We start from the raw sequence: 54,975 nt of genomic DNA, 5'->3' as shown, positions 1-54,975 counted from the left end.
GGCGAGTTGGTGGAGCGCGCGAGTGATTTCGCCGGGATCGCGCAACCTCCGTTCATCGAACAGAAGGCCGCCGCGTCCGATATAGCCGGGACAGCTGGGATGGCCGGGATGACGCTGACCGGCGATGAGGAAGCGGTGCTGTCGCCGATGGGCGGCACGGTGGTCGCTCTCGCCGCGCCCGGCGCCGTCGTCGCGGCCGGTGGCGAGGTCGCGGTGCTGGAAGCCATGAAGATGCAGTACGTGGTCCGCGCCGAGCGGGATTTGCGGGTGCGCCGCCACGTCGCCGCGCCTGGTGCGGTCATCGACCCGCGTGCGCCGCTGCTGACCTTCGTCGCCGCCGAACACGACGGCGCGGTCGTGGATCACGGCGCGGTCGACCTGGACTCGGTGCGCGCCGATCTCGCCGAGGTCCGCGCTCGCCACCGCGCCGGCCGCGACGAAGCCAGGCCGGACGCGGTCGCCAAACGCCATCGGCTCGGACGGCGCACCGCGCGGGAGAACATCAACGACCTGGTCGATGCGGACAGCTTCGTGGAGTACGGCGCGCTCGCGGTCGCCGCACAGCGCTTGCGCCGCAGTCCGGAGGACCTGATCGCCAACACCCCGGCCGACGGCCTGGTCGCGGGCGTCGCCACCATCGACGCCGAGCGATTCGGTCCCGATCGGTCCCGCGTGGTCGTGCTGTCCTACGACTACACGGTGCTGGCGGGCACGCAGGGGATGCGCAATCACGCCAAGACCGATCGCATGCTCGAACTCGCTCGCGAGCAACGACTTCCGGTCGTCTTCTTCACCGAGGGCGGCGGCGGCAGACCGGGCGACACCGACTATCCCGGCATCTCCGGCTTGGACGTCACCACCTTCCGCGCGATGGGTGCGCTCTCTGGCCGGGTTCCGCTGATCGGGATCGTGTCCGGACGCTGCTTTGCGGGCAACGCGGCACTGCTGGGCATGTGCGACGTCGTGATCGCCACCCCCGACGCGAATATCGGCATGGGTGGTCCCGCCATGATCGAGGGCGGCGGGCTGGGCGTGTACGCCCCGGAGGACATCGGCCCGATCGAGGTGCAGCGTCGCAACGGCGTCGTGCACGTCGTCGCCGCGGACGAGGCCGAGGCGGTCTCCATCGCCCGTCGCTACCTCGCCTACTTCCAAGGCGCGACCGAGGACTGGGCGGCGCCGGATCCGCGCCTGTCGCGGCACGTGGTTCCGGAGAATCGCCTGCGGGCCTTCGATATCCGTGCCGCCATCGACGCCGTCGCCGACGTCGGGTCGGTACTGGAGCTGCGGCGCGACTGGGCGGTCGGGATCGTCACCGCACTGATCCGGGTCGAAGGACGGCCGTTCGGCTTGATCGCCAACAACTGCCACCATCAAGGCGGGGCGATCGACGCTCCCGCCGCGGACAAGCTCAGCATGTTCCTGCGCCTGTGCGACGCGCACGGTCTCCCGATCGTCTCCTTCTGCGACACACCGGGCTTCATGGTGGGCCCCGCCGCGGAGAAGGACGGCACGGTGACGAAGTTCAGCCGCCTGTTCATCGACTCCGCCGCGCTCTCGGTGCCGCTCGGCACCGTCATCGTGCGCAAGGGCTACGGTCTCGGCGCACAGGCCATGGCGGCGGGCTCATTCCGCGCCCCCCGGTTCGTCGTCGCCTGGCCGACCGGGGAGATCGGTGGCATGGGCCTGGAAGGCGCGGTCCGCCTCGGATTCGCCAAAGAACTGGTCGCCATCGAGGATCCGGCCGAGCGACAGCAAGCGTTCGACAACCTGGTACAGCTCGCCTACGACAACGGCAAGGCCCTCACCGCCGCCACCGTGCTGGAAGTCGACGACGTCATCGATCCCGCCGACACCCGCCGCTGGATCGCCACCTTGCGCTGACCGCACCCCGCGGTCGGCGGCGGGCCGGTCGGTACGGTTGAGAAACGCGCGCCCCATCGTGCGCCGTGCCAGGACGGCCCGTCCTCACCACGGGATCGCGGACCGGCGAGCCGGGCAACGCCCGCGACACGTCCACGGCAGAGACCTGCCGGAACCATGACGATGTCGCTCGGCCCCGTGGCCGGGCTGAAGCTGGTGGACGCACTCGCGGACCGTCTCGCCGACGACCATCGGCTGCATGCCGTGCGTGGCCATTTGAGATGACCGGAGACGGCGTGGGCGCCCGCGCGGCGTATTCGACCGCGGCGGAGCGCACGACGAGCATTCCGCAGAAGCGCTACCTGCTGTCACGGGCCACCCGGCTGGCCGGCGCCGACCGATCACGCGATCGGTGAGGCGGACTTGTCATGGCGAACCGGAATACTCGGCGCCGACCGATCTTCGTGACGAATTGGAGGAGTGCATGGCGCGCGAACTCGATGACCTGCCCTACGCGCGGTACCTCACCGCCTTGGACGGCGATCTCGAGGCCGAAGGCGACTACGACTGCGTTCGGGTGGACGGCGGTGAACTCGACGACCTCGACGTGCGGCACGCGCGATTCAGCGAGTCGGTGTTCACGACGGTCACCTTCACCCGGGGGAGTCTGCGCTACAGCCGGTTCGCCGATGTCTGGCTGCGTCATGTCCGCTGGGTGGGTACCGAACTGGCGGACACCGGATGGCTCGACGGCGAAATGGTGTCGGGCGCGATGTCCGGCGTCGACTTCGCGGGCGCGACTCTGCGGCGGGTGCGGTTCGAAAGCTGCAAGTTCGACTCGGTCAACTTCCGCGGCGCCCGGTTGCGCGAGGTGTCCTTCGTCGACTGCGTGCTGCGCGATTGCGATTTCGCCGAGGCCGCGTTGACCGACGTGACGGTGCCCGGCTCGGCGCTGGTCCGGTTGTCGCTGCGCAGGGCACGGCTGGCGAAGGTCGACCTGCGCGGCGCGACGGCGCTCGACATCACCGACGGGCTCGACAGCATGCGTGGCGCGACTGTCACCGGTCTGCAACTGATGGACCTCGCGCCCGCCTTCGCGCGTTCGGTCGGCATCACCGTGCGGGATTGACAGCCTCCGGACCCGTGGGATCATCCGGATGCCGCCACATAGCCGGGCGAGTGCCGAAAGGCGCTGTGCGGCAGCGAATACCGGAACGCCATTTCGCCGAACCGCCGATGCGCGCGACACCCGATTGATACATTGCGCCGATACCGCGCAGTACCGCTTTCATCGAGGACGCGAGCCATGGTCGACCGGGATTCCCTTCGCAGTGCCGCCGGCGTGCGCGCTCTCGTGCGCATCGCAGGCGAGCGAGGCATGGCGCCGGCCGAGTGCCTGGCCGGTACGGCGCTGGCGCCTGCCGAGCTGAGTGACCCGTGCGCCGAGCTCACCGCGCACGACGAACTGCGGATCGTGCACACGGTGCTCGGCCGCTTCGGTGACGAGCCCGGACTCGGCCTCGCGGCGGCGGTCTGTCACCACCTGCGCTCACGCGGGCCGTGGGGACTCGCGCTGCTGGGCAGCCGGACGCTGCGCGAGCTGATCGAGGTGGGGCTGCGCTGCGTCGGTCGCGCGGTGCCGTTCGGGCGGTTGACCGTCCAGGAAGCAGGCGGCGAAGCGCGGCTGGTGTACGAGGACGCGGACATTCCGGCCAGCATGCGGACATTCTTCGCGGAAGTGACCCTGGCGGGGCTGCCCGCCTTCGACCGTGAGCTGTTCTCCGTAGGCGTCCCGGTGCGGCGGGTCAGTTTCCGCCACGCTTGCCCACGCGACATCAAGCGGTATCGCGACATCTTCGGCGTCGTACCGGTTTTCGGGGCGCCGGTGAGCGCGGTGGTTTTCGATCGCGGTCTGCTGGACCGGCCGCTGCCACCGGCGAACGACGTCGCGCGGAACAACTGTGGCCGACTGTGCCGCGACCTGCTCGACCGGCACCGGACGCGCACCGGCGTCGCCGCGGCGGTGCGCGACCGCTTGGTGCGCACGCTGGGGGAGATCCCCGACCAGGCGACGGTGGCGCTCGGGCTGTACATGAGCTCGCGCACCCTGTCGCGGAGGTTGCACGAGGAGGGGACCTCCTTCCGGGCACTGCTGGACGAAGTGCGTCAGACCATGTCGGAGGCGCTGCTCACGCATACCGATATGACCACCGAACAGGTCGCCGCCCGGCTCGGTTACGCGGAGGCGGCCTCGTTCATCCGTGCCTTCCGCCGCTGGCAGGGCTGCCCGCCGCAAACGTTCCGCTCGCGCGGCAGGCGGCTGTGTCACGCACCCGAATCGGTCTGAGCGGCGCGGAGCACCGTCCAGCGAGCGGTCCGGCGCAGCACGCCGTCTCGCGATGAGGCGGCAGACCGTCGGCAATCGTGCTGCCCTGCAGCGGGCAGGGGCGATCCAGCACTGGGATCGGATGCCCGCCACGCTCCCGTACTATCGCCTTCGGAGTCGGCCTGCCGGGGAGATGAAGGAGGAGGGTGTGGAAGTTCGCACCAGCAACGAGCCGCTGTGGTTACGGTCGGGCCAACGACTTCCGGAGCATGCCGCGGGCGCCACGGCACGGTCGGGCGGGGGAACGGTCCGATGAGCGATGAGGGTGCCGATCTACGCTGCGCCGGATGCTCGGCTGTCGGGCTCGACAGCCGACGGTGCGCGTCCTGCGGTCTCGAACTCGGTTATCGCTACGTCGCCCTGCCCGGGCACGACCCGACGCCGTGCGCCGAGTGCGGGGCCGACCGATTCGACACCGACGGGCGCTGCGCGCAGTGCGGCCGTTCGCGGGCCGTGCCGGATCGCTTCGACACCGATCTCGGCGCGGTCGCGGTGCTCACCGATCGGGGCATCGTCCATGCGCGCAATGAGGACGCCGTCGCCGCCGGGGTGCTCCAAGGCGTGGCGCCCGAGGCGCCGTCGGCCGTCGTGATCGCGGTCAGCGACGGGGTGTCGACTTCGTCGCGGCCGCAGGTGGCTTCCGGTGCGGCGGTCCGGGCCGGTGTCGGCGCCACCGCCGCCGCGCTCGCCACGGGATCACCCGCCGCCGAGGCGATCATGGCCGGACTCGCCGCCGCGGCGCAGGCGGTCCGCGAAGTCGACGTTCCCGACGGTCCGGCGCCCTCGTGCACCTACGTGTCCGCGATCGTCGCGCACAACGGTGCTGGAACCGAGATCACCGTGGCCAACGTCGGGGACAGCAGGGCCTATTGGTTGCCCGCCGGTCCGGGCGGCGAACCCGCTCAACGGCTGAGTGTCGACGACTCGTGGGCTCAGGCGCTGGTCGACGCGGGCGCGATGGACGAGCGTGCGGCGATGGCCGACCCACGAGCACACACGCTGATCCGCTGGCTCGGCGCCGACAGCCCGCCGACACCATGGGCGGACAACTGCGTGCGGACGATGCGCACCTCGGGGCCCGGCATGCTGCTGCTGTGCTCCGACGGACTGTGGAACTACTCGCCTTCCCCGTCCGCGCTCGCCGAGCAGGTCGCTGGGGCGAGTCCCGCCCAGGCGGCGCGCATGCTCGCGGAGTTCGCGTTGCGCTGCGGCGGCGGCGACAACATCACCGTCGCGCTGGCGCCCATCCCCTGGGAGAGCGGTTCACCGGTTCCATAGACAGCGATGTTCATGGTTGCGTATGGTCGTCGACTATGACGAAGTTCGCCGGGAAAACCTGTCTGATCACCGGCGCGGCCAGTGGTCTCGGTCGCAGTACGGCACTCGCGGCGGCGGCCAAGGGCGCCGCGCTCGTGCTCACCGATATCGCGGCGGAGGGTTTGGCGCGCACCGCCGCCGACGCGCGCGACGCGGGCGCGACCGTCCACTTGGCCGAGGCCGCCGACGTCAGTGACTACGACCAGGTCGTCGCACTGGCGGCGGCGGCCCACGACGCGGTCGGCAGCGTCGACATCGTCATGAACGTCGCGGGCATCGCCACCTGGGGCACCGTCGACCGGCTGACGCACAGCCAGTGGCGGCGCACCATCGACATCGACCTCATGGGCCCGATCCACGTGATCGAAGCGTTCGTCCCGCCGATGATCGCGGCCGGACGCGGCGGCCATGTGGTGAACGTGTCCTCGGCGGCGGGCCTGTTCGGGTTGCCATGGCACGCGCCCTACAGCGCGAGCAAGTTCGGCCTGCGCGGGGTTTCGGAGGTGCTGCGTTTCGACTTGGCGCGCCACCGCATCGGCGTGAGCCTGGTGTGTCCCGGTGCGATGGCCACGCCCATGGTCGACAGCGTCGATATCGCGGGCGTCGACCGTACGGCCGAAGCGGTGCAGCGTGGCGTCGCGCTGTTCATGCGGCACGCGGTCACACCGGAGGCGGCGGCCCGATCCATCGTGCGCGGCGTCGAGCGCAACCGCTACCTGGTCTTCACCTCGCCCGACATTCGCGTGGGCTTCTGGGCGCAGAGGTACTTCCCGCCCGCCTACAACCTCGCCATGCGCGGGTTGAACTGGGCCATGAATCGCTATGTCGAGCAGCAGGCAGGCGCACCCGCGAACTGAGCGCACCGGGACCATCGAGCGGACCGAGCCGAGCGGCGGGAAACTTAGTCGACGGCGTCACCGCGGCTCGCCATGATCGTCTCCATGACATCGGCTGTCTACCTGATCACCGGTATCCAGGCCGCGGGCAAATCCACCGTCGCTCAGGCGCTTGCCGAACGGTTCCCGCGCTCGGCCCACGTGCGTGGGGACGTGTTCCGTCGATCAGTCGTGCGCGGTCGCGTGGAGATGAGCGCCGACCCGTCGCCGGAGGCGCTCGCTCAGCTGCGATTGCGGTACAGCCTGGCCGCCGCGACCGCCGACGCCTATGCGGGCTCCGGCTTCACGGCGGTCGTGCAAGATGTCGTACTCGGCGAATTCCTGCCCTGGATGGCGGGTCTGATCAGCACCCGGCCCCGCTATGTCGTCGTGCTGGCGCCGCGCCCCGAGGCGGTCGCCGCACGCGAGGCCGGGCGCGGCAAAGACGCCTACGACGAATTCACCGTCGCCGGTCTGGACAAACTGCTGCGCGAGACTACCCCGCGGATCGGGCTCTGGCTGGACACCTCGGATCTGACGGTCGAGCAGACGGTCGATCGGATACTCGACGAGGCCGGACCACTGGAGGACTGGTCGCCGGTCCGCGGGTGACGGACGCTCAAGGAATGTTGCGCGGCACCTGCAGGGGAGTGAGCGAACTGGTGGCCGGACCCTCGAGCAGCGTGCCGTCGGCGGCGAAGCGCGAACCGTGCAGCGGGCAGTCCCAAGTACGTTCGGCGTCGTTCCAGTTGACGATGCCGTACAGGTGCGGGCAGATCGCGGAGACCCGGTTGGTGACGCCGTCCACCGTGCACACGGCGGTCGGATGCAGGCCCTCGCGCAGCACCGTGCCACAGCCTTCGGCCGGCGCCGCGCCGTCGTGACGGGTCGCGACCCGCAACCAGCCCGCGGAAAGTCGGCCGACCACAGCCCCGTTGGTCTTCGTGGCCGCGGGCAACGCCTTGAGTTCGTCCGGACGCCAGCTCGCGAGCGCGCCCGCCCACCGAGGTTGCGCTCCGGTGAGACGCCCGGCCAGCGCGATGGCCGCGGCCACACCATTGGTCAGACCCCATTTGGCGTAACCGGTGGCCAGCTGGATGTCGTGCTGTCCCGGCAGCACCGGGCCCACGTAAGGGAGTTCACCGACGGGGGAGTAGTCCTGGGCGGACCACCGGTGCGTCAACTCGGCGCTGGGGAACCAAGTCCGCGTCCAGCTCACGAGGTCATCGACTTTCTCGCGGGTCGACCCGCCGCGCCCGACGACGTGGCCGTTGCCACCGACCAGCAAGAGTTCACCGTCCGTTCCCTGCGCGCGACGCAGGGAACGGGTGGGGCTGCCCGCGCTGATGTACATATCGCGCGGGATCGGTTCGTCCAGTGCGAACGCCGCCAGATAGGAACGTTGCGCGGTGAGGCGAGCGAAGAACCCGCCCCGATCGAGGATCGGCGTCCCGGTGGCCAGCACCACCCGGCGCGCACCCAGATCGCCGTGCTCGGTATCGATGACCAGATCACCGCGCGCGCCGTGATGCACGCCGCGGACCAGAGTGGATTCGTAGATCGGTGCGCCGTGTGACTCCACGTCGGCGGCGAGCGCGGCCAACAGCGCCATGGGATCGAGTTGCGCCTGATCGGCCAAGCGGACCGCGCCGTGCGCCGGGAACGGGACATCCGGTTCGCCGAGCAGTTCGGTGGGCAGGCCCGCCTTCTGTGTCGCGGCGTATTCGGCGCGCACCGCCGACATTTCGTCCTCGCTCTGCGCGTAGGTCAGCGCGGCGACCCGATCGACCGCAACGCCGTGTGCGGCGCAGAAACGCAACAGCCATTCCTGCCCTTCGCGGTTGGCCTCCACGTAGTCGCGCAGGACGTCGTCGGAGTGGTGGCGGGCGATCTGCTGAGAGCGAGTCCCTTGCAGCAGGCTGACCTTCCCGGTGGTGGCGCCGGTCGTCCCGGCGCCGACGCGCCTGCCTTCGACCACGGCCACCTCGACGCCGTTCTCGACAAGCAGCAGTGCGGTCACCAGTCCGGTGAGCCCACCGCCGATCACCACCGTGTCGAAGCGCGATCCCGGCGTCAACCGCAACCGCGCCGGAACTTGCGCGCCGTGCAACCATAGGGACGTCATAAGCCCGGCATAGCCGGTCTCGGCGGGGTGAAACGCCCGCGCCGCTTCCTCATATCGACGCGTGCTCACTGAGCTGCCGGTCCGCGGCGGCGAGCACCTCGGCGGCGCTGATCATGCTCAACCCCGCCGCGGGCGTATCGGACAGCGGATCGCCGACAAGTCCGGCCCACAGCGCGGTATGTGCCACTCGTTCCGGCGGCGGCCCCCAGATCGTGGGCGAATCGGGGCCGAAGATCAGCACCGACGGGGTGCCGAACGCCGTGGCCAGATGCCCGACGCCGGTGTCGCCGCTGAGCACCAGCGACGCGTCGGCCACCGCAACAGCCAGTTGCCGCAGCGTGAGTTGCCCTGCGAGCACGCTGGTTTCGGGCAATCCGGCCTGTTCGGCGACGGCGCGCGCGAGCGGACGATCCGCGGCGCTGCCGACGACGTGCACCGAGCATCCCCAGTCGCGCAGGCCGGCTGCCACCGCCGCGAACCGCTCGGCAGGCCAGCGCCGGGCAGGTGCACCACCTGGATAGACGACGATGGATCGGCGCTCGCCGGTGCTCTCCGGCGGCGGTGTGATGTCCAGGCGCGCCGGGTCGGCCGCGATACCGCACCACTCCAGCAGCCGACACCATCGCACGGTCTCGTGCAGGCCTGGTTCCCACAGCGGCCCCGGCACTAGTGGAAAACCCTTGTGGCGGTGCGTGATCGTCCGCTCCGGATCCGTCGCGAGCAGCGCGCGTATACTGTCGGCCCCGGCGTCGTGCAGATTGACAGCGAAGGTCGGCGGCGGCGCATTCCAGCGCAGTCCGCCCGCCATAGGGGTCGCATGCAGTTCATCGACGCAATCGGCCAGGTCCACGACCGGGCGTAGCCATCCCGGAGCTGCGAGGACGAGCCGGTGTCGCGGACGGGCATCGTGTAAGGCGCGCAGGGCGGGAACCGCGGTCAGCAGCTCCCGCAACCCGTGCGCGCGCAGCGCGAGCAGGACGGTCACGGAAAGCCTCCACTTCCGGCGCGAACGGCACGGACCCGCCGACCGGGTCGACGTCGTTGGCGACCCGGGGCGGGGTGTGCCGCAAAGCTTCGAGGAAACACGTCTCGAAGCCCGTCGGGCCGCGTGCGGTCCTCGACGCCGTTGTCGAGGGCTACGCACGGGTCCGGCGACTCCCGCCCGGTTCGGCGCCTGGATCACCCCGGCGGGAGTGGTATGGGCAGCGTTATTTCGGTACGAAGATGCCGGTGAGATCGGCCTTCCGGATCGGAGTGTCCGGATTGGCCTGTGCCGCGCACATCAGCTTGATCGCCGCGATCGCGGCGTCCACGGTGGTGGCGTCGGGCGTTCCCTCGCCTTCGCGTTCCTGCTCGAGGAACTTCTCCGTGGTGACGCGTTGCTTGTCGGCATCCTGGGCGACGTATTCGTTGCACGGGGTGTCGCCGCCCTTGTTCACGATCTTCTCCGGCTCGTCGCCGCACCCTGCCGCGCACACCGCCAGCGCGGCCGCGACGGCGATGCTCAGGCGGCCGGACCGGCGCACGGCGCTCATCGGCCGACTCCCGCCAGAGCCGAGGCGAGATCGGGCACGTCGAGCGCTCGCACGGCTTGTTCACGCACATCGGGGCAGTTCTGCGTGGTGATGGCGTCGATCGTGGCGCGGTCGGTAAAGACCACGTCGTTGAGGCCGCCGTTGCGGGCCGCCCAGTTGTGCACGGTGCCGTTGAATGTCACCTTGGCTACCGTGGCGCCCTGCCCCTGCCAGGTGTCGATGTCGGCGCGCATCATGTCGCACAACTGCCCCGCCGCCTCCGCGGTGATCTGGTCGGGATTCGGCACTTGCGCGCTGGTCGGGCCGGGCATGGTGATCGACACGGTCGCGGGCTCGGGCGTGTCCGCGGCCGGATCGCCGTCGTCACCCGAACACGCCGTGAGCACCGATCCCGCCGCCAGCGCGCCCACGAGCAGGACGACGCGGCCCAGGAGCCGGTTGGGCTGGTCTGTCATTGTTTCTCCTGTGTGTCGAGCCGCGTTCCACGGGCGGCTGCCTCGCGTGGGCTTCGGACGGATCCGGTCACGGCGCGATCAATGACCGGCGGCGTCCCGCAGCCGCTTGCCTTCTCGCGCTTTGACCCGGCGGTGCTCGGCGACGATCACGAGGATGCCCGCGATGATGCAGACGCCGCTGACGACCCCCGCGATCACCGCCCAGCCCTCGAATCCGTATCCGGCGGCGGTGAGCGTGAGCGCGATGGTCACGATCCCGATCCCGACGAGGATCATGCCCGGCCAGTTGCGGGTGTCCTCGATGGATTCTCCGGCGTGCGTACGGTTGGTGCGGGTGTCGTCGGGAAACGTGTGGCTCCGGGGTGGGTGCTGCTCTCCGGGGCCGGATCCTGCGGTCGGCTCGTTCGGTGCTGGCAGCATCGGAGCTCCTTTCTGCTGAGCGACAACGATTTTCGGTGCGCGGGCGGCCCCGGGCCCGGACGTTCGCGTCGGGCCGGCCGAGGCGGCCATACCGGTCGAATGCCCGCGTTAGCCCATCCGAAACGGGGGTACGACGTCAGCGAGTCGCCCGATTCTGGGCGCTCGTACTCGAAAGAAGTCCCAGGAGGACCCCGATGACAACAGCACGGGACATCATGACCCCGAACGTGGAATGCGTCCGGTCCAGCGACACGGTGGTAGCGGCCGCGCAGCGCATGGCGGAGTTGAATGTCGGCGCCTTGCCCATCTGCGGCGAAGACGACAAGCTGAAGGGAATGCTCACCGACCGCGACATCGTCGTCAAGGTGATCGCCCAGCGCAAGGACCCGCTCGGGGTCGACGCGGGCGAACTCGGTGGGGAGCTGGTCACCGTGGACGCCGACGACGACGTGCGCAAGGTCATGTCGGTGATGTCGCAGCATCAGGTACGCCGCGTGCCGGTGCTGGAGCAGGGCCGGCTGGTCGGCATCATCTCGCAGGCCGACGTGGCCACCACCGTCGACAACGAGCAGTCCGGGAGCACGGTGGAGGCGATCTCCACCGACTTCTGAGCCCGATATGTCTCAGACCGCGGCCGGGTGCAGGTCGTAGACCGCGTACGCCGCTCGGATCACCGGCTGGGCGACATTGCGCACCCGGATGCCGCCCGGCGTCGTGCCGCGCTCGGCGCCTGCGTGCGCGTGACCGTGCAGCGCCAGATCGGCGCCGTGTTCATCGATCGCCTCGCCGAGCAGGTAGGAACCGAGGAACGGATAGATCTCCCTCGGCTCGCCGTGCAGCGTGTCGCTGATGGGGGAATAGTGCGTGAGCGCCACGGTGAAGTCGGTGTCCAACGCGGCGAGCGCGTCGCCGAGTGCGGCAGCCACGTCCACGGTGTGCGCGGCGAATTCGCGCATCAGGGGTTCGCCGAAGACGCTCGCGCATTTGCCCGCGAAGCCGCCGCCGAACCCCTTTGTGCCCGCCACCCCCAGCGTGCTGCCGTCTACGTTCAGCGTCACCGAAGTCCCTTCCAGGACCGTGATGCCACGGTCGGTCAGCACGGCGGTGATCTCGTGCTCGGCGTCGCCGTGATAGTCGTGATTGCCGAGGACGGCGACGACCGGCACGCCCAAGTCGGCGAACTCCGCCGCGACGACCCTCGCTTCGTCGATGGTGCCGTGGCGCGTCAGGTCGCCCGCCAGGAGCAGCACGTCGGCTCGCGCGGCGAGCCCGTCGAGGGCGGGCCGCCATTGCCCGCCCGAATCCACGCCCAGATGTACGTCGCCGACCGCGGCTATCCGCATGCCGCTCAACTCCTTTCGGATCCGTCCTGCTCCAGCGTCTCGGTGTCGACAGGCGCCGCGGGACGGGTGACATGGACGTCGTTGTGGATCCGCGCGTGCGGAAGCTGCTCTCGTACGACGGTTTCCATCTGCTGTTTGCGTTGTTCGCTGCTCACCTCGCCGCCGAGCACCACGACGTCGCCGCGAATGGTCACCTGCACACCGAGTTCCGCGGTGCGGGGGTCCTCGGCCAGCGCCCGGCGCAGTCGTGCGACCAGGTATTGCGGCTGCTCCATCTACTCCACCTTTCCGGTGCGGGTGATGCCGAGATCGTCCAGCAGGCCGATGAACGCCCGCGCGTAGGGCGAGGCCTTGGTCTGCTCGCGCACCGCTTCCCAGTCCACTTGTTCCCGCAGGTCACGCGCGATGTGCAAGATCGGGCTCAGGTCCAGGCGGTGCGCGTCGAACACCAGCATCTTGTCCACCATGAGGTCGGTGCCGCTGATCACCGGCGCTTTGGCCGGCCCGATCCGCATCACCGTGGCGCGGTCGAGCAGTTCGTCGGTCACATCACGGTCGTTCGGGCGGTGGATCACGTCGACGAGGATGTCATCGGCGTAGACCTTGCGCAGCCAGTTCTCCGGTGGGTCGCACACTCGCAGGCCCGCCCGCGCCAGCGTGTGGATCGCCCGCGCACTGTCCTCCGGTTTGACGAAGATGTCGACGTCGTGCTGGGAAGCCGGGCCGCCACGCGCGTAGACCGCACAGCCGCCTGCCACCGCGAACCGGATATCTGTCGCCGCCAAGGCGTTCACCGTGCGGGTGAGCGCATGCAGCAACTGGTCGGTGGTAACAGCCATGCAACGGTGGTACCCGGCAGACGCCGGGTTAATCGACGTTTCACCGGGTATGCGACCGGATATCCGAAGTGCCCGCACGCGTCGTCAGCACCGGGCTTTCGGCGATCGGCACCGGCACCGGCTCCGGCTCCGGCTCGGAAGGGAGCGGCACATGCCCAAGACCACAGCACGCGGCGACGTCGAGAAGTCCGAGTTGCCGAGCACTCTGCGGCGGTCGGAGGCCAAGGCGCAGCGCACCTTCGCCGCGGCGCACGATGCCGCGCTCGAGCAATACGACGGCGACGAGCAGCGCGCATACCGCGTCGCCTATGCCGCGCTGAAACACAGCTACGAGCGAGTCGGCGACCATTGGGAGCCCAAGCCGCACCGCGGTCCCTCGGACGAACGCGCGGAAAGTGGCGGTCCGGACGCGCGGGGTGAGACGGCCGAAGGCGTCGACGCCAACGCGTCGAAGGAGCATCTGCTGGAGATCGCCCGGCGGCTGAACATCCCGGGCCGCTCGCGCATGACCAAGGACGAACTCGTCGAGGCGATCATGAAACGCAATCGCCGGGAGGCAGCGCGTGCCCGGGAATGACGACGGTGACTGGGCACGCCGCGCGCGTGGCGAGACCGAACTCGAACGGCTCGATCGGAACTGGGCCAGCTTGATCCAGGAATTGCGCGTCGTGCAGACCGGTGTGCAATTCCTCTTCGGGGCCTTGTTGGTGCTGCCGTTCCAGGCGGCCTTCGCCACCCTGTCGACGGGCATGCGGGCGCTGTACATCGTCACCCTGGCCGCCGCCGTCGGCGCGACGGTCTTCCTGATCGCGCCGGTGTCGTGGCATCGCATCCTGTTCAGGCGGCACCGCCTGGGCAACGTAGTCGCCGCGGCGCACCGCTACGCGATGGCAGGCGTCGCATTGCTCGGCGTCGCGTTGATCGGCGCGGTGATCCTCGTCGTGGACTACGTGACGGGGACTGCCGCGGCGGTAGCCACGGGCGTCGCCACCGTCATGCTGTTCCTGTGGACGTGGCTGGTGGCCCCGTGGCGTTGGCGTACCGCGTCCGCGCAGGCCCGAGCCGACGACAGTTGATTCACCGGGCCCAGGAGACGACTTCGCCTGCCCGGGCCGGTGCGCCGCGGTGATAGGCGCTGAGCGTTTCGGCCGCGACCCGATCCCAGGAGTTGCGGCCCGCGGTTCGCTGATAGCCCGCGGCGCCCCAGGTATCGCGCAGCGTCGAGTCCGCGAGCAGCGGTTGCACCGCCCGTACGATCGCGTCGGGTTCGGGTGGGGCGACGAATCGGCCGGTGACGCCGTCGACCACCGTGTCGAGCAGGCCACCGACTGGCGTGGCGACCACCGGCTTCCCGCATGCCATCGCTTCCAGCGCCACTCTGCCGAACGGCTCGTACCACGGGGTGCACAGCACGGCGTCGGCGGAGCGATACAGTCGCGGCAACATCGGCCGCCCCACCGGCCCGGCCAGCCGAAGTCGTTCTCGCACACCATGATCGGAAGCGAGGCGGCGCAGGCGGCGACCTTCGGCGTCGTCTTCGTCGTCGGCGGCGGGGCCGCCGACGATCACCAGTTCGGTGTCCGGGAGGTCCGGCAGCGCCTTGATGACCGGGTCGAATCCGCTGCGCCGCGCCAACTCTCCGGACGCGAGCAATCGGTGCGTGGCGTGCCGATCGGCGGTCGGGCCTTCCGGGGTGAACGTGGTGAGGTCCACACCGCACGGCACGATCGAGATCCGGAACCGGGGCACTCCCATCCTGGCCAGCTCCGCGACCTCGTCGGAGCACGTCGCCACCACGTGCGCGCCCGCGTCGCGATGAGCCGCTCGAAACGGATGCGCGAACGGGGGCTCGGATCGGCGAGACCTTCGCAGCGCCGCTGGACGGTGCCGAGCCCGTGGAAGGTCAGTACCACCGGTATGCCGTGCGCGCGCGACGCCAACTCGGCGGCGAGCCCGGACTTCCAGTAGTGCGCGTGCGCGATGTCCGGTTGTTCGGCGGCCCAGTGCTTCCGCAGGAACGTGCCGAAGTCTCCCAGGTAAGGCAGTGTCCGATCGATCGGCAGCGGTGTGGGGGGTCCGGCCTCGACGTGCACCACCCGAAATCCGCCCGCGGCGACCAGCTCGGCGGGGGCACGCGCACTGGTGCGGCGGGTATAGACCGTCACCTCGTGCCCACGTCGCACGTACGCCGCCGAAAGTTCGGCTACGTACTGGCCGCGACCGCCCCCGTCGGCGGGACTCTTCTCGGCGAGGGGGCTGGCGTCTTCGGAAACCATGGCAATCTTCACCGGGTGCTCCGTTCTCGTCGTGGGCGTCATCCGGGACGCGCGAATGCGCGCGACTGCCCTACGACCGGCATCGCGTGACGTTCGGGGGATATGTTGGGGTATGCCCGGACGTGGCCCGATGAAACCCCACGTCAGCGGTCGCCTCGCCGGCCGGACGGTCGGTTCGTGCCGGTGAGGGGCGTTCTGGCGGGGTCACGTTCTCCTACCGAACGCTGTCGGGAACGGGGCGACCGTGCCACACTGTAGGAAGGTTGAGATCACAGCCGACCCCGGTTCGACGCTTTCGGCGCAGCCGGTCGATGGGACGGCACGGCAACCGATTCGCGTTCGCGCCGCCCTCGCCCCCAGCCGCCGCGGAGGACTGGATACCCCCTACTCGGGAGGTTCGACTTGTCTGCCATTTCTCTGCTACGGGAGCACGCCGAAGGTGTGCATCTCAATGGTTCGGGACCGGGACGTCGTCGGGACAACCGGTTGTGGGCGCAGCGGGTGGATCGCCGTCGCGAATGCGTCGTGGTCCGAGTCGAAGGCGAGTTGGACGCCGCCGTGTCGGCCGAGTTCTTCGAGACGGTCGACCGTGCGTTGCAGTCACCGTGCGACGCCGTGGTGATCGACCTGCGGGCGGCGAGGTTCATGAGTCTGCGCGCGGCCGCGCGGCTCGGCGCGCTGCGCGGAGACGGGCTGGGCCGTCCGGATCTACGCGTCGTCGCGGGCGGACCGGGAGTGGAGCGGGCACTCGAGGTGACCGGCGTGCGGTCGATGTTCCCGCGCTACACGTCCATGCGGGCGGCCCTGGACGCCTGAGCGGGCCGCCCGCGAGAGGTCCGTGCGGACCGGTGTGACCTGCCGGATCCGGTCACATCGGGCGCCTCGGCATCGGATACTTCAGCGGTGAGTGAGAGTAGGTCGGTTCAGCCCGAGGACGCCTTCGCGCTGGACGGGGTGATCGGTAGGGGAACGCCGCAGAATGTCGGCGGTTTCCGGTTCTGGTTCGCCGACCAGCGATGGGAATGGTCGGACGAGGTCGCGGCGATGCACGGTTACGCACCGGGAGCGGTGACGCCGACGACCGAGTTGCTGCTGACGCACAAACACCCTGACGATCGCGCCGCGGTGGCCAGCGCATTGGCGCGGTCGGTCGCGGACGCCGAGCCGTTCTCCAGCCGCCACCGCATCATCGACACCGCGGGCAGCGTGCACCATGTGATCCTGGTGGCCGATCGGATGGTCGACGAGGCGGGCCGGGCGGTCGGCACCTCCGGGTACTACATCGACGTCACCGACACCCTCGAGGAGCACCGGCAGGAGACGCTGGACGGCGCGCTCCCCGAGCTGTACGCCGCTCGCGCGGTCATCGAACAGGCCAAGGGCGCGCTCATGGTGATCTACGGGGTGGGGCCCGAGCAGGCGTTCCGGGTGCTGAGCTGGCGGTCGCAGGAAACCAATGTCAAATTGCGCAGGCTGGCCGCGCGCCTGGTCGCCGATCTGCCCGGCCTGGAGGGCGTCACGATAGGGCTGCGGACCGAATTCGACCATCTGTTGCTCACCGCACACGAGCGGCTCGACGCCGACTGATCCGCGTTTCGATCCGGCCTCGGCGGGTACGTCCTCCGACGAGGAACGCGGCGGTCTTTCTGGTCCACAGTCCGCGGCGCCTGCGGCGCCTGCGGTGTTTCGGTGGCTGGAGGAGAACCCGCAGCGGTATCCAGGCCACAGTGGAGTGGCTGTGAGGACAAGGTGGTGATGGGCAATGGGGGAGTGGACTTCCCGATCCTTTACCGACACGACGACAGTCGGCGTACGGGTGCCCGCCCGGCTGGAACAGCTGACCATGTTGCGCGCGCTCGCCGAGACCGTCGCCCTCATCGCCGACTTCGCCCTGGACGAGGTGACCGACATCCGGTTGGCGCTCGACGAGGTGGCGACCTCGCTCATTCTCGACGCGGCGCCCGGCTCGATGATCGACTGCGAGTTCACCTACGACACCGACAAGATGTTCGTGCACGTGTCCTCGGTCGCGGCGACCGAGTCGGTGGTCGGCCACGCCGGGTTCGGCTGGCACATCGTGCGGACGCTGACCGACTCAATCGCCGCCGCGCAGGGCTCCTACGACAGCGTGCTGGGCGGATACCCCACGGTGATCGACTTCAGCTGGGTGCGGGGTGCCCCGAATGGCGGGTGAGCCGAGGTCGCGGGGAGACTCCTACGACAACATCGAGCCGCTGTTCGAGAAGATCGCCGCTCTGGGTCCCGGCGATCCGCGCCGGGAGGCTCTGCGGCAGGAGTTGATCGAGCGATGCCTGCCGCTGGCCGAGCACATCGCCCGCAAGTTCTCCGGCCGCGGCGAGAACTTCGACGATCTGCTGCAGGTCGCGCGACTGGGGCTGGTGCAGGCCGCGGACCGTTTCGACGTTTCGCGCGGGTCGTCGTTCCTCTCCTTCGCGGTGCCCACCATCATGGGCGAGGTCCGGCGGCATTTCCGGGACAACACCTGGGCCGTTCGGGTGCCGCGCCGGACCAAGGAGATCCAGCTGAGCATCGGTCCGACCATCGAGACGCTGTCGCAGCGACTGGGCCGGATGCCGCGCGCGAGGGAGATCGCCACGGAGCTGGAGGTCGATCTGGTCGAGGTGACCCAGGCTCTGATCGCGGGCAACGCCTACCAGTCCTCGTCCATCGACGCGGTCGCGGGCGAGGACGCCGAGAGCGTCCCGCAGCCGCTGCTGGACAGCCTCGGCACCGAAGAGCCCTCCTATCACTTGGTCGAGGACGTCATGGCGGTGAAACCGCTGCTCGGCGAGCTGCCCGAACGCGAGCGCCAAGTGCTGATCATGCGGTTCTTCGAGTCGTTGACGCAGAACCAGATCGCCGAGCGGCTCGGGGTGTCGCAGATGCACGTCTCGCGCATTCTCTCCAGGACGTTGAACTCGTTGCGCGAGCAGGCGCTGCGGGACTGAACCGCCGCGGAACCGAACTGCTGCGGAATTGAAATCGGGCCTCCTACACCGGGTTCGGCGGGGCCGGGTCCGGCGACGGGCCTGGCAGTCCCGGGTCCGGCGCTGGGCGGCCGGGGTCGGGCAGCGGAGGGGCCGGCGACGGACCGGGCATCGGTGGACGCGGCGCCGGGCCGGGGACAGGTGGCAATGGATCGGGTTTCGGCGTAACGGGATTCGGATCCGGAACGGGGTCCGGCTCGGGGATCGGCGGCACCGGGTCCGGCTCGGGAATGGGCGGCACCGGGTCCGGCTCGGGTGTAGGCGGCACCGGGTCGGGCTCGGGCGTGGGCCGGACCGTCTGTGCCGCGTCGGCGCTGGGCATGCGAACTCCTCCTCTTTCGTCGATCGGCCTGCGCCGCGGCGAAGACGCCGCGTATCCGGCCGGTCATCGGCGGGGTTACCCATCGTTCGCTTGCCGAACCGGGCCGGCGCTCACGCTGCCGGCGGTGCGGCCGGGCAGTTTGCGGAATATGCCCCACGGGTAGTCAGACAGGAGCCGGACAACAGATGCCGATGGCTCGAGGAGCTCGTCATGACCGACCAGCGCTGCCCAGGCACCCGTAATCCGTGGTTCGGATCGGGTGGCTCAGGGGCGCCGACCCAGACCGAGGGGATTTCCGTCACCAGGAATCACGACGTCATCCGCCGCTGGGCCGAACAGCGCGGCGCCCGGCCCGCGACCGTTCCGGGCAGCGAGTACGACGGACGGCTCGGCGTGCTGCGGTTCGACTTCCCCGGGTACGGGGGCGCCGTACTGCGCAGGGTCGGATGGGACGAGTGGTTCGCCACGTTCGATGCGCGGAGATTGCGCTTCTGGTATCAGGAGCGTGGCTCCGAAGGCCCGCCGAGCAACTTCAACCGTCTGGAGCCCCCGCGATAGCCGGTGATCCGCTGGAAACCGCGTGAGACCGATCACCGTTGAGTATCCGCGACCGGAGCATCCCTGATATGTGACGCACGGCACGGCAGCGTTGTGAGTTCGGTTATCGGTCCTTCGGTTCGCGCGGGCGGGGAAGCGTCCGATTGTGTCAACGAAAGACCATGTCGCTGAGCATTTTTCATGAGATGGATGCTGCCGGGCGCAATCTCTGCAATGCCGGAACACCGAGCAGCGCCGGTGCCCCGTTCCCTACCGAGCGATCGCGCCGTATAGCGTCGAGAGCCGAACCAAGGGGCCCGCAGCGGTCTGCCGAACGTTTACCGGCCCAGCGCCGCGGGTACTCGGAGCCGAGCAAGGTTGCTCGAAAAGCGGAAGGTCGCGTCGGTATGGGGATGCGGTTGTCCGCATCGTGACGCGCTTTCGCATGTCTGCAAGGGATAAGGTCTTGAGCGCAAACCTGATGATCGTGGAAGACGACGACCGGGTCCGTGGTGCGTTACGGCTGGCCATGGAGGACGAGGGATACGACGTCGACGAGGCGGAGGAAGCCGAGGACGCGCTCACCCATCTGCGTAGCAACGGTGTTCCCGACGTGATGATCGTCGATCTGATGCTCGGTGGCATGGACGGATTCGAATGTATCCGGGAGATCCGCCGCGACCACGACGTCCCGATCATCGTGGTCAGCGCCCGCGACGACACGCACGACGTGGTGGCCGCGCTGGAGGCCGGCGCCGACGATTTCGTCACCAAGCCGTTCGAGATCAAGGAGATCACCGCTCGCATGCGCGCGGTTCGCCGCCGTTCGCGGCTCACCGCCGAACGCGAGACGCCGCAGGAAGCGGTGCTCGAGGCCGATGACACGGCTCCGCTGGTGCTCGCTCGCGACAGTGGCGTAGTACGCCGCGGCGACGAGGAGATCCGGCTGACGCTCACCGAATTCCGTCTGCTGTGTGAACTCGCCGAGTCGCCGGGCCGGGTGCTCAGCCGCACGGTGCTGCTCGAACGTGTCTGGGACCGAGGGTTTTTCGGCGACGAGCGCATCGTGGACGTGCACATGCGGCGGTTGCGCACGAAGATCGAACGGGATCCGTCCGATCCACGCATCGTGGTGACGGTGCGCGGGCTCGGCTACCGCCTCGATGTCCGGCGCTGAGCGCTGGATCGACGCCGAACGCTGGAGTCCGAACGCTTGGAGCCTGCGCGCTCGGGTGACCGCCGCTTTCGCGACGATCGCCGCGCTGATGTCACTGGTGATGGTCGTCTCGGTGTTCGTGATCAGCCGCAGCTATCTGGAAGCGCAGCGACCGCACGCCGGCAGCGCGTCACCGGGAGATCTCAACGCCGATCTCGATCTGCTGCGCAACGTACTGATCGGCTGCGCCGTCGTGGTCACCCTGATCGGCGCGGCGGTCGGCTGGTGGGCGAGCAGGCGGGTGCTGACCCCGCTGCACCAGCTGGCGGGCACCGCCGCGCGGATCGCCTCCGGCGACCTCGGTCAGCGGTTGCCCGCGACCCGTGACCAGGACCTGGCCATCACCGTCGAGTCGTTCAACACCATGGTGGACTCGCTGCAACGGCGCATCGAGCGCGAACACCGGCTCTTCGGCGACGTCAGCCACGAGCTGCGCACGCCGCTGACCACCCTGATGGCCAGCGTCGACGTGCTCAACCGGCACCGCACCGACCTGCCGGAACGTTCACAGCGGGCGCTCGGCTTGGTCACCGCCGAGATCGAGCACCTGCGCAAGCTGCTCGATGATCTGCTCGCGCTCGCGCGGGTGGAAGCGGGCATGCACCACGGCGACGCCGAGCCGCTGTCGGTGCGCGACCTGCTGGTCCACACGCTGTCCGATCGTCGCTACCCGGGCGAGCTGCTCACGGTGCGCCAGGACGTCACCGTGCGCGGCCGCAAAGTGGAGTTGGAACGCGCGGTGGCCAACCTGCTGCACAACGCCGACCGGCACGGCGGCGGTGTGGTCGCGGTCACCGTGGACCGGGACGGCACCGAGGCGGTGCTCACCGTCGACGACGCGGGTCCCGGTGTCGCGCCCGCGGACCGGAGCCGGATCTTCGAGCGATTCGCGACCGCCCGCAGCGGTCGGCGCTCGCCCGGGGGCACGGGCATCGGCCTGGCGTTGGTCGCCGAGACGGTCGCCACCCACGGCGGCCGGGTGGACTGCACCGACCGACCGGGCGGGGGTGCGCGATTCGTCGTGCGGCTGCCCCGGCTCGGCGACATCAATCCGTAATACGACCGTAAAGAAGTCGACTGGTTCACCTCAAAGTCGCTTCGTAAGCCTGGATAAGTACTGCTGATCGACGAGGAGTTGTATGTCACTGCCAACCCTGTCCCCAGCGGAGATCGAGCGATCGCGCGTCGACAAGGCCGCGGCCGCCCTGGGAGCCACGCCGTCCCGGAAAGGCGCCGGACCAGCCGTGGTCCTGCGCACGCCTCGTTTGGGCGACGGCGCTCCGATGTGGCGAATCGCCAAGGATTCCGCGGTGCTCGACGTCAATTCGAGCTACGCGTACCTGCTGTGGTGCCGCGATTTCGCCGGCACCTCGGTGGTCGCCGAGTCGGACGGCCGCGTCGTGGGCTACGTGATCGGATTCGTCCGCCCGCAGGCGCCCGACACCGTCTTTGTCTGGCAGATCGCGGTGGACCGTTCGCAGCGCGGCCGCGGCATCGGCGCCGAGTTGCTGCACACCCTGCTCAACAGTGTGTCGGCCCAGGGTGTTTCGGTTCTCGAAACGACCATCTCGCCGGACAATGCCGGTTCCATCGCGCTGTTCACGTCGGTGGCGCGGGCGAGGGGAGCGGACATGACCAAGCGGCCTCTGTTCGACGCCGGTGTCTTCCCCGACAACCACGCACCCGAAGACCTGTATCGCATCGCCCCGACCGCCCGTACCACCGAGGAGGATCACCGATGATCAACGCCGACACCACCGTTTTCGAGAGCCTGGAGTCGAACGTGCGCGGTTATTGCCGCGCCTGGCCCACCGTGTTCACCACGGCGAAGGGCAGCTGGCTGCGCGATGAGGAAGGCAAGGACTACCTGGACTTCTTCGCGGGCGCCGGTGCGCTCAACTACGGCCACAACAACGACGTGCTCAAGCGCTCGCTGCTGGACTACATCGCCGGTGACGGCATCACCCACGGCCTGGACATGTCGACCGTGGCCAAGCGGGAACTGCTGGAGACGTTGCGCGACACCCTCTTCACCCCGCGCGGGATGGACTACAAGGTCCAGTTCCCCGGCCCGACCGGAGCCAACGCGGTCGAAGCCGCGCTCAAACTGGCGCGCAAAGTCACCGGTCGCGAGACCATCGTCAGTTTCACCAACGCTTTTCACGGCATGACCCTCGGTGCGCTGTCGGTCACCGGCAACGCGGCCAAGCGCGCGGGCGCGGGCGTGCCGCTGGTGCACGCCGCGCACATGCCCTACGACGGCTACTTCGACGGCACCACCGCCGACTTCCAGTGGATGGAGAAGGTGCTCGACGACACGTCCTCCGGCTTCGACCGCCCCGCCGCGGTGATCGTGGAGACCGTGCAGGGCGAGGGCGGCGTCAACGTCGCCCGCGCGGAGTGGCTGCGTCACCTCGCCGGTCTGTGCGCCGATCGGGAGATCCTGCTGATCGTCGACGACGTGCAGATGGGTTGCGGCCGTACCGGCCCGTTCTTCTCCTTCGAGATCGCGGGCATCACGCCCGACATCGTGACGTTGTCGAAGTCGATCGGCGGTTACGGCTTGCCGATGGCCCTGGTGCTGTTCAAGCCGGAACTGGACGAGTGGTCGCCGGGTGAGCACAACGGCACCTTCCGTGGCAACAACCCCGCTTTCGTCACGGCGACGACCGCGCTACGCCACTACTGGTCCGATGACGCGTTGCAGACCGCGACCCAGGCCAAGGGCGAGAAGATCGCCCGTACCTTGAGTGAGCTGGCCGGATACTTCCCTGGCGTCTCGACCCGCGGCCGCGGCTTGGTGCAGGGCGTGGTGTTCGACGATCCCTCGCAGGCGGGCAAGGTGTGCCAGATCGCCTTCGAGCGCGGTTTGCTGGTGGAGACCTCCGGCTCCACCGACGAGGTGGTGAAGCTGCTGCCGCCGCTGACGGTCACCGAGCAGGAACTCGACCAGGGCCTGCACATCCTCAGCGGGGCGGTCGAGTCGGTGTGCGGCGGGATGGGGGCGATCGCATGATCGTGCGCACGACCGCGGAGATCACCGGCACCGAGCGTGACGTGGCAGGCGAGGGCTGGCGCAGCAAGCGCATCGTCCTCGGCGGCGACGGCGTCGGCTTCTCCTTCCACGAGACCACCATTGACGCGGGGACGGTGCACGAGTTCCACTATGTGCACCACGTGGAAGCGGTGTGGCTCATCGAAGGCACGGGCACGCTGACGGATCTGGACAACGGCGTCGAATACGAACTCGCTCCCGGCTCGATGTACCTGCTCGACGGACACGAACGTCATCGCCTGGAGGTGCGCACCACGATGCGGATGATGTGCGTGTTCAACCCGCCGGTCACCGGGCAGGAGGTTCACGACAGCAACGGCGTCTACCCGCTGGTCGCCGCCGCGACGATCGGAGGTTGAGAACACCAATGGTTCTGCAGCAGACCGAAGCCCCGCCCGAGACGGCTCGCTACGATCGCTACCCGACCCGTCTCGGTGCGGCCGCTCCGCACTTGGAGCGTGCCGACCCCGCGGTGTGGGGGGAGATCGAGAGCCCGGAACTCGCCTCGTTCGACGCCGACGGGTTCGCCATCCTGGACCAGCTGCTCACGCCCGACGAGGTGACCGAGTTCAGCGGTGAGATCAGCAGGCTCGCGAACGACCCGGACCTGCGCGACGACGACCGGGTGATCGTGGAGAAGTCGTCGAACCGGGTGCGCTCGGTCTTCGAAGTGCACAAGCTCAGCGCGGCGATCGACGAACTGGTGCGTCAGCCGCGGGTGCTCCGGTTGGCCGAGCAAGTGCTGGGATCGCAGGTGTACGTGCATCAGAGCCGGGTGAACTACATGCCCGGCTTCCGCGGCACCGGTTTCTACTGGCACTCCGATTTCGAGACCTGGCACGCCGAGGACGGTATGCCCGCTCCGCGCGCGGTGAGCCTGTCGATCGCGCTGACCGACAACTACCCGATCAACGGCAGCCTCATGGTGATGCCGGGCTCGCACCACACTTTCGTGCCGTGCCTGGGCAGCACACCGGCCGAGCACTATCGGGAGTCGTTGCAGGAGCAGGAGATCGGCGTGCCGACGACCGACGACATCACCGCGCTGGCGAACCGGTACGGGATCAGCCAGTTCACCGGCCGGGCGGGCTCGGCGCTGCTGTTCGACTCCAATTTGATGCACGGGTCGTCGAACAACATCACCCCGTTCCCCCGATCGAACATCTTCGTGGTGTTCAACAGCGTGCACAACACGCTGGTGGAGCCGTTCGCCGCGCCCGCGCCGCGACCGGCTTACATCGGCAGCCGCGACTTCACGCCGCTGTCGGCCTGATCGAGGGCCGCCGCCGCGAGCGTGTGACCCACCCGACCAGTGGGCGGGTCACACGCTCGTGGCGTTTCGCGGGACACGAGCGTCCGTAGGCGCGCCGGTCAGGCGAGCCGCCGGATCGCTTCCGGAGTCAGGTCGGCAATCGTGGGGTACCCGTCGACCGCCATGAGCAGATCCGCCTCGGCCAGCAGCGAACGAACCACGTGCACGAGGCCGTCGACGCCGCCGAGGGCGAGTCCGTACGGGTAGGGCCGCCCGATGCCGACGGCCGTCGCCCCGAGCGCCAGCGCCTTGACGATGTCGGCGCCGGTGCGGACGCCGGAGTCGAAAAGCACCGGCAGGCCGTCGGCCGCCGCCACCACCTCCGGGAGATGCTCGATCGCCGGGATGCCGCCGTTGGCCTGCCTGCCGCCGTGATTCGAGCAGTAGATGCCGTCGACGCCCGCGTCCTTGGCTCGCCGCGCGTCGTCGGGATGACAGATGCCCTTGAGGACCAGCGGCAGGTCCGTCAGCGAGCGTAGCCACGCCAGGTCATCCCACGTCAGCGCGTTGCCGAACAGGGAGATCCAAGTGAGGATGGCGGTTTTCGGGTCTTGTTCGGGCGGGCTGGGCAGCAGGGCGCGGAACACCGGATCACTGAAGTAATTGGCCAGGCAGTGTCCTCGCAGCTGCGGAAAGTTCGATACCGCCAGGTCACGGGGGCGCCAGCCGGGCACCCAGGTGTCCAAGGTGACCACGATGGCTCTGAAACCCGCGGCCTCGGCTCGCCGGACCAGGCTTTGTGCGAGGTCGCGGTTGGTCGGGGTATAGAGCTGGAACATCCCGGGGGTGTCGCCGAACTGCGCCGCCACGTCCTCCAGCGGATCGACGGTGAGGGTGGAGGCGACCATCGGGACACCGGTGCGCGCGGCGGCCTTCGCCGTGGCGATGTCACCGTGCCCGTCCTGAGCGCACAAGCCGATCACGCCGACCGGGGCGAGGAAGATCGGCGTCGGCAGCGTCATGCCGAACAGTTCGATGGAGAGGTCCCGTGTCTTGCGCGCGCGCAGCATGCGAGGGATGAGGCCCAGTTTCTCGAAAGCCGTGACGTTGGCGCGCTGGGTGAGCTCGTCGCCCGCCCCTCCCGCCACATACGACCAGATCGCCGGTGGCAGTGCCGCCCGGGCCTTCGCTTCCAGGTCGGCATACGTCATCGGCAGGTCGGGCAGGACACCTCCGAGGCCCTGGAAGTAGATCTCGTTCTGGTAGTCGCCGAAGTTGGTCACGGTGCTCCTGTCCTCGTCTTCGGTGCATGAATGTATCCGATACGTTTCTGTAGCGAGTTCGGTTTCCGGTCAGGCCCGCAGCGCGCGATACAGGGTCAGCCAGCGATCCGGGGAGACCAGTCCGACCGGTTGTTCGAGTGATACTCCGGCCTTATCGCAGGCGCGGCGTACGGCTCGGGAGGGGAATTCCCGCCGCAACGAGGCGGCCAGGCTGCCCCCGACTCCGGAGAAACCCAATTCGACCACGTTGCGGTACTCACCGATCTGCTCGCCCGGCAGCAGCGGATCGGGCCGGGTGCGCAACCGCAGGATGGCGGTGTCGACCTGCGGAACGGGGTGGAAGCTATGCCTGCCGACCTGTGCGCCGAGTCGGATCGCTGTCGTTGGCCAGTGGCCCACGGTGAGTTTGGTCCACCGGCCGTAGTAGCCGGAGTGCTTACGGGCGAACTCGAGCTGGGTGAGCAGGGTCGCGGAGGTGAGTCCTCGCGCGGCCAGACACCAGCGCACGATGTCGGTGGTGATGGCGAACGGCACGTTGGCAACGACCGCGAACGGCTCCCGTGGCGGGCGCGCTTCTCGGAAATCACCCTGGTACAACCGAATTCGCGGATCGTCCGCGTAGCGGCGGCGCAGCAGGGTCGCGTAGCGCGGATCCTTCTCGTAGGCATGGACCCGGCCGGCCGCAGCCAGCAATTGCCTGGTCAGCATGCCGTCGCCGGGGCCGATCTCGAGGACGAGATCGTCGGCGGTGACGCCCGAGGCGCGCACGATCAGCCGGGCGACGCCGGCATCGATGAGGAAGTTCTGCGACAGCCGTTTGCGGGTGGTCGCGGGGTGGCTGCCGCTGTCGCGGGCATGTGAAAGGGAACGATGGCGGGACATGGGTGTCCTCCGAACGGAGTGGTCGAATCAGGAAGGGTGATTCGCCCGGACCCATGCCAGGGCACGTGGAGACCGGCGACCGGTTACCGGCCGCCGTCGCGGATTGCGCTCAACGGATCAGGAGATCGGAGCGATACGGTGCGCCGGCAGAGCCCAGGCCTCCGTACGCAGCCGGATGTAATACGCGCCGACCGCGCACGCTCCGTTCGCACCAGGACTGCCGCACATGCCCCGCAACGTACGTCATCGGTCTATCCGTATGCCACTTGTTTTCCCGGTCGGGTCGGTTCCGGCGCTGTGCCGGCCCCCCTCGCGCGTGGCTCAGCGGGAGGTCGGCTGATCCACCGCGTCCGCCTCGTGCTGCTCGGCGGCGTAGGCCCGCCAGGATTTGGCCTCCGCGTGCTTGCCCAGCTGGTCGAGCAGATCGGCGAGTTCGGCGATGGCGCGAGGTTCGCGGCGGTCGGCGGCAGTGCGCCACCAGGATTCGGCTCCGACGGGATCGCCACGCCGTAGTCGTACCATGCCGAGTTCGTATGCCGCCCCGGCATGTCCGGCTTCGGAGGCCTGCGCCCACAGTTCGCATGCTTGTTCTTCCTCGCCACGGCGGTACATCGCGACGCCGAGGTCGTAGAGCGCGCCGCGATAGCCGGGATCGCCCGACTGTCCCGGCTCGCTCGCTCGCGGCGATGCACCTACAGTCGAGGATCTTTCGGCGGGTCGCACCGGTTTGTCCAACGCCGATGCGGTGGTGGGAACCTGAATGCTCGACGCTGCGACCGGCGTACTCGGCACCGGAAGGGTCTGCGTTACCAGTGCGCTGGGATCGTCGGCAGGGTGCTCTGGGGGCGGTGAGTGCGGCGCCTGCGGAGCGGCAGGTGAGTTCGAGACCTCGGGGGCGGAGCGTGGCTGCGCTGGTGGTGGTCCGGAGTCGGGAAGCGAGGCTTCCGCCGGGGATCGGGTGGGGGTGCCGGTCGGGTCGAAAGCGCGAGACGCCTCCGGTGCGGTCCACGGGTTCGTGACCAGGGGCTCGGAATCGGTGGGCGAATTGTTCGCAGCGGCGGAACCCGGGGAGTGCGGGGCGGGATGAGGTTGCGCTAGCGGAGAATCGGAGTCAGAGGACGCAGTCTCTGCCGGGGATTCGGTGTGGGTGCCGGTCGAGTCGAAAGCGTTGAACGCGTCCGGTGCGGTCCACGGGTTCGTGACCAGGGGGTCGGGATCGGTGCGCGGACCATTCGCGGCGGGCCGAGTGGTAGCGGGGGAAAGGAATTCCGGTGCGGGTGGCGTGTTGCCGATCAGCAGGCCGGAACCACGGCGCGCGGGGTCTTCGGGCGGATGCGTGTGCGCGACCGGAGGGCCGAAGGCGCCGTACGGGTCCGGCGCGGATCTTCCGTTCACAGCCCGGCGCTCGGGCGCCGAGCGTTGCGCGGATTGGCCGGTCTGCTCGTGCGGTAGCCGCGAGCCGGTCGAGGCGGACTCGCCGTCTGTTCCGGAGGCGGCGTCGGCGGCGAGTGAGTCGGGGCCGGTGTGCGTGACGTCGGCCGCGGGCTGTCCGACGAGTGGGCGCGGCAGCGGGTTCGGGTTGTCCGGTGTCGGCGAGCCGAGAGAAGCCTGCGAGGTTTCGGGGGTTGCGCGGGAGGACTGTAAGTTCACGAACAGACTGCCGGGGCGGCGGGGCGGGCCGCTCTGCATAGCTTGCCCGTTCACGCCGTTTCCGGCGGCGGGGGGATGGGTGGCAGGCTGCTCGACGGAAGCTGCCGGTTCGGTCGGAGCGGGTCCGGCGTCGATACGAGGGACCGGCATGGTCGGCGCGGTCGGCGGGCCCGCCGAAGAGGCCGGCGGCGGGGCGGGCGAACTCATGCTGGTCGGGGACGTCGCGGGTGGGGCCGACGGTTCGGGTGCGACGGCCGTGGGAGCGGTGGACACCTCCACGACCAGGTTCGCGAAGTTCGGCGGTCCCTCGCCGATGCTGCACCACAGGACGATGCGACCGTTGGGCCGGTGCTCGACGACGATGCCGTAGTTACCCGTCCAGGACTTCTGCGTTCCGAATTCGTCCACCCAGACCGGAGTCAGGGTCACCAGAGTCGCCGGCGCGGTCGGCGTGACGTCGAAGCTGACGCCCGCGGCCAGCGCGTCGCTCCACGCGTCGACTCCGGCGAGGGACCGCCCGTGCAGGTCCAGGTAGCCGTCGATGACCGACAGCCCCATCCCGAGCCCGCGCAGTCCGGCGGGCGGCGCGGCGGAAATCATCGTCAAGGTGACGGTGGTAGGCGCTGGGCCGACTTGCTCGGTGTACATCGGGTAGACCATGCTGCCGTGCCAGACGATCGGGTCCGCGCTCTGGTAACGCGCGGCCAGCGGCAGCTCTTCGGGCGTATTCCGGGCAGCCCAGGACGAATACCGCTCGTTCACTGTCGCGCGCCCGCCTTCCACCCGATCCCGACCGCCGCCCCCGCGCCGGGCGGCCGGATATACCGTACTAGCCGCGAACCAGAACTGCGCCGCAAACCCCTGGCCCTGGGTAATGCCCTGCGCGCAACGCTACCGGGGAGTTCGCACCTTTCCCAATGGTGCGCGGCGGGGCGCCCGACCTATCCGCGCACGCCGGCGTTACCGGTTCCCGGCGGCACGGCGTTCCAGGGTGGCCGAATCCTTTCCCAGCATCCGGAACAGCCGATACATCGGAATCGTGAGCGCCTTTCGCGGAATGACAAAAGGCTGACCAAGCGCTTGCTACGCTCGATCGATGATCTCCACGGTGGTCTGGGGCACCGGCAATGTCGGCCGCGCGGCCATCCGGGCCGTCGACGCCCATCCGGCGCTGCGCCTGACCGGGGTGCTGGTGCACGATCGGGCGAAGGTCGGTCGCGACGCGGGCGACCTCGGCGGACTCGGTCGACAACTCGGTATCGCCGCCACCGGCGACATCGGCGGAGTTCTCGATGCGCGCCCGGACGCGGTCGTCTACGCGGCCTCCGGCGACATCCGTCCCGACGACGCGCTCGCCGACATCGTGCGCGCACTACGCGTGGGCGCCGTGGTGGTCACACCAGCGCTGTACGCGCTCTACGACCCGCGCAACGCCCCGCCGGAAGTACGCGATCCCGTCCTGGAGGCGATCGCCGCGGGCGGCGGATCGCTGTTCGTCTCCGGCATCGACCCCGGTTGGGGCAACGACGTGCTGCCCCTGCTGATCAGCGGGCTCGGCAGCACGGTCGAGACGATCCGCTGCCAGGAGATCTTCGACTATTCCACCTACGACCAGCCGGACTCGGTGCGCTACCTGGTCGGCATGGGCCAGCCGATGGACTATCGACCGCCGATGCTCGCGCCGTCGGTGCCCGCCATGGTGTGGGGCGGGCAGATCCGGCTGATGGCACGGGCGCTCGGCGTCGAACTCGACGAGATCCGCGAGACGCTGGACCGGCGGGCCCTGGACGCCACCGTCGCCACGGCGTCGATGGGGGAGTTCGCGGTGGGCACGCAGGGCGCCGTGCGTTTCGAGGTCCAAGGCATCGTCGAGGGTCAGCCGCGTCTGGTCATCGAGCATGTCACCCGCATCCATCCGTCCTGTGCCCCCGACTGGCCCGTGCCAGCCGACGGCGGCGCGGGCGCGCACCGGGTGATCATCGAGGGTCACCCGCGCATCGAAGTGACCGTCGAGGCGACCGACGAGGAAGGCAACCGTTCCGCAGGCGGGAACGCCACGGCGGTCGGCCGCCTGGTCGGTGCCATCGATTGGCTGGTCGCCGCGAAGCCCGGACTCTATGACGCACTGGAGGTCCCATTGCGCCCCGCGATCGGCAAACTCGGAAGGAAGCAGCCATGATCATCGACGTTCCCGAGGGGAAGGATCCGATCGGCTATGTGTGGGGTGAGATGGTTCCCGGGATCGGCGTCGCCGCTTCGAACTTCTCACTGTCGGTGTACTCGCACAGCACCCTCGGCCTCCGGGAATTCGAGGCGGCCAGGCTGCGCATCGCCCAGATCAACGGTTGCCTGTTCTGCATGGACTGGCGCACCGAGCGGGACGGGACGAAGGTCGAGCCCGAATTCGCCGAGGCCGTCACGCAGTGGCGGACCACCGACGCCTTCGACGAGCGCACCCGGCTCGCCGCCGAATACGCCGAACGCTACGCCACCGACCACCACAATCTCGACGAAGAGTTCTGGAGCCGGATGCTCGCCCGCTACAGCCAGGCGGAAGTGGTCGAGCTGAGCATGAGCATCGGCTCATGGCTCGCTTTCGGCCGGCTCAACCACGTCCTCGGCCTGGACGCGGTCTGCGTTCTGCCCGGTCATTCCACCGGCCGATAAAATCCGCGCGGACGGGTCAGGCCGAGATCCTCGAAACCCACGCGGGTTGCCCGTCGACCAGGCCCAGCTCGAACTCCTCGGGAGCGTCGAGCACGGCGCCTAACCGGCACAGCGCTTGATCCGCCGAGATCTCCGCGGGAAAGCGAATGTATTCGAGTGTGGCGCCGGATATCCGGGCCCGGAATCGGTACCGGAATTCGACCTGACCCGCGTAGGTCAGCGCGATGCGGCCCTGCCAGTCGATGTCGTGCCTGCCGTCGGCGCGCCGGGTGAAGAACACTTCCTGGTCGGCGACCGAATCATGGCCGAGAAGATAGATGTTGAACGCCAGGCATTCGACGTCGTCGGCATGCGCCAAGGGGAGCGGATCGACCGTGAGGCGCTGCGGCTGCGGAGATCTCAGCAGGAAAGGACGGCCGGGCGCCGCGGCGCGCAGCCCGGTGGCGTCGTCCTCGCCCCAGTACGTGGACGACAGCGTGCAGCTGCGGTAGTTCTGCCAGACGATCGGCGACAGCCAGCTCTCGCCGTCCTCCTCGTCGTCATCGGGATCGCGTTCGGCGTTGTATGCCGCGGACCGCAGATGCAGATCGAACCACAGGCCGCCAGCCTGGTCCATGCGGCCGGTCCACGCGAACTCTTCGATCGCGTGCCCTTCCGGCCACGGATTTCCCGGGAACACAATTCTCCCGGCGGGCGAAATACGCACCAGGTCGGTCCTTTCCATGCCGACACACCCTAGCGACCGACGCCGACAAACTCGACACGCCAGAACCGGGAACCCGCCCCGGCTGGTTGGGCCTCAGGCGTTGGCAGGCGCCTGCTCCGGTTGGCCCGCGGGCGGCTCGTCCACGGTCCGCTTCGGCCCGGTGAACCAGGTCCGGGCCGACACCAGCCACCAGATGCCGATCGCACCCACCACGACGACCAGGGTGATCGGCGCGTAATTCACGGTATTCCAGGTGAAGTCGCCGTGCCACGGATATCCGCGGGCGTCGGTGGGCAGGATGAACAGGATGCTGATCAGCGTGATCCAGATCAGCGCGACCACACCGATGGGGCGGTACCACTTCCCCAGTTGCCATGGACCGGTGCGGAATCGAGCGCCGTGGCGTTGCCGCAACAGGATCGGAATGCCATAGGCGATGTAGAGCCCGATGGTCGCGACCGACGTGGCCGCGGCGTAGGCGGTCGGCGCGTTCGCGGCGGGTACCAGCATCGACGGAATCAGCAGAACGAAGGCGAAGAACGAGATGAACAGCACCGCGTGCACCGGTACCTTCCGCGCGGAAAGCCTCGACCAGAATTTCGAACCCGGCACCGCGCCGTCGCGCGCGAACGCGAACAGCATCCGGGAAGCCGAGGTCACGGAGGCGTACCCACAGAACAATTGCGCGACCGCCGCGATGATCAGCAGCAGACCCGACCAGAACCCGCTCAGGGAGTTCTCCAGGATGTAGATCACGGGGTACCCGCTGTTCTGCTCCGGATCCAGCGCGTCGTCGAGATCCGGAATGGCGAACGTCACCGCCATGATGAGCAGATAACCGGCGATCGCCGACACGATGATCGTGTTGATGATCCCTTTGGCCGCCATCCGGGACGCGTCGTGCGTCTCCTCCGACATGTGCGCCGAAGCGTCGTAACCGGTGAACGTGTACTGCGCGTGCAGCAGGCCGAGCAGGAAGCTGAACGCGACGCCGCCGAATCCGATCGCGCTGTTGTCGACTGTTTCGGTGAAGACCCATCCGGCGCTCTGATGGTGTTGCGCGCCGAACCCGAGTACGACGACGAAGATCGCCACACCCACGACGTGCCACCACGCGGACACGTTGTTGATCACCGCCGACAGATGCGGGCCGAGCACGTTCGATACCGCGTGCAAGACCAGAATGGCGGCGAAGACGAGAAAGATCGCGGTGCGGTCGGTGCCGATGTCGATGCCGACGACGTTCAGCACGACTGTGGTGAAGATGGCCGCGCCGTAGTCGATCGCCGCGGTGACCGCGATCTGTCCGATCAGGTTGAACCATCCGGTGAACCAGCCCCACACCGGTCCGCCCAGCTCGGACGCCCACCAGTACAGCCCGCCCGAGGTGGGGTACGCGGAGGCCAATTCCGCCATGGCGAGCCCCACGAACAGCACCATGATCGAGACCAATGGCCAACCCCAGGCCATGGTGATCGGGCCGCCGTTGGCCAAACCGATGCCGTAGCTGGCCAGTCCACCGGTGAGGATGGACACGATCGTGAAACTGATGGCGAAATTGGAGAAACCCGACCAGGATCTGGCCAGTTCTTGTTTGTAACCCAGTTCGGCGAGCCGGCGTTCGTCGTCGGAAGGGGATCGGGTTTCGGTCATGTGGTGCTCCCGGGTGAAAACGCTGCCCTCATACCGCGTTTGTCAGAAGAACAGTGTGGAGTACCGATCGGTCGGCCGCAGGGCAACCGGCAAAGTCGCGAAACGGCGGCCCCGGCACCCGCCCAGCGTGGGCCGAACGTAGCGTGATGACCATGAGCGAGCGACTGGTGGTCATCGGTGGCGACGCGACGGGGATGTCGGCCGCCTCGCAGGCGCGGCGGATGCGGGACGTGAGCGCGCTGGAGATCGTCGTTTTCGAACGCGGCGGGTTCACCTCCTACTCGGCCTGCGGCATTCCGTACTGGGTCGGCGGCCGAGTCGCCGAGCGCGACGCTCTGGTCGCCCGCACACCCGCGGAACACCGCGCCCGCGATATCGACCTGCGGCTGCACACCCCGGTCACCGAGATCGACCTCGACGCGACCAGAGTGCGCTATCGCGACCGAGAAACCGGCGACCAGGCATGGATGCCCTACGACCACTTGGTGATCGCCACCGGAGCTCGCCCGATCCGCCCACCGCTGCCGGGCATCGACGCTTACGGTGTGCACGGCGTGCAGACCCTCGACGACGGGCAGGCGCTGCTCGAGACGCTGGAGCGGGCGCGTGGCAAGCGCGCCGTCGTGGTCGGGGCGGGCTACATCGGCGTGGAGATGGCGGAAGCGCTGATCCGCCGCGGCTACGACGTCACGATGGTCAACCGCGGTCCCGAGCCGATGTCCACGCTCGACCCGGACATGGGCGCCCTGGTCCGCGACGCCATGCGCGGGATGGGCATCGAGGTGGTCGGCGACGCGGAGGTGTCCGAGCTGCGGACCGGCGACGACGGTCGGATCGCCGCGGTCGTCACCGACACCGCGGAATACCCGGCGGACGTCGTGGTGCTCGGCATCGGCGTGCGCCCGGAGACGGAGCTGGCGCGTGCCGCCGGTCTGCCGCTGGGGCAGCACGGCGGGCTGCGGACCGATCTCGCCATGCGGGTGCGCGGGCACGAGAACATCTGGGCGGGCGGCGATTGCGTCGAGGTGCTGGATCTGGTCTCGGGCCGCGAACGCCACATCCCGCTGGGCACCCACGCCAACAAGCACGGTCAGATCATCGGGGCGAACATCGGCGGGGGATACGCGGTGTTCCCGGGAGTTGTCGGCACGGCGGTGAGCAAGGTGTGCGAGCTGGAGGTGGCCCGAACGGGTCTGCGCGAGAAAGACGCTCGGTCAGCGGGCTTGCAATATGTGACCGTCACCGTCGAATCCACCAATCGCGCGGGTTACTACCCTGACGCGGAGCCGATGACGGTGAAGATGCTCGCCGAGCGTTTCACCGGCCGGCTACTCGGTGTCCAGATCGTGGGACGCGAGGGCGCGGGCAAACGCGTCGACATCGCGGCCGTCGCGCTGACCGCCCGGATGACCGTCGAGCAGATGATGATGCTCGACCTCGGGTACGCGCCACCGTTCTCTCCCGTGTGGGATCCGGTGCTGGTGGCCTCGCGCAAGGCCGTCACCGCCGTCCGCGAACGCGGGTAGGGGCCTCAGGCGCCGAAGAACTCCAGCAGCTCGGTCTTGCCGAACATGACGGCGGCCGCGCGGGCCGACGGGGTGCCCGCGTCCGGGTCGGCGCCCGCCGCGGCGAGCTGTTTCACGATCTCGGTCTCGCCCTTGAAAACCGCCCCCGCCAGCGGGGTTTGGCCTTTGTCGTTGGCGCGGTTCGGATCGGCCGAGCGCTCGAGTAGTGCTGTGACCGCATCGGCGTGCCCGTGGTAGGCGGCGAGCATGAGCAGCGTGTCTCCGGCGTCGTTGGTGAGGTTGACCGGTACGCCCGCGTCCACATAGGTGGCCAAGCTCGCGGCGTCTCCGGCCCGTGCGAAGTCGAACACCTTGGTGGCCAGCTCGAGCAGTTCCGGATCGATCTCGTCAGCGCTCATCCGCTCACTCCTATCATGGGCCGCGCGAGAGTCAGCGCGTGGCCGTGGACTTTCCCAGTTGTTCCCGCACTATGCGCAGATCGGCGACGAAGGCTTCGTAGGCCGCGGTGCGATCGGGCGCGCGCAGCACCGAGGACGGATGCACAGTGGCGATCACGCGGAACTTCTCCGCCTCGACGACCTCGCCGCGGCGTTCGCTGACCTTGAACGAAGGGCCCAGCACCGCCTGGGCGGCGATCGCGCCCAGACACACCACCAAACGCGGACGCAGCAGGCCGAGCTCGGCGTCCAGCCATGCCGAGCAGGCGACCACTTCGGTACGTCCGGGTTGTTTGTGGATTCGCCGCTTGCCGCGCTCGACGAACTTGAAGTGCTTCACCGCGTTCGTCAGGTAGGCCGCGTCGCGGTCGATGCCGACCTCCGCCAGCGCCCGGTCGAGCAAGCGTCCGGCGGGACCGACGAACGGCTGACCCACGACGTCCTCCTGATCGCCGGGCTGTTCACCGATCAGCACCACGTCCGCGTTCTCGGGTCCGGCGCCGAACACCGTCTGCGTGGCGCTGCGGTAGAGATCGCACCCGTGACAGTCACAGGCGGCCTGCCGCAACCGCGCCAGATCCGCGTCCTCGGGTACGAACCTCGCGGCGCCGGGCGCCTTCATCGGACCGAGCCTCCCGCCTCGCCTGGGGCTGCGACCGCCATTCGCCGACCTCCTTCGGCACTCGTGCTGGTGGCGGCTTACCCGTTTGCGGCGTCCTCACGCGACAGGCGCGAAACTCTCAACCACGTGGTGAACGAGCGGACATCGGTCGGTATAGTCGCCGCGGATGAGTAGTGTCACCGCCACCGCCGAAACGCCGATGTCCCAGAACCGTCGACTCGGGCGTGTATTGCGGCTGGCACCGGTTCTCTCGGTCGCCTTCTCCGCGTTCTGCCTCCTGAAACCGGTCTGGCCGTTCGAGAAGATCACCGGCGGGTTCATCGACCTGCAGGTGTATCGACTGGGTGTGGACGCTATGCGGCACGGCGCCGACATGTACGGTCAACTGCCGCAGACCACCATCGGTGCGGGCCTGCCGTTCATCTACCCGCCGTTCGCCGCGCTCGCGCTGGGTCCCTTCGCGATGCTGCCCTGGGACGTGGCGGCACTGAGTTTCTTCGTTTCCTCGGTAGCGGCGCTCGGCCTCACTCTCTATCTGGTCGCCAGGCGGGTATGGCCCGAGGAGTCGCAGCGGCGACTGGCGGTCTGGGCCACCGCGTGCGCGACTCCGTTGGGCCTGCTGCTGGAGCCGATCCACTCCACGTTGGATTTCGGTCAAGTCAACCTGCTGCTGATGGCCCTGGTCGCCGCCGATTGCCTCACCCACAAACCGCGGTGGCCCCGGGGCATGCTGATCGGCATAGCCGCCGCCATCAAGCTGACACCCGCGGCTTTCGTGCTCTACTTCCTGGTCCGCCGGGACTACCGCGCGGCCGCGACCGCGGCGGTCACCGGCGCGGCCGCGACGGCAGCGGGTTTCGCGATCCTGCCGAAGGAGTCCGTCAAGTATTGGTTCGGCGGACTCGGCAACGTCTCCGGGCTGAGCGGCTCCGCGTTCCATACCAACCAGTCGATTCAGGCGATGTTCGCCCGGTTCGAGGTGCCCGAGCCCGCGTTCACCGTGATCTGGCTGGTTCTCGGCGCTCTCCTGCTCGCGCTTGTCGTCACCACGATGCGCAGGGCTGCCGACCTGCCCGCGCTGGCACTGGCCATCAACGCCGTCTTCACCCTGCTGGTGTCGCCCATCTCCTGGTCGCATCACTGGGTGTGGATCGCGCCCGCCTTGTTCGCCGTCGTGGGCCACGCGACCCGTCTGCCCGGCAGGCGGGCAATCGGTTGGTGGATGACGTTCGCGGCGACGGCGGCGGTGTTCGTCATCGGCCCGCACAACTGGTTGCCCGACGGTGAGCACCGCGAGTCCGCGTGGACGCCTTGGCAGCACTTCATCGGCAACACCTACGTCTGGTTCAGCGTGGTGCTGGTCGTGCTGTTCCTGATCACCAGCAGGAGGTCGGCCCCGCGGCAAGCCGATCAAGCGCACGAGCAGTCCGTCCGCACCCCGGACCCAGCGACCTCAGCGCTGACCGCGCGCTGAAGCACGGCCGCGTGGCGGTGACATGCCGCCCCTTCACCCCATACCGGGTGCGGACGGTGCGGTGAAAAGGAAGCTCTTCTCCTCGACCCGCGTTTTGATACGCCACTGACCGTCTACACGGACGAACGTGTCCAGGTACCACAGTCCGCACAGCATCATCGTGGGCGGTCCGTCGCCGCCGGACACCACCATCGGGTTGTGGCACATCGTCCGCCCCGTAGCCGTGTCACCGTCGATCGTGATGGACGAGTTGCTGATCAGATGTTGGAACGCCGGGAAGTTCGGCAGGATGGCCGCGAGGAACTGCTTCGTCGCGGCGAGATCGCCCACCGAGCCACCCATGGCCGAGTAGTCGATGTGTGCGTCGGGTGTGAAAACCTCGTCCAGCAGGTCCCACTGCCGAGTGTCGACCGCGTGCGAATACCGCACCATCAGGTCTTCGATCTCGAGTCGATCCGAAATCTCCTGCAACGACAGCATGCCTGCCTCCGATGAGCGTCGATCCCCGGGGTAGATGCCACCAGGATTCGGCGTGCGAGGCAAGGTCCCTGCGGGTTATGCCCGATGCGGCAGAATGTTCAGTACCAGTGTGAGGCCCGCCACGATGCTCACACACGCCACCAGGGTGGTGAACGCCGATTGCGTGATCGTGGCGATGCCGGTCGAAAACGCAAGGCACGTGGCTAAAGCGAGCGCGCCGGTTCCCGGTTCCACACCGGCGATGCGGGTTGGTCGGTAATCCGTCATAGCTATGTGATACCCAGCGGGGGCCGTTACGAAACCGTGATAGACAGTCGGTTTTCGCGACCGGCGTGTTTGCAGGTCATCGAGCCGAACAAGGTCGGTTCGAGTCACGACTGTCACAGCGTGGATTCTTCTGGCCGAGGACGGCATGTGCTCGCCTGCGCCCTTTCCGCGCCGCCTGCCGTCTCTCGAATCTTCTTCTGGGCGCGGGGGGCAGGCGTACAGTACGTACGTACGGTTTGCTGCAGGTTTTCGGAGGGCACATGTGGGATCCCCAGCAGTACCTCGCGTTCGGCGACCACCGGTCCCGCCCATTCTTCGACCTCGTGGCCAGGGTCACGACGGCCGAGCCCCGGGTGGTGGTCGACTTGGGTTGCGGCCCCGGGCATCTCACCGCGGTCCTCGCGCGGCGCTGGCCCGGCGCGATCGTGCGCGCACTCGACTCCTCCCCGGAGATGGTCGCGGCCGCGCAGGAGCGCGGCATCGATGCGACGCTCGGGGCGGTGCAGGAATGGCGGCCGAGCGCGCAGGCCGATGTCGTCGTCTGCAACGCCGTCCTCCACTGGGTGCCCGGGCACTCCGGCCTGCTCGCCGAGTGGATGCGGCAGCTCCCCGCGGGCGCGTTCCTGGCCGTGCAGGTGCCCGGGAACTTCGACGCGGCCTCCCACCGCGCGATCCGTCAAGTGGCCGCACGCGAGGAATGGCGCGACAGCCTCGAACGAGCGGGCATCCTCGATCCGGGTGCGGTGCTCGATCCCGCGGGCTACGCCGACGTGCTCGCCGCGGCGGGTGGAGCCGTCGACGCCTGGGAGACGACCTACCTCCAGCGCTTGACCGGGGACGACCCGGTGCTCGAGTGGGTCACCGGCACCGCGCTGCGACCCGTGCGCGATGCGCTCGACGACGCGCAGTGGCGGGAGTTCACCGCGCAACTGGCCCCCCTGCTGCGCAGCGCCTATCCTCGGCGGCCCGACGGCGCCACCTGGCTGCCGTTCCGGCGAGTGTTCGCCGTGGCCCGCAAGCGGTAGCGCTCGGTCGCCGGGCGGACAACGGCCGGACAACCAGGTGTCCGCCGCCGGAATTCGGACTGGTCGCCGCGGTGGCCAAGCGGAGGGAGCGGCTGGTGTCGCCGGCCGCTCGCCGAAGTGTCATAGGGGTCGCTCGTGCGCCGTCGCCAACAGCCGGTTGACGCGGCTGCGCAGTTCGCCGGTGACGGCGGGCACACCGATCGACGGGAGTTCGGCGGCCACCTTGGCGGCCAGAACTCGCAGCTTGGTGTTGGTTTCCTGGGATCGCACCCGCAGCATGGTGAATGCTTCGTCGGCATCGAGTCCATAGACCAGCATCACCGCGCCCTTGGCCTGCTCGATCACCGCCCGCGCGGCCACCGGGTCGAGATCGCCCGTCGCCGTCGTAGCTCACACCCACGCACTACCCGTCCGTGGCGATCTGACACCGCATTCGCGGCGGAACGATTCGTGCAGCGCATGTCCTCGGCCGCGCAGGAGGGTTGACGCGAGCCGCCGAGATCGCGATACTTCGAACGTCATAGCGATTGCGTATAACTTGTCCTGCGGAAACGCGACGGAGACAGATCAATGACGATCCATACGGCAGTCGAAGCATTTCTCCTGGCTCAGGTGGAGGACCCCGTCCCCGAAGCTCCCCCGAACGCGGACAAAATACTCCAGCTGTTCCGATATTTCACCTGGTTCGTGATTCTCTCCGGCGTAGCCGGCATCACCTACGCGGGAGGGAAATTCGCGTGGGAGAAGTGGAACGGTGGGCCACTCGCCTCGGCGAAGATGGTCGCGGGCGGCATGCTCGGCGGTGTCATCGCCACCAGTGCGGGCACGATCATGAACGCGCTGATCGGTTGAGCCGCACGGCGGGCGTGGTGGAGCCGGACGTGGCCGTGCTTCGTCCGGGCTAGTCGCTGACCTCCAGTTCGACCAATTGAGCTGGTGTGAACGATTTCTCGCGCCGGTCGGTCTCCACGCCGAAGACCGCGACGACGAGGTCGCCGCCCGGCTGGACCACTCCCGCTTGCGTGAGCGTGCCGTAACCGACGACGGATTCGCCGATGTGATCGGCGAGTTCCGCAGCGGGTACTCGAATCGTCCTGCGCATAAGGCACCTCTATCGAGTCTCGGTGTCACGGTCTGCGGTGTCACTCTGGTAGGACTCGATCCTAGTCCGGGAGAACAGACGAAGTATCTCTCTCTTGCCGCCGGCCCCTCGCCCGGTGACCGGATCGCGGCGAACTCCGCCGTCGAAGCGGAATTTCCTGCGTCATAACGATTTACCGACCCCGGCTCGACCGGTTCGTGACCAGGGTGAGCGCGTGAGCGACCTTGGCCTGGAAGTGCGGGCAATCGCGGAAATCCTCAGCCGCGCAGTCGAGAGCGTGGGTGATGGTGTCCAGCGCCGCGGTGGCCTGGGCGATCCGGCGAACGAGCTGGTCGCGGTGCGCGCGCAGCAGATCGCGGCGAGCGGCCCGGTCGGATGCCTCGGCGAACAGGACGGCGAGATCCTCGAGCGACAAACCGACCTGCTTGCCGAGCAGGATCATCGCCACCGTCTCCGCGTCGTCGTCGCGATAACGCCGTCGGCCCGCGCTGTCCCGGCGCGGCGCGAGCAGTCCGACATCCTCCCAGTGCCGCAGCACGTGAGCGGCCAGGCCGAAGCGCGCCGCGAGCTCACCGATCGAGATGTCGCCGCCCGTCATGCTCGCACTCTAGGCGGGGGCGCGGGCGATGAGCCGCGCGTACAGCCCGATCGGATGACGCCGGGGACGCACCGGCTCCCGCCGCACCGTCGCCGCCTCGAACGATCGGCGCAATGCGTCGAGAGCCGCGGCCGCGCGCACGAAGCGGAAGTCGTAGATCGCCACGACGCCGCCGGGACGCAGCACGCGCGCCAGCTCCGCGATCGCGCGGTCGGGCTCCGGCCACTCGTGCATGCTCAGGCTCGAGACGATCAGATCGAAACTGTCGTCGGGGTAGGGGAGCGCGCCTACGTCGCCGACCTGCAGCTCGGCCGCGCTTGCCGCCAGTGTCGCCTCGGCGAGATCGATCATGTGCGGTGACAGGTCCACGCCGTGAAGCCGCAGATCCGGTCGGCGATCGCGCACGTGGGCCAGTAACTTTCCCGGCCCGGTCCCGACGTCGAGCACCCACGCGCCCGGTCGCGCTGCCCCGTCGATGTCGGCGGCGATCCGGCGGTACAAACCCCCGAGCAGGCGTGTGGCCCGCTTGTCGTAGCCAAGGCTCTGCTTTTCTCCGAAGGCGGTCATGACTTCCTCTCCTCGTGGTGCGCTCAGCTTGCGAGTTGAGGTCGACCTGAAGTCAAGAGTTGTCTTCGCCGCTGTGGCGGGATCCTGGGCCGGGCACAGTTCGAAGCGGCCGCCGTCAGATCCGATTCGGGGCGACGGCCGCTCGAATAAGGTGGTCAGGGCTGTTTCGGGTACTTCTGGTCCAGCCACTGCGCGAACGTCGGACCGGCGATGATCGCATCGGGCCCAGCCAGAAGAGCGCCACCGGCTTGCAATTGGTGATCCGGGTCGGCGGTGTCGACGATCTCTTGCACACGAGCCGGTTCCCCCCGTCGCGCAGCCACTTCGGCGACGGCCGTGGCGAGCTCGAATTCTTCCGGCCCCGCGATGTCGACCGCGTCGGGCGCGTCCTCGGAAACGGCCAGTTCGGCCAGCCGTTCGGCGACCGTGCGGGCGGCGACGAGCTGAGCCCGGTACTTCGGCACGTATGCGGTGTCACCGCGCGTGGTCCAGTCGAGCATCATTTCGGTGAATTCGTGGAACTGAGCCGCGCGCAGGATTCGCACGGGTACCGGGCCTTCGCGGTAGGCGTTCTCCTGGGCCAGTTTCCCCGCGTAGTGCCCGGCGGTGAAACGATCTATGCCGATTATGGAGACCACAACGATCCGACGGACTCCGGCGGTAGCCGCCGAGTGCTGCACATTCCGCGCAACGGTGCGGAAGAAGTCGGTCACCACCTCGGTTTCGGTGGTCGTCGCGTTGACCGCGTCCACCACGACATGTACGCCGGCCAGCGCCTGGGCCAAACCGTCTCCGGTGTAGACGTCCACGCCTGCCGACCGGCTGATGGCCACGACATCGTGGCCTTGGTTCTTCAGCACGTCGATCACGTCCCGGCCGATCCGCCCGCTTGCGCCGATCACTGCGATTCGCATCGCGACCTCCTCTATCTCACTGGTCCGGTGAGTAGACGAAGCGGCCACGTCCGGTGTGACACGACGAGTTCGCGTCACAGCTCCCGCCGCATCGGTCGATCCACGTTGCGGCGGCAACTGCTCGGCTCTGCTTCCCTACGTCGACCCGAGCGCGACTCGGCGGCATGCCCGGCACACCGCGGGCCGCCGGCACTCGGAGGGGGAATTCGAAGGACACGTGCGGCCGGCGTCAACGCGGTGCGGCCGCACAGCAGGTGTCAGATGCACCAGATGACACTTCCGAGGGGGAAGCACAGCACGGCCGAGCCGAACGAGCCGGTTACCGGCGTCGCCGCATCCGACGGCGTCGCTTCGGCGGAAGCGGCGGGAGCCGCGAGGAAGCCGAAGGACAGGGCCATCGCGCTCGCTGCGAAAATTTTGGTGAATTTGGTGGACATTGCGAATCCTTTGACTCGAGTGGAATTTAACTTTGACTCACGAATTTCATCGTTCACCCACAAGGCGGTGAGCGCCAGGCAAAGAAACGTTAAGTTCCCCGGTGTCGCATAACGGCAAGGTCACCACTGGTGCTTTTTTCGGGGCAGCGGCATCGAATTCAGCCGGAAAACATACCGGAAGAATTCCTAAGACCCGGGCAGTGTCCGTATTGCGCAGTTCATGAGCCGCTCGATGATCTTCGCACAATCGAGACCGGATTTTGCGCAGGACAGCGGCGTGCCACATAGGAACCGGCGACGGTCCCCTACGACGGCGCCGCCGGGCCCGCTCAGACGGACAAGTCGGCGGCGGTCTGTAACGGTGATCGTTACGCGGCGAGTCGCCTCCCGGATGCCTCGGCTCTTCGATAGGCGCGGTGCCTCGCCCGAGTCTCGCGCGGGTGTGGTGCCTCTACGCTTCCCACTGGAGGTGAGTTCTCGCCGGAATTCGGGCACCAGCGCGACTTTAAACTGAGGCAATGGTGCAGCCAACGCCCTGGCAGTCGAACGAGACTGGAGACAGCCGGTCCACTCAGACGAACGGGGCGAAGAGCAGCGTCGTGCCGGCCAACTTGCGGTCGATTCAGGCCGCGCTGCGCGGCTATTGGGGCTACGTATGGGCCGCGGTCGGCAGCCTCGCCACGCTCATATTGCTGTTCCAGCCGTGGATGACCGCCGCGGGCGCTGACGGCAGGGTCAGCACCAACGCGTTCGGCCGGATGCAGTTCACCACGCGGTTCTTGAACGTCTGGTCGCAGTCGGCCCCGCCCGCCGCGAAAATCACGGGTTTCTGGGCACTACTGGCCTGTGCGGCTATCACGATCACGATCTTGGTGGTCGTGATCAATCTGCGCCTCCGCATCGATGCGCTCAGTCGGCTGGCGACGCTGTCCACGTTGGCAGCCGCGCTGTTGGTGGTGTTCACCGTGCTGTATGTCAACAGCAAGGGCGGTGAGCTGAAGGCGATGGTCGGACGCCGTTCGGACCTGGGTGGACACATCGGATCGTTGATGAACTGGGCGTTCGGCAACGGCAGACTCGTCGTGCCGGGTGTCGGGCAAGTCGCCTACACGTCCGCGGGTCTCACGCCTTGGGCGCTGCTGGCCGGCGTGACCTCGCTCGGTTCGGCCGTCGCCGCCCTCACCCAGTGGATCCGGAACAGATCGGGCAATCTCTTCCGCCTGTCGTGGCGCATCCAGGTGGTCGCGCCGAAGCGGCCTGCCGATCCCGACGACGCGGCCTGACCGTCGGACGCGGCGGAGTAGACTCGCCCGAATCATTGGATGAGTACGTGGTCCGAGGCGGTATCGCATGGTCGGCACGGAGGTACTCATAGTCGGCGCGGGTCCGGTCGGGCTGACCGCCGCGATCGAGTTGGCCCGGCGCGGTGTCGCCTGCCGAATAGTGGACGCGCTGCCCGAACCGCCCCGATACGCGAAGGCGGTGGGAATCCAGCCGCGAACGTTGGAAGTTTTCGAAGGTCTGGGCGTGTTGCGCCGGATACTCGACGCTTCGATCCAGTTGCACGGCCAGAGGGTGTACGTGAACGGCGACGAGGTGGCCAGGACAGAACTCACGGTGCCCGCCGACGTGCCCTACGCGTTCATCGGGTTACCGCAATACGTGACCGAGCGAATTCTGCGGGAGCGCTTGGCGGAAACGGGCGTCCGGATCGAACGCGCCACCGAGCTCACGACCTTCCAACAGGACGACAGTGGCGTGCGTGTCGTACTCGCCACGGCGGACGGCGAGCGCACCGTCGACACGCAATTCCTCATCGGGTGCGACGGCGCACACAGCATCGTTCGCAAGACATTGGGCCTGTCGTTCGAGGGCGCGGCGTTCGCCGAGCAGTACATGCTCGGCGATGTCGAACTCGACTGGTCGCTGCCGCACGGCTACGGCATCCGGTCGACGCATCGGACCGAGGGCGTCACCGACGACCTGCTGGTGTGCATACCGCTGCCGGGACGCGGCCGGTATCGCGTGTCGATGCTGGTACCCGACGAACTCGCCATCGCGGCGACGACCGACCGGGATGGGCTCGGGCAACGTTTCGGAAGTGGGCCCGCCCCGCAGCTGCGACATATCCAAGCGGTTCTCGATCGCCTCGCCCCGGAGCCGGTCACCGCGTCGCGCCTGCGATGGTCGTCGGTCTTCCGCATCAGTCACCGGATAGTCGACTCGTATGCGCGCGGAAGAGTTTTCGTCGCAGGCGACGCCGCGCACATTCATCCGCCCACGGGGGCGCAAGGGATGAACACCGGTATCCAGGACGCACACAACCTCGCGTGGAAGCTCGCGCTGGCGGTCAGCGGCGACAGTGCGCCGCAGCTGCCCGCCAGTTACGACGCCGAACGCAGGCCGGTCGGCAAAGAGGTGGTCGGTAGAACCGTGCGCAGCGCCAGGGAGGGCATCGGGGCCGGGGAATCGGATCCGGATCTCGTCATCCGGCGTGAGGCGCAACTGCTGATCGACTACGGCGACAGCCCGATCGTCGTGCGTGCGGCCGACGGTTCGCAGGGCCCGCGAGCAGGAGTTCGCGCCCCTGATGCCACTGGCTTGACCCGCGGCGCGGTCACCTTTCCGATCCGCCTGTTCTCCTTGCTCGGGCGGACCGACCACACGCTCCTTCTCTATGCCGGCGACAGCACCCGGACCGAGATCGGGAGCATGGAGGAGCTTGCCGGGGCGGCACGCCGCAGGGCGCACCGGCAGCTGGATGTGTACCTCATCGCCGCGCCCGGCGCCCAGGTCGACGAGACGCTGTTGCCGGTTGTCCGCGACCGTGACGGCGCCTTCGCGAGGGGCTACGGCGCCACCGACGGAGCCGTCTACGTCGTGCGTCCCGACGGGTATCTCGGCTACGTGGGGCACGGGGCCGCGCCGGTGGATCTGACCAGGTATCTCAGCTCGACTTTTCGCTGACGACCGCCGCGTCCAGTGCGCGCCCGTGCGATCCTCTCGCTCTTGCGCAGGACCGACCTGATCGGGTACCCCGGATACAGGAGGTGTTCGATGTCGTCCGCACCCCGGTCCTCGACGCGAACAGAGGAAGTCATCGTGCCGTCGGAACGCGCCCGACTGGCGGGGGTACTGGCCGTCCCACCGGAGCGCACCGCCTTGATCGCCTTCGCGCACGGCAGCGGCAGCGGCAGGCGCAGTCCGCGAAACCGGTTCGTCGCCGAGGTCCTGAACAGGGCGGGGTTCGCGACGATGCTGGTCGACCTGCTGACCGTCGATGAGGAGGGTGACCGCGCTCGCGTCTTCGACATTCCGCTGCTCGCAGGACGCCTTGTCGAGGTGACCCACTGGCTACGGACGCGGCCGGACCTCAGCGGCCTGCCCACCGGATACTTCGGGGCCAGCACCGGCGCGGGCGCCGCGCTGTGGGCGGCGACCGAACCGGGGACCGAGATCGCCGCGGTCGTCTCCCGCGGCGGGCGGCCGGACTTGGCGGGTCCGCGATTGGGATCGGTTCGCGCACCGACGCTGCTCATCGTGGGAGGTGACGACCGGTGGGTACTGGAAGTCAACCGAGAAGCCCAGTTGCGGATGCCCTGTCCGAGTGAACTCGACATCGTCCCTGGCGCGACCCATCTCTTCGAGGAGCCCGGTGCGCTCGGACAAGTCGCCGACCTGGCCACACAGTGGTTCCAGCGCCATCTCACCGTCGTGCGGCACTGAACACCACCGGCAGGTCGTCGGCTCGGGGAACGACGCGGGTGCCGAAGCCCCGGCTGATATCCGCGATCTTCTCGCACAGCCAGCGGGATTCGCTGCGCGGAGCCCATTCCAGGCGCATGTGCCGCACCCGCAGCGGGATCAGCCGGACCTCCGTCGAGCCGCGATCGATGGACACCAGATACAGCGGATGCAGATCGGCGTGGTACCGCTCGTGGCCGCGAATGCCTTCGTAGTCGTCGATGACGTCGCCGCATCCGTAGAGGACCGGTTTGCCGCGGTAGATCTCGATCGGACGCGGATGATGTGCGGAGTGCCCGTGCACCACGTCGATTCCGGCGTCGATCAAGCGATGCGCGAACTGCGTTTCGGTGCGCGCGACCGCATAGCCCCAGTTCGGCCCCCAGTGCACGGAAACGATGCCGATATCGTCGTCGCGCTTGTAGGCGGACACCTCGTTCGCGACTTCCTCGGCCGCCGCGACGCCCGGGGAATAACCCACACGCCACACTCCCGGCCGATGGCGCCGTGCCGACCACACTGCCGGAACCCCGCTCGAGCCGGCGGCGACCGAGACGATCACCGCGCGGCGCCCGTCGCCGAGTTCCACTATGGCGGGGGTGCGCGCGGCCTGCAGGTCGGCACCGGCGCCGGCTCGGCCGATGCCCGCGTTGTCGAGCGCTTCGAGGGTGTCGGCCATCCCGGGGATTCCGAAATCGAGTACGTGATTGTTCGCCAGCGCGCAGACGACCGGTGCGATCACGGTCAACGCGGGCATATTGTCCGGGTGCATCCGGTAGTGGATACCTTTCGCGGCAGCGAACGCACCGTCGGCGGTGATCGTAGTCTCCAAGTTGAGCAACCGCACCTCGGGGTCGATCTGGGCGAGGATGGGCAGCACATCACCCCACAGCTGCCGGAAATCGACCGGGTGGGCGAAGGCGCCGTACGCGCGTTCGGCCAGCTCGACGTAAGTCCGCGCATCGTGGACATATCGTTCGCGCAGCCTCGGATCGCCGGGATGCGGCAGGATCTGGTCCACGCCCCGACCCAGCATGACGTCGCCGCCCAGCAGCACCGTCGTCATATGACCATTGTCGGCCATCGCAGTGCCGATGTGAACGCGGTGGTCGTCGAGTTCCGGCGCACGGTTCGATCGGGTCAGCGTGGCCGGGCGGCTGACCTGCTCGACATCGAGCGCAGTTGTTGCGGGTCGTCGGCGTAGACGGTGGCGATGATGTTCGCCCGCGCGGCGAGATCACGGGTGAGGTCGCGAATCTCGTCCGAGGCTTCCGGGTCGGCGGCGATCCCGGCCAGCAGATCGCGGGTGTGGATCGCCGTTGCCTGGGCGCAGCGCCGCAGGCGGGCTTTCGCCACGGTATCGAGCGCGGCCGGAGTGAGGTAGCGCTGCACGTGCTCGCCGCGGTCGGTGATCTGGTTGACTACCGATTCGGTCGCCGCGTCGGTGAGCCATCGTTCCGCGTCGGCCGTGATCTCGAAGACGAGATCGTGGTCGCGGATGTCGGTGGGGTTCGCGGAGGTGGTCAACAAGGCCATGCTCGCTCGCCCGATCGCGAGGAACCCGCTCATCGCATGGGCGAGCAGGACATTCGGGCTCGCTGTCGGCAACTGGTGTAGACGTTTCCCGACGACGGTGACCCAGCACGCGAGGTGTTCGGCAGCGGTGTCGATCGACGTCGCAGTCGGCATAGCGCGACCATACGCCGTTACTCCGGCGAGACATACGAAGAAACGCTGAAAGTTCGCCGGGTGTCGCGGATCATCGCCGTGGATAGGTTGGGGCGCGGCTTGGAGCGCTTGTCGCGCCGCGGCCATGAGGTCGTATGCGCCATGTCCGGAGGGCGTCGCCCCGGCCGCGTCCACGGGGGGATGACATTCACCGCGCCGCTCGGGGGCGGTTAACTGCGATTGTGCTCGCAACCATCGCTCAGAAGGATCGGAGCCGTTGTCGCAAGAGCGCGTTGCACGTGCGTCGGGCACGAGTTCCGTCGGAGGGCGGCATCCGGCCACGCTTGCTGCGCCACGGAAGCGGGCGCGTGACTCCCTGTGGCAATTGGGAAGCCAGATGCTTGCTGTGAAGGCATCCTGCTGAGGCGCGGGGGCGAACAAATCGAAGGGCGAATGCTTCACTTATGACCAGCGCACTTCCCGCTATCCGGGACTCATCCTATGATTTTAAAGAGGATAGTAGTAATCTAAATTACTTACCTGCAGTTTCACTATATGGGATTCGCGCATCGTCGCCTCGATGATTCGAATCTATCCAGCGAGGGAGTGTCGCGTGCTGGAAATCGACCACTTCAGCCACGGGTGGCTGACACCTGTCATCGCCTACATCATGTCGTTCACCGGTTCATTGCTCGGACTCCGATGCATGGCCAGGTCCCGCACTGGTTCCGCGCGCGACGGCTGGCTGCTGGCCGCGGCGGTCGCCATCGGCGGCACCGGAATCTGGGTCATGCACTTCATCGCGATGCTCGGATTCGCCATCGACGGGGCATCGATCCGCTACGACGTTCCCGTCACGCTGATCAGCGCGCTGATCGCCATCGCGGTGGTGTGGATCGGATTGCGGATCGCCCACCAGCGGTCACTCGGGCCGATGGCGCTGTTCGTCGGCGGAGCGGTCACCGGCTTGGGCGTCGGTGCGATGCACTACTCCGGCATGTACGCGATGAAATCCGACGCGACGATCGGCTACGACGGACGGATCGTCGCATTGTCCATGGTGATCGCCGTGGTCGCCGCGACCGCCGCGTTGTGGTTCACGCTGCACGTTCGTGGCACGCTCGTCACCATCGGCGCGGCGGTGGTGATGGGTGTCGCGGTGTCCGGCATGCACTACACGGGCATGTTCGCGATGCATGTGCACGAAGCGCAACACCTGCATCCACCGTCCGGCGCCGGCGCGGAGCAGCTGCTGACTCCGCTGATCGTGAGCATCAGCTTGGTGACCGTACTGTTGCTGCTGCATCTGGGCATCACGGAGGTCGAGGACGAGAACGCCTATGTCCCGCGGGGCCGGCACGCCGCCAGTTACTGGCCGACCCGTGACTGAACGGACCCCGTAGCGTCCTCCCGCCGGAACTCGCATCGCACCCGGCTGACGTAATGGCCGCCGTGGAGGAGGCCCATGCGGCGCCGCGACGCGCGTTCGGTTTTCCGTGCCGGATGCCGGGTACGCGCGCCGAGAGCCGGTTTCGTGGGGAGACCGGCGCTTGCAGCCGAACCAGGAGGTGGCGATGCGTATCGGGTACAAACTGGCGGCCGAGGCATTCGGTCCGAACGAGCTTGTCCGCCAAGCGATCCGGGCCGAAGAGGCCGGATTCGATTTCGTCGAGATCAGCGATCACTTCCATCCCTGGCTGGACAACCAAGGGCATTCACCGTTCGCTTGGACCGTGCTCGGAACCATCGCGGCGAAGACCGAGCGCATCGAGCTCGCCACCGGCGTGACCTGCCCGATCCTGCGATACCACCCCGCCATCATCGCGCAGGCGGCGGCCACTCTCGCGATCCTGTCCGACAACCGCTTCACCCTCGGCGTCGGTTCGGGTGAACGCCTCAACGAGCATGTCGTCGGTCGCGAGTTCCCGCCTGTGCGCATCCGGCAGCGAATGCTCCGCGAAGCCCTCGAGATCATTCGCCTGCTGTGGAGCGGCGGTTATCAGTCCTACGACGGCGAATTCCTGACCCTCTCCGAAGCTCGCGTCTTCGACCTGCCCGACCGGCTCCCGCCGATCGCGGTGGCCGGAGGCGGGCCCCAGGCGGCTCGCCTCGCCGCCGAACTCGGTGACGGTCTGTTCGCCACCGAACCGAAGTCCGAGCTCGTCGATCGCTATCGCGCGGCGGGTGGGACAGGACCGCGCTACGCGGAGGTGGGCATGGCGTGGGCGCCCGACGAGGAAACGGCCGCGAGGGCGGTGCTCGACACGACGCGCTGGGCCGTCACGGGGTGGAAGGTGATGAGCGAGTTGCCGAACCCGGTCAACTTCGCCGCCGCGACCACCACGGTCCGTCTGGAGGACATCCTCGACAATTTCGCTTGTGGTCCGGACCCGGCCCGCTATCTCGACGCCGCGAAGCAGTACGCCGACGCGGGATTCGACCATCTCGTGATGCAGAACGCGGGCCCCGACCCCGATGGCTTCCTGGACTTCTACCGCCGCGAACTCGACGAGCCCCTGCGTGCCCTGACGCCGAGGGCGTGAGGGCGCTGCATCGGAGCGAGTGGTGAGGACGCGAGGTCAGGCCTGCCGGGCGGCGGGTCCGCGGATCGCGGTGAACAGGCGCAGGCAGCGTTCGGTCATGTCCTCGGGGGTGTGGCCGGGATGGTCGCTCCACCACGCGATGGTGGTGGACACGATGCTGAACCACAGTGCCAGCAGCAGCGAGTGATCGTCGGCATCGAAGACGTCGGCGTCGGCCAGCACCTGTGCGACACCTGCCGAGCCCATGCCGTTCAACGCATCCTGATACTCGCGGGCTACCGCGTAGGCCTCGCTCGGACGAGGCAGGGTGGCGTCGTAGATGATCTTCCAGTTCTGCGTGCGTCCGTCGAGGGCGTCGAAGATCCCGGCCAATGTCGCCAGCGCCCGGTCGTGGGCACCGGGCGCGGACTGCGCGGCCGCGACCGCATCGACCAGGCTCTTGCCCGCGCGGTGCACGCAAGCCGCGTGCAGACCGTCGCGGGAGCCGAAGTAGGCGTAGACGAGCGGCTTGGAAACCCCCGCGGCCGAGGCGATCCGGACGAGCGAAGCCTTCGCGTAGCCGTGATCGCCGAACTCGGCGGTGGCGACGTCGAGAATCTGCTCCTCCCGCCGCTCGCGCGGCACACCCTTGGTGCCCGGCTTGCTCACGGGGCATCACATACGTGCATGGGACTCCTCGGATATCGCGCAGATACGTCGAATTCGATATTCGCACGCTCCGTTCGGGCGACGGCGCTGTCCATCTCCTCCCGGTACGCCGGCGTCCTGCGGCATCACCTCGCTGCGGAGGGCAGCGGGTCGATCAGCACCCCGGGATTGAGGATGCCCGCCGGATCGAGTGCCGATTTGGCCGCCCGCAGCGCCGCTGCGAAAGGTTCGGGTCGCTGGCGGTCGTACCAGGGACGGTGGTCGCGGCCGACGGCGTGGTGGTGCGTGATGGTCGCACCGGAGATATGGAGTGCTTCCGATACGGCGGTCTTGATCTCGTCCCATTGCTCGACGGTCCGGCCCCAGCGGCCCGCGGCGTAGATGCCGAAGTAGGGCGCGGGTCCGTCCGGGTAGACGTGGGTGAATCGGCAAGTCACCACACCGGTCACACCGGCCGATCGGAACGCGGCGGTCGCCGCTGTCTGCACCGCGGCGCGGAGGTCTTCGAAACGGTCCCAGGTGCAGGCGGTTTCGAATGTCTCCACGATCATCGACTGGGCGGCGAGCGCGTCGCGCTGATACGGCATCCGGAGGAACGACGAGCGCCACGTGTCGGCCGCGCCCGGGCGCGCCGAGTCTTCCGCGGAGTCGGAGGTGCGCACCCCGTCGGGAATGGTGCCGCCGTGCTCACCGCAGATTCGTATCGCCCGGCGCATCGGTTCGTCCACGGGATGGTCGGCGGACTCGAATCCGAGCACCAGCACCCCGCCCGCCGTGCTGGTGCCCGCGTTGACGAACGCTTCCACCGGATCCAGCAGCCGGCAGTTGGCCGGATGCAGCCCGGACTGGGCGATGGCCCGCGTCGCGGTCACGGCCGCGCCGTAGCGGTCGAAGAGCACCGACGCTCCGGAACGCCAGCGCGGACGATCCTGCAGGCGCATCCACGCTTCGGTGATCACGCCCAGGATGCCTTCGGACCCGAGGAACATCCGGTCGGGTGAGGGACCCGCACCGGAGGCGGGCAGCCTGCGCGATTCGCTGATCCCGGCCGGGGTGACCACCCGCATCGATTCGACCATGTCATCGATGTGGGTATGGACGGTCGCGTAGTGGCCACCGGCCCGCGTGGCCAGCCAGCCACCGAGCGTCGAGAACTCGAAGGACTGCGGAAAGTGCCGCAGTGTCAGACCATCCGGCCGCAATGCCGCTGCCAGGGCGGGGCCGAGCATGCCCGCTCGAATGCGCGCCGCGCGGCTGGTGCGGTCGAGCTCCACGAGCCCGGCCAAGCGGCTCATGTCCAGCGACACGGACCCGGTGTAGGCGTCCATGCCGCGCGGTTCGACACCGCCTACCACCGACGTTCCGCCGCCGAACGGCACGACGGCGATGCCCGCGCCCGCGCACCAGTCCAGGATGTCGACCACGTCCTGTTCGGTGCGCGGGCGCAACACCTGATCGGGTACATGGTCCACGCGGCCGAGCAGATTGCGCACCACGTCACGAAACGCCTGCCCGTTGCCGTGGGAGACGCGGTCACCGAGGCCTCCCGAGGCCAGGTGAGCCAGCGAATCCGGCGGCTGGACGCGCGGCGGAGGAACGGCCAGCGCCGTCAGGTCCGGCGCCTCGTGCACCGTCGGATCGGCGTCGGGGAGCAGGGCCGCCACCCGCTTCGTCAGCGCTTCGCGCTCGGGGCCGGTTACGGCGTCCTCTCGATTGCCCCATCCCCACCACGACCTCGTCGCCATCGCACGGCTCCCTTCGGAAAGTAATTGACTCGATGGTAAATTACTTCGATGTCAATTGTCAGTGCCTTCCTGGCCGGACCGTGACGGCGGCCCGTGGGACCTATGTCGAGTGAGAACCGACCGAATAGAGAGAGTGATTCTTGCCACATTTCAGGCCGTGGTGGCTACGGTCCGAAACGGTTGTTCTTCACGTCACACGGTGTAATGGACTAACGGGTAGCTGGGTAACCCTATGGACTTTCCCAACCTCGCCGCGCCGATCCGATCGGTGTTCGCTAAGGTCCGATCTGCACGCTCGGGTCATGGTTCACGCATTTGAGGCACCGCTTCTGGCTCCATCGCCAGAGCGGACACTGATCGACCAGAGAGTGAACTCGCCACCGCATGACCCCGACACGTCGTTCCGCACGTCGCGCCCACCATTCACGAGCACGTAATCTGCTGTTCCACCAACTGCTTTCCGCCGCGGTCGACACCTCGTTCGACTCCGCGGCGGTCCGGTACAATCCCACCGGCGATCCCGCCGATCAGCGGGAACTCAGCTATCGGGAGCTGGATGAGACCTCCTCGCGACTGGCCCGGTATCTGATCGGCTTCGGTCTGGGGCCGGGAGACTTCGTCGCGGTGGCCATCACGCGGTCGGTGGAGTCGGTGCTGGCGGTGTGGGCGGTCGCGAAAACCGGCGCCGCCTACGTGCCCGTCGATCCTTCCTATCCGGCCGATCGCATCGCGCACATGATCGCGGATTCCGGCGTCGTCGTCGGTCTCACCACCTCGGCACATCGAGCGGCGCTGCCCGCCACGGGGACCGATTGGATCGAACTCGACGCCCCGGCGCACCGCGAGCGGCTCGCCGCCCAGCCCGGTCATTCGATCTCCTACCTGGACCGGTCGCGCCCGCTGACCGAACAGCACCTCGCCTACGTGATCTACACCTCCGGCTCGACGGGCAAGCCGAAAGGCGTCGCCGTCACCCATGCCGGCCTTGCGGCCCTGGTCGAGCACGAGATCGCCGTGCGGGTGGTGACCCGGGAATCGCGCGTCACGCATCTGTGCACACCGAGCTTCGACTTCTCGGTGATCGAGATGCTGCTCGCCTTCTCGGCGGGAGCGACTCTGGTCGTCGCGCCGCCCGCGGTGTTCGGCGGCATGGAACTGGCCGATCTGCTGCGGCGGGAGCGGGTCACGCATCTGTGCATCACCCCGGGAGCCCTGGAGTCGATCGACGCGGCCGGACTCGACGACCTCCGGGCCATCCTGTGCGGCGGGGAGCGCGTGAGTCGCGAACTGGTGGCCCGGTGGGCGAACGCCGACCGGGCCTTCTACATCGTCTACGGCCCCACCGAGACAACCATCTTCGCCACCGGCACCGCGGCGCTGCGCGCGGGCGAGGCGACCCACATCGGGACTCCGGTCCCAGCGCTGGGCGTCCACGTGCTCGATGCCCGGCTACGGATGGTGCCCACGGGAGTGATCGGCGAACTGTATCTCTCCGGGCCGGCGCTGGCGCAGG

At 68.4% G+C, this 54,975-nt stretch carries 60 protein-coding genes and 2 pseudogenes (2 of these 62 only partly in view); 33 read left to right on the top strand and 29 right to left on the bottom strand.

Going from position 1 to position 54,975, the window contains the following annotated elements:
- From M8859_RS05785 to M8859_RS05760, 7 genes are all read left to right on the top strand, one after another.
- Window positions 1–1,884, top strand: the 3' portion of a protein-coding gene (locus tag M8859_RS05785; RefSeq protein WP_249644011.1) for a carboxyl transferase domain-containing protein. The gene continues 1,329 nt to the left of window position 1, outside the view; 1,884 of the gene's 3,213 nt are visible here — the last part of the coding sequence; its start codon lies off the left edge, out of view; its stop codon occupies window positions 1,882–1,884.
- Between the two features lie 260 nt (window positions 1,885–2,144).
- Window positions 2,145–2,279: a hypothetical protein gene (locus M8859_RS36780; RefSeq protein ID WP_255466327.1), complete on the top strand. Its 135-nt coding sequence runs from the start codon at window positions 2,145–2,147 to the stop codon at window positions 2,277–2,279.
- A gap of 68 nt (window positions 2,280–2,347) precedes the next feature.
- Window positions 2,348–2,992, top strand: coding sequence for a pentapeptide repeat-containing protein (locus M8859_RS05780; protein ID WP_159930329.1), 645 nt, complete (start codon window positions 2,348–2,350; stop codon window positions 2,990–2,992).
- Window positions 2,993–3,169: 177 nt separating this feature from the next.
- Window positions 3,170–4,210, top strand: a complete 1,041-nt coding sequence (locus M8859_RS05775; RefSeq protein ID WP_249643957.1) for an AraC family transcriptional regulator — start codon at window positions 3,170–3,172, stop codon at window positions 4,208–4,210.
- A gap of 291 nt (window positions 4,211–4,501) precedes the next feature.
- Entirely contained in the window at window positions 4,502–5,527 is a 1,026-nt protein-coding gene (locus M8859_RS05770; protein ID WP_159930331.1) for a PP2C family protein-serine/threonine phosphatase, read from the top strand.
- Window positions 5,528–5,562: 35 nt separating this feature from the next.
- Window positions 5,563–6,423, top strand: a complete 861-nt coding sequence (locus tag M8859_RS05765) for an SDR family oxidoreductase (RefSeq protein ID WP_159930332.1) — start codon at window positions 5,563–5,565, stop codon at window positions 6,421–6,423.
- An 84-nt stretch (window positions 6,424–6,507) separates the two neighbouring features.
- Window positions 6,508–7,053 (top strand): AAA family ATPase, encoded by a 546-nt coding sequence (locus M8859_RS05760; protein WP_236565758.1) that lies wholly within the window; start codon window positions 6,508–6,510, stop codon window positions 7,051–7,053.
- Window positions 7,054–7,060: 7 nt separating this feature from the next.
- Here the strand turns inward: M8859_RS05760 and M8859_RS05755 are convergent, their stop codons facing one another.
- From M8859_RS05755 to M8859_RS05735, 5 genes are all read right to left on the bottom strand, one after another.
- Complete coding sequence (locus M8859_RS05755; RefSeq protein ID WP_159930334.1) at window positions 7,061–8,566, bottom strand: FAD-dependent oxidoreductase; 1,506 nt, start codon at window positions 8,564–8,566, stop codon at window positions 7,061–7,063.
- 49 nt (window positions 8,567–8,615) lie between these two features.
- On the bottom strand, window positions 8,616–9,551 hold the full coding sequence (locus M8859_RS05750; RefSeq protein WP_195071143.1) for a glycosyltransferase family 9 protein: 936 nt from the start codon (window positions 9,549–9,551) through the stop codon (window positions 8,616–8,618).
- A 223-nt stretch (window positions 9,552–9,774) separates the two neighbouring features.
- Window positions 9,775–10,101, bottom strand: a complete 327-nt coding sequence (locus tag M8859_RS05745; RefSeq protein WP_159930336.1) for a hypothetical protein — start codon at window positions 10,099–10,101, stop codon at window positions 9,775–9,777.
- Window positions 10,098–10,556 (bottom strand): hypothetical protein, encoded by a 459-nt coding sequence (locus M8859_RS05740; protein ID WP_195071142.1) that lies wholly within the window; start codon window positions 10,554–10,556, stop codon window positions 10,098–10,100. The genes M8859_RS05745 and M8859_RS05740 overlap by 4 nt, the downstream gene beginning before the upstream one ends.
- A 78-nt stretch (window positions 10,557–10,634) precedes the next feature.
- Complete coding sequence (locus M8859_RS05735) at window positions 10,635–10,976, bottom strand: MFS transporter (RefSeq protein WP_159930338.1); 342 nt, start codon at window positions 10,974–10,976, stop codon at window positions 10,635–10,637.
- Between the two features lie 194 nt (window positions 10,977–11,170).
- Between M8859_RS05735 and M8859_RS05730 the strand changes: the two genes are divergently transcribed.
- Entirely contained in the window at window positions 11,171–11,587 is a 417-nt protein-coding gene (locus M8859_RS05730; protein WP_195071141.1) for a CBS domain-containing protein, read from the top strand.
- Window positions 11,588–11,599: 12 nt separating this feature from the next.
- Here M8859_RS05730 and M8859_RS05725 read toward each other — a convergent pair whose 3' ends face one another.
- Genes M8859_RS05725 through M8859_RS05715 form a run of 3 tightly spaced genes read right to left on the bottom strand, consistent with a single transcriptional unit; the run spans window position 11,600 to window position 13,158 of the window.
- Window positions 11,600–12,319, bottom strand: coding sequence for a metallophosphoesterase family protein (locus tag M8859_RS05725; protein ID WP_159930340.1), 720 nt, complete (start codon window positions 12,317–12,319; stop codon window positions 11,600–11,602).
- Between the two features lie 5 nt (window positions 12,320–12,324).
- Window positions 12,325–12,594 (bottom strand): BON domain-containing protein, encoded by a 270-nt coding sequence (locus M8859_RS05720; RefSeq protein ID WP_195071140.1) that lies wholly within the window; start codon window positions 12,592–12,594, stop codon window positions 12,325–12,327.
- Window positions 12,595–13,158: a nucleotidyltransferase family protein gene (locus tag M8859_RS05715; RefSeq protein ID WP_195071139.1), complete on the bottom strand. Its 564-nt coding sequence runs from the start codon at window positions 13,156–13,158 to the stop codon at window positions 12,595–12,597.
- Between the two features lie 151 nt (window positions 13,159–13,309).
- Here M8859_RS05715 and M8859_RS05710 point away from each other — a divergent pair, with 151 nt between their 5' ends.
- Both M8859_RS05710 and M8859_RS05705 read left to right on the top strand, forming a co-directional pair.
- Window positions 13,310–13,735, top strand: coding sequence for a ChaB family protein (locus M8859_RS05710; RefSeq protein ID WP_159930341.1), 426 nt, complete (start codon window positions 13,310–13,312; stop codon window positions 13,733–13,735).
- Entirely contained in the window at window positions 13,722–14,234 is a 513-nt protein-coding gene (locus M8859_RS05705; RefSeq protein WP_159930342.1) for a DUF6328 family protein, read from the top strand. The genes M8859_RS05710 and M8859_RS05705 overlap by 14 nt, the downstream gene beginning before the upstream one ends.
- 1 nt (window position 14,235) lies before the next feature.
- Here the strand turns inward: M8859_RS05705 and M8859_RS37535 are convergent.
- Window positions 14,236–15,446: pseudogene (locus tag M8859_RS37535) on the bottom strand (glycosyltransferase).
- Between the two features lie 390 nt (window positions 15,447–15,836).
- Between M8859_RS37535 and M8859_RS05695 the strand changes: the two are divergent.
- The 4 genes from M8859_RS05695 (at window position 15,837) to M8859_RS05680 (ending at window position 18,403) form a co-directional block, all read left to right on the top strand.
- Complete coding sequence (locus M8859_RS05695; protein WP_159930344.1) at window positions 15,837–16,250, top strand: STAS domain-containing protein; 414 nt, start codon at window positions 15,837–15,839, stop codon at window positions 16,248–16,250.
- 87 nt (window positions 16,251–16,337) lie between these two features.
- The gene (locus M8859_RS05690; RefSeq protein WP_159930345.1) at window positions 16,338–17,021 is read left to right on the top strand and encodes a PAS and ANTAR domain-containing protein; all 684 of its coding nucleotides are present in this window, start codon (window positions 16,338–16,340) and stop codon (window positions 17,019–17,021) included.
- A gap of 175 nt (window positions 17,022–17,196) precedes the next feature.
- A complete protein-coding gene (locus M8859_RS05685; protein WP_159930346.1) occupies window positions 17,197–17,628 on the top strand; it encodes an ATP-binding protein in 432 nt (143 codons plus the stop codon).
- The gene (locus M8859_RS05680; protein ID WP_159930347.1) at window positions 17,618–18,403 is read left to right on the top strand and encodes an RNA polymerase sigma factor SigF; all 786 of its coding nucleotides are present in this window, start codon (window positions 17,618–17,620) and stop codon (window positions 18,401–18,403) included. The genes M8859_RS05685 and M8859_RS05680 overlap by 11 nt, the downstream gene beginning before the upstream one ends.
- Before the next feature lie 43 nt (window positions 18,404–18,446).
- On the opposite strand, the gene M8859_RS05675 is transcribed toward M8859_RS05680, so the two are convergent.
- Entirely contained in the window at window positions 18,447–18,764 is a 318-nt protein-coding gene (locus M8859_RS05675) for a hypothetical protein (protein ID WP_195139348.1), read from the bottom strand.
- Between the two features lie 210 nt (window positions 18,765–18,974).
- Here M8859_RS05675 and M8859_RS05670 point away from each other — a divergent pair, with 210 nt between their 5' ends.
- From M8859_RS05670 to thpD, 7 genes are all read left to right on the top strand, one after another.
- On the top strand, window positions 18,975–19,322 hold the full coding sequence (locus tag M8859_RS05670; RefSeq protein WP_223514196.1) for a hypothetical protein: 348 nt from the start codon (window positions 18,975–18,977) through the stop codon (window positions 19,320–19,322).
- Window positions 19,323–19,767: 445 nt separating this feature from the next.
- Window positions 19,768–20,478, top strand: coding sequence for a response regulator transcription factor (locus M8859_RS05665; protein ID WP_249643956.1), 711 nt, complete (start codon window positions 19,768–19,770; stop codon window positions 20,476–20,478).
- Window positions 20,465–21,574, top strand: a complete 1,110-nt coding sequence (locus M8859_RS05660) for a sensor histidine kinase (protein WP_159930350.1) — start codon at window positions 20,465–20,467, stop codon at window positions 21,572–21,574. The genes M8859_RS05665 and M8859_RS05660 overlap by 14 nt, the downstream gene beginning before the upstream one ends.
- Before the next feature lie 82 nt (window positions 21,575–21,656).
- Window positions 21,657–22,259 carry a diaminobutyrate acetyltransferase gene (gene ectA, locus M8859_RS05655; protein ID WP_159930351.1) on the top strand — a complete coding sequence of 201 codons (603 nt, stop codon included), beginning with the start codon at window positions 21,657–21,659 and terminating at the stop codon, window positions 22,257–22,259.
- Entirely contained in the window at window positions 22,256–23,533 is a 1,278-nt protein-coding gene (gene ectB / locus M8859_RS05650) for a diaminobutyrate--2-oxoglutarate transaminase (RefSeq protein WP_195071133.1), read from the top strand. The genes ectA and ectB overlap by 4 nt, the downstream gene beginning before the upstream one ends.
- Window positions 23,530–23,931, top strand: coding sequence for an ectoine synthase (locus M8859_RS05645; RefSeq protein ID WP_159930353.1), 402 nt, complete (start codon window positions 23,530–23,532; stop codon window positions 23,929–23,931). The genes ectB and M8859_RS05645 overlap by 4 nt, the downstream gene beginning before the upstream one ends.
- Before the next feature lie 8 nt (window positions 23,932–23,939).
- Window positions 23,940–24,845 carry an ectoine hydroxylase gene (gene thpD, locus M8859_RS05640; protein ID WP_159930354.1) on the top strand — a complete coding sequence of 302 codons (906 nt, stop codon included), beginning with the start codon at window positions 23,940–23,942 and terminating at the stop codon, window positions 24,843–24,845.
- Between the two features lie 98 nt (window positions 24,846–24,943).
- Here the strand turns inward: thpD and M8859_RS05635 are convergent, their stop codons facing one another.
- The 3 genes from M8859_RS05635 to M8859_RS05625 form a co-directional block, all read right to left on the bottom strand.
- Window positions 24,944–26,107 (bottom strand): lactate 2-monooxygenase, encoded by a 1,164-nt coding sequence (locus M8859_RS05635; protein ID WP_159930355.1) that lies wholly within the window; start codon window positions 26,105–26,107, stop codon window positions 24,944–24,946.
- Window positions 26,108–26,176: 69 nt separating this feature from the next.
- Complete coding sequence (erm, locus tag M8859_RS05630) at window positions 26,177–26,989, bottom strand: 23S ribosomal RNA methyltransferase Erm (protein WP_195071131.1); 813 nt, start codon at window positions 26,987–26,989, stop codon at window positions 26,177–26,179.
- 321 nt (window positions 26,990–27,310) lie between these two features.
- On the bottom strand, window positions 27,311–29,401 hold the full coding sequence (locus tag M8859_RS05625; RefSeq protein ID WP_249643955.1) for a tetratricopeptide repeat protein: 2,091 nt from the start codon (window positions 29,399–29,401) through the stop codon (window positions 27,311–27,313).
- 334 nt (window positions 29,402–29,735) lie between these two features.
- Here M8859_RS05625 and M8859_RS05620 point away from each other — a divergent pair, with 334 nt between their 5' ends.
- Window positions 29,736–30,818, top strand: coding sequence for an NAD(P)H-dependent amine dehydrogenase family protein (locus tag M8859_RS05620; RefSeq protein ID WP_249643954.1), 1,083 nt, complete (start codon window positions 29,736–29,738; stop codon window positions 30,816–30,818).
- Window positions 30,815–31,306: a carboxymuconolactone decarboxylase family protein gene (locus M8859_RS05615; RefSeq protein ID WP_159925874.1), complete on the top strand. Its 492-nt coding sequence runs from the start codon at window positions 30,815–30,817 to the stop codon at window positions 31,304–31,306. The genes M8859_RS05620 and M8859_RS05615 overlap by 4 nt, the downstream gene beginning before the upstream one ends.
- 16 nt (window positions 31,307–31,322) lie before the next feature.
- Here M8859_RS05615 and M8859_RS05610 read toward each other — a convergent pair whose 3' ends face one another.
- Together M8859_RS05610 and M8859_RS05605 are read right to left on the bottom strand one after the other, a co-directional pair.
- Complete coding sequence (locus tag M8859_RS05610; RefSeq protein ID WP_159925872.1) at window positions 31,323–32,030, bottom strand: hypothetical protein; 708 nt, start codon at window positions 32,028–32,030, stop codon at window positions 31,323–31,325.
- A gap of 75 nt (window positions 32,031–32,105) precedes the next feature.
- Window positions 32,106–33,665, bottom strand: a complete 1,560-nt coding sequence (locus tag M8859_RS05605; protein ID WP_159925870.1) for an amino acid permease — start codon at window positions 33,663–33,665, stop codon at window positions 32,106–32,108.
- 152 nt (window positions 33,666–33,817) lie between these two features.
- Here M8859_RS05605 and M8859_RS05600 point away from each other — a divergent pair, with 152 nt between their 5' ends.
- A complete protein-coding gene (locus tag M8859_RS05600) occupies window positions 33,818–35,191 on the top strand; it encodes an FAD-dependent oxidoreductase (protein WP_159925868.1) in 1,374 nt (457 codons plus the stop codon).
- 5 nt (window positions 35,192–35,196) lie between these two features.
- Here M8859_RS05600 and M8859_RS05595 read toward each other — a convergent pair whose 3' ends face one another.
- Both M8859_RS05595 and M8859_RS05590 read right to left on the bottom strand, forming a co-directional pair.
- On the bottom strand, window positions 35,197–35,589 hold the full coding sequence (locus M8859_RS05595) for an ankyrin repeat domain-containing protein (protein ID WP_159925866.1): 393 nt from the start codon (window positions 35,587–35,589) through the stop codon (window positions 35,197–35,199).
- A gap of 31 nt (window positions 35,590–35,620) precedes the next feature.
- On the bottom strand, window positions 35,621–36,250 hold the full coding sequence (locus M8859_RS05590) for a UdgX family uracil-DNA binding protein (RefSeq protein ID WP_159925864.1): 630 nt from the start codon (window positions 36,248–36,250) through the stop codon (window positions 35,621–35,623).
- Window positions 36,251–36,416: 166 nt separating this feature from the next.
- On the opposite strand from M8859_RS05590, the gene M8859_RS05585 reads away from it, so the two are divergent.
- The gene (locus tag M8859_RS05585; protein ID WP_249643953.1) at window positions 36,417–37,724 is read left to right on the top strand and encodes a glycosyltransferase 87 family protein; all 1,308 of its coding nucleotides are present in this window, start codon (window positions 36,417–36,419) and stop codon (window positions 37,722–37,724) included.
- Between the two features lie 33 nt (window positions 37,725–37,757).
- Here M8859_RS05585 and M8859_RS05580 read toward each other — a convergent pair whose 3' ends face one another.
- Window positions 37,758–38,204: a nuclear transport factor 2 family protein gene (locus tag M8859_RS05580; protein ID WP_159925852.1), complete on the bottom strand. Its 447-nt coding sequence runs from the start codon at window positions 38,202–38,204 to the stop codon at window positions 37,758–37,760.
- A 75-nt stretch (window positions 38,205–38,279) separates the two neighbouring features.
- Window positions 38,280–38,471, bottom strand: coding sequence for a hypothetical protein (locus M8859_RS05575; protein ID WP_236565511.1), 192 nt, complete (start codon window positions 38,469–38,471; stop codon window positions 38,280–38,282).
- Between the two features lie 260 nt (window positions 38,472–38,731).
- On the opposite strand from M8859_RS05575, the gene M8859_RS05570 reads away from it, so the two are divergent.
- The gene (locus M8859_RS05570) at window positions 38,732–39,496 is read left to right on the top strand and encodes a trans-aconitate 2-methyltransferase (protein ID WP_249643952.1); all 765 of its coding nucleotides are present in this window, start codon (window positions 38,732–38,734) and stop codon (window positions 39,494–39,496) included.
- 120 nt (window positions 39,497–39,616) lie between these two features.
- On the opposite strand, the gene M8859_RS05565 is transcribed toward M8859_RS05570, so the two are convergent.
- Window positions 39,617–39,856: an ANTAR domain-containing protein gene (locus tag M8859_RS05565; RefSeq protein ID WP_249643951.1), complete on the bottom strand. Its 240-nt coding sequence runs from the start codon at window positions 39,854–39,856 to the stop codon at window positions 39,617–39,619.
- A gap of 210 nt (window positions 39,857–40,066) precedes the next feature.
- Between M8859_RS05565 and M8859_RS05560 the strand changes: the two genes are divergently transcribed.
- Window positions 40,067–40,348 carry a hypothetical protein gene (locus M8859_RS05560; RefSeq protein ID WP_159925848.1) on the top strand — a complete coding sequence of 94 codons (282 nt, stop codon included), beginning with the start codon at window positions 40,067–40,069 and terminating at the stop codon, window positions 40,346–40,348.
- A 49-nt stretch (window positions 40,349–40,397) separates the two neighbouring features.
- Here M8859_RS05560 and M8859_RS05555 read toward each other — a convergent pair whose 3' ends face one another.
- From M8859_RS05555 to M8859_RS05535, 5 genes are all read right to left on the bottom strand, one after another.
- Entirely contained in the window at window positions 40,398–40,598 is a 201-nt protein-coding gene (locus M8859_RS05555) for a hypothetical protein (RefSeq protein WP_159925846.1), read from the bottom strand.
- 172 nt (window positions 40,599–40,770) lie between these two features.
- Window positions 40,771–41,196, bottom strand: coding sequence for a MerR family transcriptional regulator (locus tag M8859_RS05550; RefSeq protein ID WP_159925844.1), 426 nt, complete (start codon window positions 41,194–41,196; stop codon window positions 40,771–40,773).
- A gap of 9 nt (window positions 41,197–41,205) precedes the next feature.
- Complete coding sequence (locus tag M8859_RS05545; protein ID WP_159925842.1) at window positions 41,206–41,763, bottom strand: class I SAM-dependent methyltransferase; 558 nt, start codon at window positions 41,761–41,763, stop codon at window positions 41,206–41,208.
- A gap of 155 nt (window positions 41,764–41,918) precedes the next feature.
- The gene (locus M8859_RS05540; RefSeq protein WP_195139338.1) at window positions 41,919–42,677 is read right to left on the bottom strand and encodes an SDR family oxidoreductase; all 759 of its coding nucleotides are present in this window, start codon (window positions 42,675–42,677) and stop codon (window positions 41,919–41,921) included.
- 257 nt (window positions 42,678–42,934) lie between these two features.
- Window positions 42,935–43,114: a hypothetical protein gene (locus M8859_RS05535; RefSeq protein WP_159925840.1), complete on the bottom strand. Its 180-nt coding sequence runs from the start codon at window positions 43,112–43,114 to the stop codon at window positions 42,935–42,937.
- Window positions 43,115–43,713: 599 nt separating this feature from the next.
- Between M8859_RS05535 and M8859_RS05530 the strand changes: the two genes are divergently transcribed.
- The 3 genes and pseudogenes from M8859_RS05530 to M8859_RS05520 form a co-directional block, all read left to right on the top strand.
- Window positions 43,714–44,397, top strand: coding sequence for a hypothetical protein (locus M8859_RS05530; RefSeq protein ID WP_249643950.1), 684 nt, complete (start codon window positions 43,714–43,716; stop codon window positions 44,395–44,397).
- Window positions 44,398–44,464: 67 nt separating this feature from the next.
- The gene (locus M8859_RS05525; RefSeq protein WP_249643949.1) at window positions 44,465–46,081 is read left to right on the top strand and encodes an FAD-dependent monooxygenase; all 1,617 of its coding nucleotides are present in this window, start codon (window positions 44,465–44,467) and stop codon (window positions 46,079–46,081) included.
- Window positions 46,082–46,168: 87 nt separating this feature from the next.
- Window positions 46,169–46,840 (top strand): annotated as a pseudogene (locus tag M8859_RS05520) (dienelactone hydrolase family protein); the annotation flags it as partial.
- Here M8859_RS05520 and M8859_RS05515 read toward each other — a convergent pair.
- Window positions 46,821–47,942 carry a CapA family protein gene (locus M8859_RS05515; RefSeq protein ID WP_249643948.1) on the bottom strand — a complete coding sequence of 374 codons (1,122 nt, stop codon included), beginning with the start codon at window positions 47,940–47,942 and terminating at the stop codon, window positions 46,821–46,823. The pseudogene M8859_RS05520 and the gene M8859_RS05515 sit on opposite strands and share 20 nt — an antisense overlap.
- Before the next feature lie 56 nt (window positions 47,943–47,998).
- Window positions 47,999–48,547, bottom strand: a complete 549-nt coding sequence (locus tag M8859_RS05510; protein WP_159925830.1) for a hypothetical protein — start codon at window positions 48,545–48,547, stop codon at window positions 47,999–48,001.
- Window positions 48,548–49,139: 592 nt separating this feature from the next.
- Between M8859_RS05510 and M8859_RS05505 the strand changes: the two genes are divergently transcribed.
- Complete coding sequence (locus M8859_RS05505; protein ID WP_195071120.1) at window positions 49,140–49,916, top strand: MHYT domain-containing protein; 777 nt, start codon at window positions 49,140–49,142, stop codon at window positions 49,914–49,916.
- Between the two features lie 184 nt (window positions 49,917–50,100).
- Window positions 50,101–51,069, top strand: coding sequence for a TIGR03557 family F420-dependent LLM class oxidoreductase (locus tag M8859_RS05500; RefSeq protein WP_249643947.1), 969 nt, complete (start codon window positions 50,101–50,103; stop codon window positions 51,067–51,069).
- Between the two features lie 36 nt (window positions 51,070–51,105).
- Here M8859_RS05500 and M8859_RS05495 read toward each other — a convergent pair whose 3' ends face one another.
- Complete coding sequence (locus M8859_RS05495) at window positions 51,106–51,717, bottom strand: TetR/AcrR family transcriptional regulator (RefSeq protein WP_159925824.1); 612 nt, start codon at window positions 51,715–51,717, stop codon at window positions 51,106–51,108.
- A gap of 125 nt (window positions 51,718–51,842) precedes the next feature.
- The gene (locus M8859_RS05490; protein ID WP_159925822.1) at window positions 51,843–53,462 is read right to left on the bottom strand and encodes an FAD-binding oxidoreductase; all 1,620 of its coding nucleotides are present in this window, start codon (window positions 53,460–53,462) and stop codon (window positions 51,843–51,845) included.
- A gap of 384 nt (window positions 53,463–53,846) precedes the next feature.
- Here M8859_RS05490 and M8859_RS05485 point away from each other — a divergent pair, with 384 nt between their 5' ends.
- On the top strand, window positions 53,847–54,975 hold the beginning of the coding sequence (locus M8859_RS05485; protein ID WP_249643946.1) for a non-ribosomal peptide synthetase. It continues 7,991 nt past the right edge of the window; only the first 1,129 of its 9,120 coding nucleotides appear in the window; the start codon lies at window positions 53,847–53,849; its stop codon lies beyond the right edge, outside the window.

The organism is Nocardia sputi (assembly GCF_023501985.1).
The sequence above is the reverse complement of the archived record's forward strand: the minus strand, read 5'-3'. Positions and strand labels throughout refer to the sequence as shown.

Excerpts from the sequence above, each read along its gene's own strand:
- M8859_RS36780 (WP_255466327.1), top strand. The coding sequence starts at position 2,145 with ATGACCGGAGACGGCGTGGGCGCCCGCGCGGCGTATTCGACCGCGGCG.
- M8859_RS05780 (WP_159930329.1), top strand. The coding sequence starts at position 2,348 with ATGGCGCGCGAACTCGATGACCTGCCCTACGCGCGGTACCTCACCGCC.
- M8859_RS05775 (WP_249643957.1), top strand. The coding sequence starts at position 3,170 with ATGGTCGACCGGGATTCCCTTCGCAGTGCCGCCGGCGTGCGCGCTCTC.
- M8859_RS05770 (WP_159930331.1), top strand. The coding sequence starts at position 4,502 with ATGAGCGATGAGGGTGCCGATCTACGCTGCGCCGGATGCTCGGCTGTC.
- M8859_RS05765 (WP_159930332.1), top strand. The coding sequence starts at position 5,563 with ATGACGAAGTTCGCCGGGAAAACCTGTCTGATCACCGGCGCGGCCAGT.
- M8859_RS05760 (WP_236565758.1), top strand. The coding sequence starts at position 6,508 with ATGACATCGGCTGTCTACCTGATCACCGGTATCCAGGCCGCGGGCAAA.
- M8859_RS05755 (WP_159930334.1), bottom strand. The coding sequence starts at position 8,566 with ATGACGTCCCTATGGTTGCACGGCGCGCAAGTTCCGGCGCGGTTGCGG.
- M8859_RS05745 (WP_159930336.1), bottom strand. The coding sequence starts at position 10,101 with ATGAGCGCCGTGCGCCGGTCCGGCCGCCTGAGCATCGCCGTCGCGGCC.
- M8859_RS05740 (WP_195071142.1), bottom strand. The coding sequence starts at position 10,556 with ATGACAGACCAGCCCAACCGGCTCCTGGGCCGCGTCGTCCTGCTCGTG.
- M8859_RS05735 (WP_159930338.1), bottom strand. The coding sequence starts at position 10,976 with ATGCTGCCAGCACCGAACGAGCCGACCGCAGGATCCGGCCCCGGAGAG.
- M8859_RS05730 (WP_195071141.1), top strand. The coding sequence starts at position 11,171 with ATGACAACAGCACGGGACATCATGACCCCGAACGTGGAATGCGTCCGG.
- M8859_RS05725 (WP_159930340.1), bottom strand. The coding sequence starts at position 12,319 with ATGCGGATAGCCGCGGTCGGCGACGTACATCTGGGCGTGGATTCGGGC.
- M8859_RS05720 (WP_195071140.1), bottom strand. The coding sequence starts at position 12,594 with ATGGAGCAGCCGCAATACCTGGTCGCACGACTGCGCCGGGCGCTGGCC.
- M8859_RS05715 (WP_195071139.1), bottom strand. The coding sequence starts at position 13,158 with ATGGCTGTTACCACCGACCAGTTGCTGCATGCGCTCACCCGCACGGTG.
- M8859_RS05710 (WP_159930341.1), top strand. The coding sequence starts at position 13,310 with ATGCCCAAGACCACAGCACGCGGCGACGTCGAGAAGTCCGAGTTGCCG.
- M8859_RS05685 (WP_159930346.1), top strand. The coding sequence starts at position 17,197 with ATGGGGGAGTGGACTTCCCGATCCTTTACCGACACGACGACAGTCGGC.
- M8859_RS05680 (WP_159930347.1), top strand. The coding sequence starts at position 17,618 with ATGGCGGGTGAGCCGAGGTCGCGGGGAGACTCCTACGACAACATCGAG.
- M8859_RS05675 (WP_195139348.1), bottom strand. The coding sequence starts at position 18,764 with ATGCCCAGCGCCGACGCGGCACAGACGGTCCGGCCCACGCCCGAGCCC.
- M8859_RS05670 (WP_223514196.1), top strand. The coding sequence starts at position 18,975 with ATGACCGACCAGCGCTGCCCAGGCACCCGTAATCCGTGGTTCGGATCG.
- M8859_RS05660 (WP_159930350.1), top strand. The coding sequence starts at position 20,465 with ATGTCCGGCGCTGAGCGCTGGATCGACGCCGAACGCTGGAGTCCGAAC.
- ectA (WP_159930351.1), top strand. The coding sequence starts at position 21,657 with ATGTCACTGCCAACCCTGTCCCCAGCGGAGATCGAGCGATCGCGCGTC.
- ectB (WP_195071133.1), top strand. The coding sequence starts at position 22,256 with ATGATCAACGCCGACACCACCGTTTTCGAGAGCCTGGAGTCGAACGTG.
- M8859_RS05645 (WP_159930353.1), top strand. The coding sequence starts at position 23,530 with ATGATCGTGCGCACGACCGCGGAGATCACCGGCACCGAGCGTGACGTG.
- thpD (WP_159930354.1), top strand. The coding sequence starts at position 23,940 with ATGGTTCTGCAGCAGACCGAAGCCCCGCCCGAGACGGCTCGCTACGAT.
- erm (WP_195071131.1), bottom strand. The coding sequence starts at position 26,989 with ATGTCCCGCCATCGTTCCCTTTCACATGCCCGCGACAGCGGCAGCCAC.
- M8859_RS05620 (WP_249643954.1), top strand. The coding sequence starts at position 29,736 with ATGATCTCCACGGTGGTCTGGGGCACCGGCAATGTCGGCCGCGCGGCC.
- M8859_RS05615 (WP_159925874.1), top strand. The coding sequence starts at position 30,815 with ATGATCATCGACGTTCCCGAGGGGAAGGATCCGATCGGCTATGTGTGG.
- M8859_RS05610 (WP_159925872.1), bottom strand. The coding sequence starts at position 32,030 with ATGGAAAGGACCGACCTGGTGCGTATTTCGCCCGCCGGGAGAATTGTG.
- M8859_RS05605 (WP_159925870.1), bottom strand. The coding sequence starts at position 33,665 with ATGACCGAAACCCGATCCCCTTCCGACGACGAACGCCGGCTCGCCGAA.
- M8859_RS05600 (WP_159925868.1), top strand. The coding sequence starts at position 33,818 with ATGAGCGAGCGACTGGTGGTCATCGGTGGCGACGCGACGGGGATGTCG.
- M8859_RS05595 (WP_159925866.1), bottom strand. The coding sequence starts at position 35,589 with ATGAGCGCTGACGAGATCGATCCGGAACTGCTCGAGCTGGCCACCAAG.
- M8859_RS05590 (WP_159925864.1), bottom strand. The coding sequence starts at position 36,250 with ATGAAGGCGCCCGGCGCCGCGAGGTTCGTACCCGAGGACGCGGATCTG.
- M8859_RS05585 (WP_249643953.1), top strand. The coding sequence starts at position 36,417 with ATGAGTAGTGTCACCGCCACCGCCGAAACGCCGATGTCCCAGAACCGT.
- M8859_RS05580 (WP_159925852.1), bottom strand. The coding sequence starts at position 38,204 with ATGCTGTCGTTGCAGGAGATTTCGGATCGACTCGAGATCGAAGACCTG.
- M8859_RS05575 (WP_236565511.1), bottom strand. The coding sequence starts at position 38,471 with ATGACGGATTACCGACCAACCCGCATCGCCGGTGTGGAACCGGGAACC.
- M8859_RS05570 (WP_249643952.1), top strand. The coding sequence starts at position 38,732 with ATGTGGGATCCCCAGCAGTACCTCGCGTTCGGCGACCACCGGTCCCGC.
- M8859_RS05560 (WP_159925848.1), top strand. The coding sequence starts at position 40,067 with ATGACGATCCATACGGCAGTCGAAGCATTTCTCCTGGCTCAGGTGGAG.
- M8859_RS05555 (WP_159925846.1), bottom strand. The coding sequence starts at position 40,598 with ATGCGCAGGACGATTCGAGTACCCGCTGCGGAACTCGCCGATCACATC.
- M8859_RS05550 (WP_159925844.1), bottom strand. The coding sequence starts at position 41,196 with ATGACGGGCGGCGACATCTCGATCGGTGAGCTCGCGGCGCGCTTCGGC.
- M8859_RS05545 (WP_159925842.1), bottom strand. The coding sequence starts at position 41,763 with ATGACCGCCTTCGGAGAAAAGCAGAGCCTTGGCTACGACAAGCGGGCC.
- M8859_RS05540 (WP_195139338.1), bottom strand. The coding sequence starts at position 42,677 with ATGCGAATCGCAGTGATCGGCGCAAGCGGGCGGATCGGCCGGGACGTG.
- M8859_RS05535 (WP_159925840.1), bottom strand. The coding sequence starts at position 43,114 with ATGTCCACCAAATTCACCAAAATTTTCGCAGCGAGCGCGATGGCCCTG.
- M8859_RS05525 (WP_249643949.1), top strand. The coding sequence starts at position 44,465 with ATGGTCGGCACGGAGGTACTCATAGTCGGCGCGGGTCCGGTCGGGCTG.
- M8859_RS05515 (WP_249643948.1), bottom strand. The coding sequence starts at position 47,942 with ATGGCCGACAATGGTCATATGACGACGGTGCTGCTGGGCGGCGACGTC.
- M8859_RS05510 (WP_159925830.1), bottom strand. The coding sequence starts at position 48,547 with ATGCCGACTGCGACGTCGATCGACACCGCTGCCGAACACCTCGCGTGC.
- M8859_RS05500 (WP_249643947.1), top strand. The coding sequence starts at position 50,101 with ATGCGTATCGGGTACAAACTGGCGGCCGAGGCATTCGGTCCGAACGAG.
- M8859_RS05490 (WP_159925822.1), bottom strand. The coding sequence starts at position 53,462 with ATGGCGACGAGGTCGTGGTGGGGATGGGGCAATCGAGAGGACGCCGTA.